This is a genomic window from Rhizobium mayense, from assembly GCF_030272705.1.
Taxonomy (GTDB): Bacteria; Pseudomonadota; Alphaproteobacteria; order Rhizobiales; family Rhizobiaceae; genus Rhizobium; species Rhizobium mayense.
Genome location: NZ_JARFYM010000002.1, coordinates 56,918 through 114,588 on the forward strand (window position 1 = coordinate 56,918; position 57,671 = coordinate 114,588).

The 57,671-nt window shown below is 60.1% G+C and carries 46 protein-coding genes and 2 pseudogenes (2 of these 48 running past the window's edge); 32 read left to right on the forward strand and 16 right to left on the reverse strand.

The annotated features are described in order from the left end of the window. The 7 genes from PY649_RS02920 to PY649_RS02950 all read left to right on the forward strand — a co-directional run. Window positions 1–268: the 3' portion of an ABC transporter substrate-binding protein gene (locus tag PY649_RS02920; protein ID WP_285866627.1), read on the forward strand. It extends 719 nt beyond the left edge of the window; the window shows 268 of its 987 coding nt (coding positions 720–987); its start codon lies beyond the left edge, outside the window; its stop codon occupies window positions 266–268. 88 nt (window positions 269–356) lie between these two features. Then, window positions 357–1,136, forward strand: coding sequence for an ABC transporter ATP-binding protein (locus PY649_RS02925; protein ID WP_285866628.1), 780 nt, complete (start codon window positions 357–359; stop codon window positions 1,134–1,136). A 4-nt stretch (window positions 1,137–1,140) separates the two neighbouring features. Further along, window positions 1,141–2,064: an ABC transporter permease gene (locus tag PY649_RS02930; RefSeq protein ID WP_285866629.1), complete on the forward strand. Its 924-nt coding sequence runs from the start codon at window positions 1,141–1,143 to the stop codon at window positions 2,062–2,064. A gap of 16 nt (window positions 2,065–2,080) precedes the next feature. Then, window positions 2,081–3,328 (forward strand): kynureninase, encoded by a 1,248-nt coding sequence (gene kynU / locus PY649_RS02935; RefSeq protein ID WP_285866630.1) that lies wholly within the window; start codon window positions 2,081–2,083, stop codon window positions 3,326–3,328. Window positions 3,329–3,365: 37 nt separating this feature from the next. Beyond that, window positions 3,366–4,196 carry an alpha/beta hydrolase gene (locus PY649_RS02940; RefSeq protein ID WP_285866631.1) on the forward strand — a complete coding sequence of 277 codons (831 nt, stop codon included), beginning with the start codon at window positions 3,366–3,368 and terminating at the stop codon, window positions 4,194–4,196. Between the two features lie 237 nt (window positions 4,197–4,433). Next, the gene (locus tag PY649_RS02945; protein ID WP_285866632.1) at window positions 4,434–5,774 is read left to right on the forward strand and encodes an amidase; all 1,341 of its coding nucleotides are present in this window, start codon (window positions 4,434–4,436) and stop codon (window positions 5,772–5,774) included. A gap of 253 nt (window positions 5,775–6,027) precedes the next feature. Next, complete coding sequence (locus PY649_RS02950) at window positions 6,028–7,560, forward strand: ABC transporter substrate-binding protein (RefSeq protein ID WP_349644405.1); 1,533 nt, start codon at window positions 6,028–6,030, stop codon at window positions 7,558–7,560. A gap of 75 nt (window positions 7,561–7,635) precedes the next feature. Here PY649_RS02950 and PY649_RS02955 read toward each other — a convergent pair whose 3' ends face one another. Both PY649_RS02955 and PY649_RS02960 read right to left on the reverse strand, forming a co-directional pair. Beyond that, window positions 7,636–8,064 carry a VOC family protein gene (locus PY649_RS02955; protein ID WP_285866633.1) on the reverse strand — a complete coding sequence of 143 codons (429 nt, stop codon included), beginning with the start codon at window positions 8,062–8,064 and terminating at the stop codon, window positions 7,636–7,638. A gap of 250 nt (window positions 8,065–8,314) precedes the next feature. Further along, the gene (locus tag PY649_RS02960) at window positions 8,315–9,259 is read right to left on the reverse strand and encodes a LysR family transcriptional regulator (RefSeq protein ID WP_285866634.1); all 945 of its coding nucleotides are present in this window, start codon (window positions 9,257–9,259) and stop codon (window positions 8,315–8,317) included. 97 nt (window positions 9,260–9,356) lie between these two features. On the opposite strand from PY649_RS02960, the gene PY649_RS02965 reads away from it, so the two are divergent. The 4 genes from PY649_RS02965 (at window position 9,357) to PY649_RS02980 (ending at window position 14,160) form a co-directional block, all read left to right on the forward strand. Continuing rightward, the gene (locus PY649_RS02965) at window positions 9,357–9,836 is read left to right on the forward strand and encodes a cupin domain-containing protein (RefSeq protein ID WP_285866635.1); all 480 of its coding nucleotides are present in this window, start codon (window positions 9,357–9,359) and stop codon (window positions 9,834–9,836) included. A gap of 128 nt (window positions 9,837–9,964) precedes the next feature. Then, on the forward strand, window positions 9,965–10,591 hold the full coding sequence (locus PY649_RS02970) for a cysteine hydrolase family protein (protein WP_285866636.1): 627 nt from the start codon (window positions 9,965–9,967) through the stop codon (window positions 10,589–10,591). Window positions 10,592–10,959: 368 nt separating this feature from the next. Next, window positions 10,960–11,928, forward strand: coding sequence for an aldo/keto reductase (locus PY649_RS02975; RefSeq protein WP_285866637.1), 969 nt, complete (start codon window positions 10,960–10,962; stop codon window positions 11,926–11,928). A 927-nt stretch (window positions 11,929–12,855) separates the two neighbouring features. Continuing rightward, window positions 12,856–14,160 (forward strand): mechanosensitive ion channel family protein, encoded by a 1,305-nt coding sequence (locus tag PY649_RS02980; protein WP_285866638.1) that lies wholly within the window; start codon window positions 12,856–12,858, stop codon window positions 14,158–14,160. A gap of 163 nt (window positions 14,161–14,323) precedes the next feature. Here the strand turns inward: PY649_RS02980 and uxuA are convergent, their stop codons facing one another. Then, entirely contained in the window at window positions 14,324–15,526 is a 1,203-nt protein-coding gene (gene uxuA / locus PY649_RS02985) for a mannonate dehydratase (RefSeq protein ID WP_285866639.1), read from the reverse strand. Window positions 15,527–15,651: 125 nt separating this feature from the next. On the opposite strand from uxuA, the gene PY649_RS02990 reads away from it, so the two are divergent. The 3 genes from PY649_RS02990 to PY649_RS03000 all read left to right on the forward strand — a co-directional run bounded on the left by PY649_RS02990 (window position 15,652) and on the right by PY649_RS03000 (window position 22,265). Further along, entirely contained in the window at window positions 15,652–16,365 is a 714-nt protein-coding gene (locus tag PY649_RS02990) for a FadR/GntR family transcriptional regulator (protein ID WP_285866641.1), read from the forward strand. A gap of 30 nt (window positions 16,366–16,395) precedes the next feature. Continuing rightward, window positions 16,396–18,906 carry a glycoside hydrolase family 2 protein gene (locus PY649_RS02995; RefSeq protein WP_285866643.1) on the forward strand — a complete coding sequence of 837 codons (2,511 nt, stop codon included), beginning with the start codon at window positions 16,396–16,398 and terminating at the stop codon, window positions 18,904–18,906. 98 nt (window positions 18,907–19,004) lie between these two features. Then, window positions 19,005–22,265 (forward strand): GH36-type glycosyl hydrolase domain-containing protein, encoded by a 3,261-nt coding sequence (locus tag PY649_RS03000; RefSeq protein ID WP_285866644.1) that lies wholly within the window; start codon window positions 19,005–19,007, stop codon window positions 22,263–22,265. A 109-nt stretch (window positions 22,266–22,374) separates the two neighbouring features. Here PY649_RS03000 and PY649_RS03005 read toward each other — a convergent pair whose 3' ends face one another. From PY649_RS03005 to PY649_RS03015, 3 genes are all read right to left on the reverse strand, one after another. Then, the gene (locus tag PY649_RS03005; protein ID WP_285866645.1) at window positions 22,375–22,779 is read right to left on the reverse strand and encodes a cupin domain-containing protein; all 405 of its coding nucleotides are present in this window, start codon (window positions 22,777–22,779) and stop codon (window positions 22,375–22,377) included. Between the two features lie 58 nt (window positions 22,780–22,837). Then, entirely contained in the window at window positions 22,838–23,554 is a 717-nt protein-coding gene (locus PY649_RS03010; RefSeq protein WP_285866647.1) for a nitroreductase, read from the reverse strand. 163 nt (window positions 23,555–23,717) lie between these two features. Next, the gene (locus PY649_RS03015) at window positions 23,718–24,917 is read right to left on the reverse strand and encodes an MFS transporter (protein ID WP_285866648.1); all 1,200 of its coding nucleotides are present in this window, start codon (window positions 24,915–24,917) and stop codon (window positions 23,718–23,720) included. A gap of 145 nt (window positions 24,918–25,062) precedes the next feature. Here PY649_RS03015 and PY649_RS03020 point away from each other — a divergent pair, with 145 nt between their 5' ends. The 4 genes from PY649_RS03020 (at window position 25,063) to PY649_RS03035 (ending at window position 30,873) form a co-directional block, all read left to right on the forward strand. After that, window positions 25,063–25,959 carry a LysR family transcriptional regulator gene (locus PY649_RS03020; protein WP_285866649.1) on the forward strand — a complete coding sequence of 299 codons (897 nt, stop codon included), beginning with the start codon at window positions 25,063–25,065 and terminating at the stop codon, window positions 25,957–25,959. A gap of 36 nt (window positions 25,960–25,995) precedes the next feature. Then, window positions 25,996–26,655, forward strand: a complete 660-nt coding sequence (locus PY649_RS03025) for a DUF2161 domain-containing phosphodiesterase (RefSeq protein ID WP_285866650.1) — start codon at window positions 25,996–25,998, stop codon at window positions 26,653–26,655. Between the two features lie 276 nt (window positions 26,656–26,931). Next, window positions 26,932–28,434: a DegQ family serine endoprotease gene (locus PY649_RS03030; RefSeq protein WP_285866651.1), complete on the forward strand. Its 1,503-nt coding sequence runs from the start codon at window positions 26,932–26,934 to the stop codon at window positions 28,432–28,434. A gap of 285 nt (window positions 28,435–28,719) precedes the next feature. Further along, a complete protein-coding gene (locus tag PY649_RS03035) occupies window positions 28,720–30,873 on the forward strand; it encodes a putative bifunctional diguanylate cyclase/phosphodiesterase (protein WP_285866652.1) in 2,154 nt (717 codons plus the stop codon). A 58-nt stretch (window positions 30,874–30,931) separates the two neighbouring features. Here the strand turns inward: PY649_RS03035 and PY649_RS03040 are convergent, their stop codons facing one another. Further along, window positions 30,932–31,201, reverse strand: a complete 270-nt coding sequence (locus PY649_RS03040) for a hypothetical protein (protein ID WP_285866653.1) — start codon at window positions 31,199–31,201, stop codon at window positions 30,932–30,934. Between the two features lie 22 nt (window positions 31,202–31,223). Beyond that, window positions 31,224–31,427 carry a hypothetical protein gene (locus PY649_RS03045; protein ID WP_285866654.1) on the reverse strand — a complete coding sequence of 68 codons (204 nt, stop codon included), beginning with the start codon at window positions 31,425–31,427 and terminating at the stop codon, window positions 31,224–31,226. A gap of 318 nt (window positions 31,428–31,745) precedes the next feature. Here PY649_RS03045 and PY649_RS03050 point away from each other — a divergent pair, with 318 nt between their 5' ends. Together PY649_RS03050 and PY649_RS03055 are read left to right on the forward strand one after the other, a co-directional pair. Beyond that, complete coding sequence (locus PY649_RS03050) at window positions 31,746–32,381, forward strand: J domain-containing protein (protein ID WP_285866655.1); 636 nt, start codon at window positions 31,746–31,748, stop codon at window positions 32,379–32,381. Window positions 32,382–32,515: 134 nt separating this feature from the next. Then, window positions 32,516–33,229, forward strand: coding sequence for a DUF899 family protein (locus PY649_RS03055; RefSeq protein WP_285866656.1), 714 nt, complete (start codon window positions 32,516–32,518; stop codon window positions 33,227–33,229). Window positions 33,230–33,244: 15 nt separating this feature from the next. Here PY649_RS03055 and PY649_RS03060 read toward each other — a convergent pair. From PY649_RS03060 to PY649_RS03070, 3 genes and pseudogenes are all read right to left on the reverse strand, one after another. Further along, a pseudogene (locus PY649_RS03060) lies at window positions 33,245–34,903 on the reverse strand (PAS domain-containing sensor histidine kinase); the annotation flags it as partial. 361 nt (window positions 34,904–35,264) lie between these two features. Beyond that, the gene (locus PY649_RS03065) at window positions 35,265–36,407 is read right to left on the reverse strand and encodes a M24 family metallopeptidase (RefSeq protein ID WP_285866657.1); all 1,143 of its coding nucleotides are present in this window, start codon (window positions 36,405–36,407) and stop codon (window positions 35,265–35,267) included. Between the two features lie 266 nt (window positions 36,408–36,673). Next, window positions 36,674–36,838 (reverse strand): hypothetical protein, encoded by a 165-nt coding sequence (locus PY649_RS03070; protein ID WP_285866658.1) that lies wholly within the window; start codon window positions 36,836–36,838, stop codon window positions 36,674–36,676. A 241-nt stretch (window positions 36,839–37,079) separates the two neighbouring features. Here PY649_RS03070 and PY649_RS03075 point away from each other — a divergent pair, with 241 nt between their 5' ends. Both PY649_RS03075 and PY649_RS03080 read left to right on the forward strand, forming a co-directional pair. Beyond that, window positions 37,080–38,600 carry a DUF1800 domain-containing protein gene (locus PY649_RS03075; protein ID WP_285866660.1) on the forward strand — a complete coding sequence of 507 codons (1,521 nt, stop codon included), beginning with the start codon at window positions 37,080–37,082 and terminating at the stop codon, window positions 38,598–38,600. Between the two features lie 16 nt (window positions 38,601–38,616). Next, complete coding sequence (locus PY649_RS03080) at window positions 38,617–39,801, forward strand: DUF1501 domain-containing protein (RefSeq protein ID WP_285866661.1); 1,185 nt, start codon at window positions 38,617–38,619, stop codon at window positions 39,799–39,801. 6 nt (window positions 39,802–39,807) lie between these two features. On the opposite strand, the gene PY649_RS03085 is transcribed toward PY649_RS03080, so the two are convergent. From PY649_RS03085 to PY649_RS03095, 3 genes and pseudogenes are all read right to left on the reverse strand, one after another. Continuing rightward, the gene (locus tag PY649_RS03085; protein WP_285866662.1) at window positions 39,808–40,683 is read right to left on the reverse strand and encodes an arginase family protein; all 876 of its coding nucleotides are present in this window, start codon (window positions 40,681–40,683) and stop codon (window positions 39,808–39,810) included. A gap of 69 nt (window positions 40,684–40,752) precedes the next feature. Continuing rightward, window positions 40,753–43,778 (reverse strand): annotated as a pseudogene (locus tag PY649_RS03090) (alpha-mannosidase). 351 nt (window positions 43,779–44,129) lie between these two features. Next, the gene (locus tag PY649_RS03095; protein WP_285866664.1) at window positions 44,130–45,326 is read right to left on the reverse strand and encodes an MFS transporter; all 1,197 of its coding nucleotides are present in this window, start codon (window positions 45,324–45,326) and stop codon (window positions 44,130–44,132) included. Window positions 45,327–45,447: 121 nt separating this feature from the next. Between PY649_RS03095 and PY649_RS03100 the strand changes: the two genes are divergently transcribed. From PY649_RS03100 to PY649_RS03145, 10 genes are all read left to right on the forward strand, one after another. Beyond that, window positions 45,448–46,278: an AraC family transcriptional regulator gene (locus tag PY649_RS03100; RefSeq protein WP_285866665.1), complete on the forward strand. Its 831-nt coding sequence runs from the start codon at window positions 45,448–45,450 to the stop codon at window positions 46,276–46,278. A gap of 126 nt (window positions 46,279–46,404) precedes the next feature. After that, the gene (locus PY649_RS03105) at window positions 46,405–47,442 is read left to right on the forward strand and encodes a LacI family DNA-binding transcriptional regulator (protein WP_285866666.1); all 1,038 of its coding nucleotides are present in this window, start codon (window positions 46,405–46,407) and stop codon (window positions 47,440–47,442) included. A gap of 44 nt (window positions 47,443–47,486) precedes the next feature. After that, on the forward strand, window positions 47,487–48,731 hold the full coding sequence (locus PY649_RS03110) for an ABC transporter substrate-binding protein (RefSeq protein ID WP_285866667.1): 1,245 nt from the start codon (window positions 47,487–47,489) through the stop codon (window positions 48,729–48,731). Between the two features lie 64 nt (window positions 48,732–48,795). Beyond that, a complete protein-coding gene (locus PY649_RS03115) occupies window positions 48,796–49,713 on the forward strand; it encodes a carbohydrate ABC transporter permease (RefSeq protein ID WP_285866668.1) in 918 nt (305 codons plus the stop codon). 26 nt (window positions 49,714–49,739) lie between these two features. Continuing rightward, a complete protein-coding gene (locus PY649_RS03120) occupies window positions 49,740–50,603 on the forward strand; it encodes a carbohydrate ABC transporter permease (protein WP_285867180.1) in 864 nt (287 codons plus the stop codon). A 25-nt stretch (window positions 50,604–50,628) separates the two neighbouring features. After that, window positions 50,629–52,560 (forward strand): glycoside hydrolase family 127 protein, encoded by a 1,932-nt coding sequence (locus PY649_RS03125; RefSeq protein WP_285866669.1) that lies wholly within the window; start codon window positions 50,629–50,631, stop codon window positions 52,558–52,560. Between the two features lies 1 nt (window position 52,561). Beyond that, window positions 52,562–53,635: an ABC transporter ATP-binding protein gene (locus PY649_RS03130; protein WP_285866670.1), complete on the forward strand. Its 1,074-nt coding sequence runs from the start codon at window positions 52,562–52,564 to the stop codon at window positions 53,633–53,635. A gap of 114 nt (window positions 53,636–53,749) precedes the next feature. Then, on the forward strand, window positions 53,750–54,682 hold the full coding sequence (locus PY649_RS03135; protein WP_285866671.1) for a dihydrodipicolinate synthase family protein: 933 nt from the start codon (window positions 53,750–53,752) through the stop codon (window positions 54,680–54,682). Beyond that, on the forward strand, window positions 54,679–55,464 hold the full coding sequence (locus PY649_RS03140; protein WP_285866672.1) for an SDR family oxidoreductase: 786 nt from the start codon (window positions 54,679–54,681) through the stop codon (window positions 55,462–55,464). Before PY649_RS03135 ends, PY649_RS03140 begins: the two co-directional genes overlap by 4 nt. A gap of 33 nt (window positions 55,465–55,497) precedes the next feature. Then, window positions 55,498–57,114: a GMC family oxidoreductase gene (locus PY649_RS03145; RefSeq protein WP_285866673.1), complete on the forward strand. Its 1,617-nt coding sequence runs from the start codon at window positions 55,498–55,500 to the stop codon at window positions 57,112–57,114. A 13-nt stretch (window positions 57,115–57,127) separates the two neighbouring features. Here the strand turns inward: PY649_RS03145 and PY649_RS03150 are convergent, their stop codons facing one another. Continuing rightward, on the reverse strand, window positions 57,128–57,541 hold the full coding sequence (locus PY649_RS03150) for a type II toxin-antitoxin system VapC family toxin (RefSeq protein ID WP_285866674.1): 414 nt from the start codon (window positions 57,539–57,541) through the stop codon (window positions 57,128–57,130). Further along, window positions 57,538–57,671, reverse strand: partial view of a type II toxin-antitoxin system VapB family antitoxin gene (locus PY649_RS03155; protein WP_285866675.1) — the 3' portion only. The gene runs 115 nt beyond the window's last position; only the last 134 of its 249 coding nucleotides appear in the window; its start codon lies off the right edge, out of view; its stop codon occupies window positions 57,538–57,540. The genes PY649_RS03150 and PY649_RS03155 overlap by 4 nt, the downstream gene beginning before the upstream one ends.

Consider the following 57,671-nt stretch of genomic DNA (forward strand, 5'->3'; position numbering starts at 1 on the left):
CCAGGCCCAGATCCCGATCGTCAATTCCGACGACGCCGCAGTTCGCAGCGGTGTGGTTCCGGCAAGCTTCGCCGTCAACTACGAGCAGGTCGGCGAAAATGCCGGGAGGATCGCCGCAAAGATCCTCAAGGGTGGCGATCCCAAGACGATCGCGCCATCGCGTCCTGCCTATGAGGACCATGCTCCGTTGATCAACAAGGCCGTTTTGAAGGCTTTCGGCGCCGACGTTCCGGCCTCGCTTGCCGATTGCAATTGCTTCACGAAGTGATCGGCGGCATCTTCGAGAGATCAATCTGATCCATGGCGGCGTTGAAAGCGCCGCCATTTGATAACCCTACACTGCAGGGGAGGCACGGATGCTGGACATCAAATCCGCGCGCAAGGTTTTCTACAGAGGCCAGCCCGACGAAAAGGTCGCGCTCGACGGCCTGACGCTCTCCCTCAAGACCGGCGAATTCGGTGTGGTCATTGGCTCAAACGGCGCTGGCAAGAGCAGCATGCTGAATGCGATTTCCGGTGCCCTCAGCCTCGATTCCGGCCAGATCCTCATCAATGGCAACGACGTCACGAACATACCGGTCCATAATCGCGCGGCGCGGCTCGCTCGCGTCTTCCAGGACCCGATGAAGGGCACCGCCGCCAGCATGACAGTCGCTGAAAATATGCTGCTCGCCGAGCTGCGCGGCAAGAGGCGGGGACTTCGGCCCGGCTTGAATGGCGCGCGTCTCGCTGCCTACAAGGAACGCCTCGCCGTTCTCGGGCTGGGTCTCGAGAACCGTCTGGACACCAAAGTGGAGCTCCTTTCGGGCGGCCAGCGGCAATCGCTATCCCTCATTATGGCAGTTGGCGGTTCGCCCGACGTATTGCTGCTCGACGAACACACCGCCGCCCTCGATCCGCGGACGGCCGATATCGTCATGCAGGCGACTGTGCGAACCGTAGAAACGCTAAAGCTTACGACCCTGATGGTGACGCATAACATGCAGCACGCCGTCGATTTCGGTGACAGTATCATCATGCTCGATGCCGGCCGCGTCCATCTCGAAATCACCGGCGAGGGAAAGCGAAAGGTTACCGTTCCTGAGCTGATCGGCCATTTCGCCGTCAAGACCGACCGCATGCTGCTGGTGAGCTGACATCATGGATTTCATTCAGGAAACCGTTTCCAGTTTCGTCTCGCTGATTCCGGTCACGCTGGCGCAGAGCTTCATCCTGAGCTTCGTCGTGCTGGGCATCATGATCCCCTTCCGCATGCTGAGCTTTCCGGATCTGACCAGCGAAGGCGCCTTTCCGCTCGGCGGCTGCGTCTGCGGCATCCTGCTCGCAGCGGGCGTGGCGCCGCCGCTCGCGATCATCGCCGCTTTCGTCGTCGGTCTCGCCGCCGGTTGCTGCACGGCGTTCATTCACTTGCGCTTCCGCATCCACACACTGCTCGCCGGCATCCTGATGTCGACCATGCTTTACAGCGTCAATCTGGGCATCATGGGCAAATCGAACCTCTCGGTCTTTGGCCAGCCAACCGTATTCGACTGGGTACCGCTGACCCAACCGGGCTTTCCGGCAAGCAAGATCGTCGTCGCCGGCTTGATCGCCCTGATCGTCCTCGTCGCGCTGAACCTCTATTTCAAGACGGAGAAGGGCACCGCCATGCGCGCGGTCGGCGCCAATCCGGAAATGGCCGAGGCGCAGGGCATCAATGTCTGGGCCGCGACGATCGGTGGCGTCGGCTTCGCCAGCGCCTTTTCCGCTTCCAGTGGCGCGCTGATGGTGCAATCGCAGGGCTTTGCCGACGTCAACATGGGCATCGGCATCCTGATCAACGGCTTGGCCGCACTGATGATCGGCGAGGCCTTCACAGGCAAGCAGACGGTGCTCAGGCAGTTACTGGCCCCTTTCGTCGGCTCGATCATCTATTACCAGCTCGTTTCGCTCTGCCTTGCCGCCGGTATGCCACCGCCAAACCTGAAGCTCGCTACCGGCCTCTTCGTCCTGCTGATGCTGGCCCTGCCAAGCATCAAGCGCAGCCGCGGCGGGGCGCCCGCCCGGGAAACCATTCGCGAATAAAGTGAGACCCGACACTATGACCAGCCTTCCCGATCTCGCCGCTGTCGAGGCTATGGATGCGGCCGATCCGCTGCGTTCTTTCCGTAGCCGCTTCGCCTTGCCCGAGGGCGTCATCTACCTTGATGGCAATTCGCTTGGCGCCGCATCGCATGATGTTTTTTCCGAATTGCAGCATGCCGCGACAGAAGAGTGGGGCAACGGCCTCATCCGTAGCTGGAACAGCGCCGGCTGGTTCCAGCTACCGCTCGAGCTCGGCGACCGCATCGGCCGGCTGACCGGCGCGGTACCGGGCCAGACCGTCGTCACCGACTCGACTTCGATCAACATCTACAAGGCCCTGCATGCCGCACTTGCCATGCGCCCGGGCCGCAGCGTTATCGTTGCGGAAGGCGACAGCTTTCCGACTGACCTCTACATGGCCGAAGGCGTTGCCTCGACGCGGCCGGGCGTTAGCCTTCGCCTCGAAGGCAGGGATGCGGACAATATCGAGGATTTGATCGACGACCAGGTGGCCGTCGTACTGGTCAACCACGTCAACTACAAAAGCGCCGAGTTGCGCGACATGGCGCGGCTGACTCGCAAAATCCATGACGCTGGCGCACTGGTGATCTGGGATCTCTGCCACAGCGCCGGCGCGTTGCCTGTCGATCTGGATGGATCCAATGCCGATTTCGCTGTCGGCTGCACCTACAAGTACCTGAACGGCGGCCCCGGCTCGCCGGCCTTCATCTACGCCGCGCACCGCCACCACGGCTCGATCACCCAACCGCTCAGCGGCTGGTGGGGTCATGCCCGTCCCTTCGCCTTCGAGCAGAATTTTGCCGGCGGAGATGGAATCAAGCGCTTCCTCTGCGGCACTCAACCGATCCTGTCGCTCAGAGCGCTGAAGGGCGTGCTAGGCGTCTGGGATGAGGTCGACATGAACGCGTTGCGCAGGAAGAGCGTTGCGCTGACAGATCTCTTCATCCAACTGGTCGAGGCGAAATGCGGCCAATATGGCGTCGTCTTGGAAACCACGCGCGACAGCGAAAGGCGCGGCAGCCAAGTCTCCTTCACCCATAGCAACAGCTATGAAGTGATGCAGGCCTTGATCGAACGCGGCGTCATCGGCGATTTCCGCGCACCCTCCACCCTGCGTTTCGGCTTCACGCCGCTTTATGTCGGCTACCGCGATGTCTGGCAGGCCGCGGAGGTGCTCGAGGATATTCTGCGCAGCGGATCGTGGAAGGAAGCACGCTTTGCCGTGCGGTCGACTGTGACCTGACTTCGAATGTCGGCGACCGGAACAATGGGAGTTTGAGATGAGCTATTTCAAGGTTACCGATTGGGAGAGCGCCTATACCAATGGCGCCTATATCGTCAACGGCGATCAATGGCCGGCAGCCTGGGTCGAGCCGGCAAGAACCTACCGCGACAACCTGGCTGCGGCGGGAAACGCAAGGTTCGATATTGCCTATGGTCCGGCGGAGCGCAATCGCTTCGATCTCTTCCTGCCCGAAGGCCAACCTCGGGGGCTGGTGGTTTTCGTCCACGGCGGTTACTGGTTGGAACTCGACAAGAGCTATTGGTCGCACCTTGCCGCCGGCTCGATTGCGGCTGGATATGCCGTTGCGATCCCCTCCTATACGCTCTGCCCGAACAATCGCATCAGCGGGATCGGCAGGGAAATCGCAGCGGCGATCACGACAGCCTCCGAAATGGTGGGCGGCCCCATCGTCCTGACAGGGCATTCGGCTGGCGGTCAGCTTGTCGCCCGTATGATGACGAAGACCTCACCGCTCGGCGATGCGGCTCTTAAACGCATCCAGCATGTGCTTGCCATTTCCGGCGTGCACGATCTGCGCCCGATCATGAGGAGGGCTATGAACGAGAACCTGCGCATTGATGCTGCGGAAGCCATGGCCGAAAGCCCGGCGCTACTGGAACCCGTTGAAAATATCCGCCTCACCTGCTGGGTCGGCGGTGCCGAGCGGGCGGAATTCATCCGCCAGAATGCCCTGCTCGCCAATATCTGGACCGGCCTTGGCGCGCCAACCGGCGCCGTCGTCGAACCGGACCAAAATCATTTCACAGTATTGGACGGTCTGACTGATGCCATGCACCCGCTGACGCGGACCCTGCTTTCCGAATAAACCGCCGCGATTTTCGATGCGCGACGCATGGCTGGCACTCCGCGTGCGGCAGCATAACAATAGGCTTGCCGAACGTCGTCGGTGAACGCATTCTCCTGGCCGGCCTTCCAGACAATGCCGCTGCTGCGCAAGCAGCACCGCTTTTCCTGCTTTATGCTGGCTTGCAGGCAGCAGTGAGACCGTTGGAATACAACAAAGGGGGGAATAGCCGTGAGTGCACCGCAGGATAGCGACGAAATGAAACACGACATCGGATTTCTGAGCGTGGGCGAGCTTGGCAGCCGTTTCCGCGACGGTTCGCTGTCACCCGTCGATGTCGTGACTGCAGCGTTGGAGCGCATCGAAAGGCTCGAACCAAGCTTGAACGCCATTGCGCATGTCATGCGCGATGCAGCTTTGAAGGAAGCAGCCCGCGCAGCGGCCGACCTCAGGTCCGGGCGCGATCTCGGGCCGCTGCACGGCATTCCAGTTGCCATCAAGGATTTGATCGAGGTCCGCGACGTAGCGACCGGTTTTGGCAGCCGCGTCCGCCCGCCCGCAATAGCGGCTGACGATGCGGAGCTTGTAAAGCGGCTGCGAGAGGCTGGCGCCATCATCCTCTGCAAGACCAATCTGCTCGAATATGCCTATGGCATCGCCCATCCGGATGTTGGCCAGACCAACAACCCGCACGATACACGCCGCACTTCGGGCGGCTCCAGCGGCGGTTCCGCAGCCGTGGTCGCGGCGGGCATCGTCCCCTTGGGCGTCGGCACGGATACCGGCGGATCGATCCGCATCCCCGCCTCCTATTGCGGGATCGTCGGATTGAAGCCGACCTTCGGGCTGGTACCGGTCGACGGTGTTTTCCCTCTGTCGCAAACGCTCGACCATGTCGGGCCGCTTGCCCGCAGCGTCACGGACGCCACGATCCTCTTGGAATATCTCTGCGGACAACCGTTCCGTCTGTCGCGGCCATCGCTGGAAGGCGTCACTATTGGCGTTCTTTCCTACCACGCCGACAGCCGAGAACTGACCCCAGCCGTGGCGGAAAACCTCAGGCAGGCGATCAAGACGCTGGAGGCACGCGGCGCCAGCGTCAAAACGATCGATATCCCGTTGTTGGCCTCCGCGAATTCGGAGCTGCGAAAGATCATCAAGCCGGAGGCATCCCTTATCCATAGAGAACTCTATGCTGAAAATCCTGCAGGCTATGCGCCGAGAACTCGATCGCAAATCGAGGCCGGCTTCGATGTCAGCGCGGTGAATTACCTGCAAGCTCAGGATTTTCGCCTGCGGCTTCGCAACGCGGTCGAGGCCCAATTCGCCGATGTCGATGTGCTGCTGAGTCCCAGCGTTCCCTTTCCCGCCCCTATCGAAGATCCGGAATTCACCGAGGAGGGCGAGGAAGGTGAAATGCTGTCGAGCGGCTTCGCCAACATGACCGGTCAACCGTCCATCAGCCTTCCCTGCGGCATGGACGGACATTTACCACTCGGTCTGCAACTCACCGGCTCATTCTGTAATGACGCCAAGCTGCTGCAAATCGCCCTTGGCGTCGAGGCGGCGCTCGCCGCCTACACGAGACCGGCCATCTGAACGCGCATCTGTTATAGATCTATATAACAGATGACATCTCGGCGTTACCGCGCATCGAACTTCGCGAGGAGTTATTCTCTCGCGGAGGCCATTTCGTAAAGAGAAATCTAATATTGCCAAAAGTGACTTCCGCCTAGATTTTAACCTCTGCACTATATTGTGCAGAGGCGTTATATTGTGCTAGCACAGTCCCATCCGAAAAACTGCCGAGGGCGCGCAGACAGCGCGTTCTCAGTCGAAAAGGATGCCGTCGATGACTTCACTGACGAGCTGGGCCAGCCTCTGTATGCGCTCGGCATTTCTGGTTGCGACACTGCTTTCCTCATCCGCCATGGCCGCCGATCTTCGCATCGGTTTGCGCGCCGATCCTGATGTCCTCGACCCAGCGCAGGGCACTTCGGTTGCGGGCCGCGTCGTTTTTGCAGCCCTCTGCGACAAGCTGATCGACATCACCGCCGACGGCAAATACCAGCCGCAACTTGCCGCCGCATGGTCTTGGTCACCGGACAATTTGACCCTGACGCTGAAGCTACGTGAGCATGTGTTGTTCCAGGACGGCCAGCCCTTCGATGCCGCCGCCGTCAAGGCCAATCTCGATCGCTATCGCACCGATCCGCTGTCCAAGCGCAAGACCGAGCTTAAGCCGGTCGCCAGCGTCGAGGTCGTCGACCCCTTGACCGTCAACATCAGGCTGAGCCATGCCTATGCGCCGCTCGTCAGCGTGTTGTCCGACCGCGCCGGCATGATGATGTCGCCGGCGGCGCTCACCAAGGAAGGCGCCAAGATCGGCGATCATCCCGTCTGTGCCGGGCCGTTCCAATTCGTCGAACGCGTTTCACAGGATCACATTCTGCTGAAGCGTTTCGATCAATATTGGAACAAGGATGCGATTCTGGTCGACTCGGTGAATTACCGGATGATCCCCGACGACAGCGTGAGGCTGCTTAGCCTGCGCTCCGGCGACCTCGATCTGATCGAGCGCCTGTCGCCAAGCGATATTTCGACCGTCAAGAGCGACACGAACCTGAAAGTGATCGGTGGCCCCTCCACCGCCTTCGACCTTATTTCCATCAACACCAATCATGGCGATGACGCCAACAATCCGCTCGGCAAAAGCGAGAAGGTCCGTCAGGCCTTCGAACTGTCGCTCGACCGCAATGCCATCAACCAGGTGGCCTATGACGGTCTCTTCGTTCCGGGCAACCAACCGGAGCCGGTCGGCACGCAGTTCTATGATCCAGCCCATCCGGTGCCCGAGCGCGACGTCGCCAAGGCAAAGGCGCTGCTGGGCGAGGCCGGCACACCTCATCCCTCCTTCACGCTTGCCGTCGCCAACAGCCCGATCTTGGCCCAGGTCTCGCAGATGATCCAGTCGATGGCCGCCGAGGCCGGATTCGACATCAAGATCCAGACACTGGAGTCCTCGACACTGGCGGCCAATTCCGATGCCGGCAAATATCAGGCCTCGATGGCGATCTGGAGCGGACGCCCCGATCCGGACGGCAATATCAGCCCGTGGATCGCCAGCGACGGTTTCCTGAACTGGGGCCACTACAGCAACAAGGATCTCGACAAGATCCTGACCGAGGCACGGCAGACGACGGACGATGCCAAGCGCAAGAAACTCTATGCCGACGCCATCGATCTCTATGTCGCCGACATGCCGTTGATCGTCCTCTATCACTACAAATCACTCTGGGCCGCCCGCAGCAATATCGATGGCTTCGTCCCCTACCCCGACGGGCTTATCCGGCTGCAAGGCGTGAAGAAGGGGGCGGCCGGTTAGCATTCCTCGCAATGACATTTCAGAGGATTGGCCCCAGATTCGAGGCGTGCGAATCCAGGGCCTTTCGTGCAGAGTTTATTTCTTGACGGGCGCGTTCATGGCCCAAGTGACGCCAAAGGGATCGCGGAGTTGGCCCCAGCGATCGCCCCAGAACATCACGTCGATCGGCACGACGACCTCGGCGCCGGCATCGACGGCCCGTTTCCACCAGGCATCAATGTCGTCGACAAGCAGTTGCAGGGCGTAAGCCTGTGGCTTTTCGAACGCGTGCCCGTATTCGGGATAGGCGTCGCCCAGCATCAGCGAGCTGCCGTTGATGTAGAGATGCAGATGCATCGTCCGGCCCTTCTCATCGAGCGGATACATGAAAGCCTGTTCGGCGCCGAAGGCGCGCTTATAGAATTCGGCTGCCTTTACGGCACCGTCCACCGTCAAATAAGGTACCAGGCCGCCAAGCACCGGCACGTTGGGCTGCTGTGATTGCGCTTGTTCTGCATCGGTCATGATTGTCTCCTAGGAACGGACTTTTGCGTTGCGCCCATAGAACGGGCTATCCCAAGGACGGTTGACGATGATCATTTCCGACAGGTGACGTCAGCTTTGATTGCCGATTTTCCCACATCAATCGACGCCGACGACAGTTGTATAATTTGTGACTGCCGCCTCGATCCACCGGACGGCGACCATGTTTGCCGGATGCGCCTCGCCAAAAATCAGCGAACCCTAGACGGATGACATAAACCGGCAGGTCCGCCTATTCGCGCTGCGCCGATCCCCAGCCAAGCTCCTCGACCGCCTCTATGACCTGCTCGCGCATCCACCGATGCGCGGCGTCCTGATCATGGCGGGCATGCCAGTAGAGGCGGACATCCGGCACCGGAATGTCGAGCGGCGGAGCAAAGACACGCAGCTTTAGGTCGTGGCGCACCGCAGCAGCGAACTGTGACGGCACTGCCGCAATATGCCGCCCCGAGGCGACGGCAAGCGCCACGGCCTGGAAGTGGGGCAGCGCAAGCGTGACCCGCCGCCTAAGGCCCGTTGCTGCGAGCGCGTCGTCGACCATGCCCGACATGCTCCCGTCGATTGATCTCAGCGCATGCGGCAATGCGCAGAAGATCTGCATCGGCATCGGCCCGTTCTCGGGAAGGGCGGCGACAGCCTGGTTGCCGCTGGAAGCGATCAGCACGAATGGAGATTTGAACAGCAGCCTGCTCGATATCCAGTCCGGCACTTCCAACGGCCGCTCGAGCGCCATGTCGATCCCGCCTTTCTGGAGGAGCCTCGCGACATCGCCAAGGGCGCTGTCGAGCAGCCGCAGGCGCACGTTCGGAGCATGCCGGGATACCTCGCGCGACAGGCGAGGCATAAGCAGCATCGAGAAGAAGTCGGCACCGAGCAACGTGAAGGTTCGATCCAGTTCAGCAAGTTCCAGCCCGCGGCGGGTTCGAACCATCTCTTCGATCTCGCCCAGCACCAGCCGCGCCCTTTCAGCGAGTTCGCCTGCCAACGGCGTCGGCAGCATCTCGTTTCCCTGCCTTACGAACAGCGGATCGTTGAAGACATGCCTCAGGCGATTGAGCGCCGAACTGACCGCGGGTTGGCTAAGCCCTATCCTGTCGCCGGCGCGGGTGACACTCCGCTCCCGCGCAAGCGCGTCGAAGACGCGGATCAGGTTCAAATCGAGCGCGTTGAAATTCATGCCGTCAATAGCCTCGATATCAACATGCGATTGGCGAAATGCGCCTGCTCTGCGGTAGATACTTCCAACACATTCGCAACGATGAAGGGAAAACGCAATGGCAACGGACATCGCTTCAGTGAAGCCCGATGCATGGCTACGCTGGTTCGGAAATACGCTCGTCAGCATAAAAGTTGGCTCAGGAGAAGGACAAGATCGAATATCGCTCGTCGAGCACTGGATGCCGTTCGGCGACTCGCCACCGATGCATGTCCGCCGAAACGAGGACGAAATCTTCCACGTGCTCGAAGGAAGGATGCGCTTCCGTGTCGACGGCAAGGACATCATCGCCGCGGCAGGCGACACGGTGCTGGCGCCTAAGGGCATTCCGCACAGCTACCGCGCAGAGGGCAAACAGGGAACTCGGTGTCTGACGATCACGCGCGGCAACGACTTCGAATCAATGCTTCTGGAGTGCAGCCGCCCAGCCGAGAGCCGCTCGCTTCCGCCGCGCTCCGAGCCGACGCCAGCCATGATCGACGAACTTGCCCGCTGCTGCGCGCGAAACGGGATCGACATTGTCGGGCCGCCGCTTTGACCCTGAACGGTGATGGTCCTGCCGAATGACCAGCAGGTCCATCACCGTTGAACAACCGTTCGATGCTATGCAAATGGACAACCATGTTTTAGAACGGGTCGTCGCTCATTGTCAGGGATGCTTCGCTTATGACCATGCCTGCAACCGTTGCCGATTGGCTTTCTCCTGATCGCGCCGCCCTGCTGGTTTACGACATGCAGATCGGCATAGCCCGACAAGTCAAAGGCGCGGATGAAACGATCCATCGGATCGCAAAAATTGTCGCCGTTGCCCGTAGTGCGGGCATGCGGATCGCTTTCTGTCGTCATCTTTCACTGCCGAAGCCGTGGATGGGCTTGTTTGCAACCCGGATGGCGATGGCATGGCAATGCACCGACGATCCTGAGAAGGTGAAACCCTGGTTCCTGCGAGACAGCGAAGCGGTTCAAATCGTTCCGGAGCTGCGACCCCAAGAGGGGGACTTCGTGTTTGACAAGCTGGGGATGTCTGCATTCGAAGGGACGCCCTTGCAGCTCGCCATGCGGGATGCCGGTCTTTCGGCGCTGGCGATCTGCGGCATTGCCATGGAGATCGGAATCGAGCCGACCTGCCGCCATGCGGCCGACCTAGGGATCGTTCCAATCTTGATCGAAGACGCATGCGGCCATGGAGATGTGGAGGCAGGAAGACGCTCCGTCGAATCCCTGCGCTTCATGGGCGATACGATAGTGACGAATTCGGGTGCGTTCTTGGCAGCCATGTCTCGTCCGGCATGAGTTCCTGTTAGGCCGCAGGCCATCATATCCGACCATCACCCTATTGAAGCACGGGATCATCTTCGTTCGTCGACGCCTTCTTAAGCCAAAGTTCTCCCTGTCGCCCCATCTCAATCAGTTCTGTCGGGAAACGGCAATTCTGAAAATACGATCGGATATCTTGACAAGAACCGTGGCTTGCCGTCAAAGCTGACGCTCCACTTCTTTCTGGCAATCATTATCGCGCCCTCTACATCCCCTCCCGTGCCGAGCGGAGGGAAACCCAGCGGTATGATGCTTCCACGCGTTCCGGAACGCCCTTCGGAACTGCCTCTCTGACAGCCGATCCCACCCACGATTGTTTCAAAGCGAAACTTGGAGGAAAGACCATGAAAATCGTAAGACTTGGCAAGACAGGACTTGAGGTCAGCCGCATTTGCTTCGGCTGCATGTCCTTCGGCAAGCAGACGGATGAGCGTCCTTGGGTGCTTGGTCTCGACGAAGCGCGGCCGCTATACAAGCGCGCCTGGGACGCAGGCATCAATTTCTTCGACACGGCGAACGTCTATGCGCAGGGCACGAGCGAGGAAATCACCGGCGTGTTGCTGAAAGAGCTGGCGCCACGTCAGGAAATCGTCCTTGCGACCAAGGTCTTCGGCCGCATGCGTCCCGGTCCGAATGGTCAGGGTCTATCGCGCGCCGCCATTCTCGGCGAAATCGACAACAGCCTGCGGCGCCTCGGTACCGACTATGTCGATCTCTACCAAATCCACCGCTTCGATCCCTTCACGCCTGTCGAGGAAACGATGGAGGCCCTAAACGACGTCGTTCGCGCCGGCAAGGCACGCTATATCGGCGCCTCCTCCATGTGGGCCTGGCAATTCGCCAAGCTGCAGCATGCCGCAGCGCAGAATGGTTGGAGCAAATTCGTCTCGATGCAGAACCAGGTCAGCCTTGTCTACCGCGAGGAGGAGCGCGAAATGCTGCCGCTCTGCAAGGACCAGGGTATCGCCACCCTGCCATGGAGCCCTCTCGGCGGCGGCAAGCTGACCCGCCCCTGGGGCACGGAAACCAAGCGCGCCACCACCGACCGCTACAATAAGACGATGTACGAGAAAACCGGCGACCGCGAAATAGTGGCGGCTGTCGAAGCCGTCGCCAAAGCCCGTGGCACGAGCATGGCGCAAATCGCCATGGCCTGGGTGCTGCAGAAGCCCGAGGTGAGTTCGCCGATCGTCGGCGTCAGCAAGATGAGCCATCTGGAGGACGCGATCGCCTCGGACGACCTTGTCCTCACCGCCCATGAGATCAAAGCGCTTGAGGCCCCTTACAAGCCACAGCATGTCGCCGGCTTTTGATTGAACTTGCGAAGAGAGTGCGAAAGGCGGGCGCATAATTTGACCGCCTTCGCCCGGAGGGTGATGGGCAATCACCGCTCGTCGGCTAAAAGGCAAGTGTTATTCCTTTGATGGCTGCCCCCCATCCCTCGCGCCTGATCGGCACATGCACACGTCGGTATCCGAGGATTGCAGACCAACAGTAGTCAGGCACGAACAGCCACTGATCACCAACTGAAAAGACGGCCGAAAGACCCATAGGAACCTGGTTGCGACCCGCTCGGAGCTAACTGGTTATCTCGTTGCACTCTCTCCGCCCATCGCCGACGGGCGGCCGCTTTGTCGTTGACGGAGGCTGCTGACTTGCTTGCGGTTACAGGAGCAGATCGGCCTCCAGCTCCGCCGGCTGTCGAACAAGAGGCCAAAAAAACAACCGAAAGAATAATCGGAATGCCAAGGGCAACTGCCCTCATGAGTCCGTATTGGATCGGCTGCAAAGACATTCTCACTGCCCTCTTTGACAATCTTTGATAAAGAGATGTTATTCGATTTCGCATCGAGCGGAAACTATAGTCTCGCGGTCTGGCGACGCGCCCTGCACAATAGCGTTTATTTTGCTTCTCCTCACAGGTATTCACGACAAGGCAATGCGCGTCTTGTTGTTGACCTATCAAGCTGAACGCCCCATGGGAGGAAGTTCAGCGTCTCGCTCGCCCGGCACCGAACGACGCTATCAAAGTCGTCTTGCATGAAGGGTATGGATCAACCACCCCACTCACCCCGCTTCGATAACACGAAGTTCGGCGGCGATTTCGATAACGCAAGTATACTACCTCTGCCTCACGCTAAAAACATGCAGCAATTCAAAGTGCTACAGCGCTGTGGCTGCGCAGGTGCTATGATTCACAGTGAACAATCACCGGTCGCCGATTATCGGGGGACAGTTCAGTGGGTTTCGAGGAAATCTTCAGAGAAACTGAGGCTTGGGTTCAGACTGTTTTTCTTAATGCGTGGACACTCTACCAGTGTGGATTGATCGCCCTCGGTTTCCTGCTTTCGTCATTTGCCGCAAAACGAGTAGAGCCATTCTTCGAAGCGCGCGCGCGTAAAATCAAAGGAAACCCGGACCTGCTGCGCGTTATTGTCGCCTTCCTGAGACGCCTGCGCTGGCTCTTCCTGATTGTGTGGTTGTGGCTGGTGGAAGGGGTTTTGTCGCGCTATGCGTGGCCCTCTCACCGGTGGCTTGTCGAAACCGCGCTGACACTCACGGCTGCATGGTTCGTCATAGCGGTGCTAACGAGGATCATCCGCAATCAGACCCTCGCACGCGTGGTCGCGGTAGCGAGCTGGTGCTACATTGCCCTTTACACTGTCGGGCTCGATAGCGCGGTCCTTGAGGGTCTCGACAGTGCTGCCGTCAGGATCGGCGCGGTAAAGCTTTCACTGCTCTTGATCATAAAAGCCATCGTTCTGGTGGTTGCGCTGGTCTGGCTCGCCGTACTGATTGGAAACGTTTCCTCTCACTGGGTTCATCGGTCCCCTGACCTTTCCCCCTCCTTCAAGGTACTCATCAGCAAACTTATCAAGATCGGCTTGATCGTGTTGGCGGGCGCGATCGCACTATCGGCTACGGGGATCGACCTTACGGCCCTCACCGTGTTTTCAGGCGCGGTGGGCGTCGGTATCGGTTTCGGCTTGCAGAAGGTCGTGTCGAATTTCATCTCCGGCGTGATCATCCTGCTCGACAAGTCCATCAAGCCAGGAGACACGATTTCGCTCGGGGACACTTTTGGTTCGATCAGAGATCTGCGCTCCCGTTTCGTCTCAGTGATCACCAGAGACGGCAAGGAGTATCTTATCCCCAACGAGGACTTCATCTCCCAGAAAGTGGTGAACTGGTCATTTTCCAGCGACTTCGTCCGTATCGAAGTCGACTTCGGAACTTCCTATGATAGCGACCCGCATGATGTTGTGCGCATCGCCATAGAAACGGCAAAGAGCATTCCTCGCATCGCAAATAGCTACTCTGCACCGGTGTGCTGGATGACGGCGTTCGGATCCTCTTCTCTCGATTTTAAGTTGAGATTCTGGATTTCCGATCCGAGCAATGGGCTGACCAACATTCGCGGCGAGGTACTGATGGCGCTATGGGACGCCTTCAAGCAAGCAGGTATTTCGATCCCCTTCCCGCATCGCGAGATCATCATGAAGACGCCTGTCGAAATTGCTGAACGTCACTCGGAATCGGGATAGAGCAACTGTTGCATCGTCTTAGCTGGCATCTCTGAGACTTTGACGCGAGCGGGACCATCGTGAGCGACCGCAATGTGAAAGGATCACGAAGTCCTCGCTATAAGCCGGCCGGCCGGCGTCCAGCCCCAGCTTCAGCCTGGCCGAAGCTGGGTCTCTTCAATCCCTAAAAGCTCTTCCAGTATCGCGAGTACTCGTCGGTTTTGCCGATCGCGTGGATGACGCCGTGCAGTTCGGCCAGGCCTTTCAACCGTCCGATCAGCGAATAGCCCGGGTTGGTCGGCTTATCCACATCATCGCCTATCAAATGCCCATGGTCGGGGCGCATCGGAATCAGATGATCCGGCCGGCCCTCGGTGCGGCGACGCGCCTCCTCCGCCAGAAGCGCGCGCAGGATCGCGTACATATCGCTACGGCCTTCCAGATGCGCGGCCTCGACAAAAGAGCCATCCGGCTCGATCGCCACATCGCGCAAATGGGCAAAATTGATGCGCGGCGCGAATTCGCGCGCGATGGAGAGCACGTCGTTGTCGGCACGTGACCCGAGGGATCCGACGCAAAGCGTCAGGCCATTGGCGGGATGATCGACACTGCTGATGATACGACGCAGGTCCCTTGCCGTCGAAACCACCCGCGGCAGGCCGAAGAGCGAAATCGGGGGATCGTCGGGATGAATGGCGAGCCGCGCTCCAACTTCGGCAGCGACCGGCACGACCTCACGCAGAAAATTGTCGAGGCTCGATCGCAAATCCTCCGTCGTCACTCCTTCGAAGGACTCGATGGCTGCGCGAATGGCCGCGCGGCCATAACTGTCCTCACCGCCCGGAAGACCTGCGATAATATTGCTCTCCAGCCGGCCGACCGCCTCCTCCGAGAGGCCCTTCAGCCGCTCCTCGGCACGCTGCAAAAGCTCCAGCGAATAGCTCGGCTCGGCACTTTTCCGGCGCAGAATGAAGGCGTCATAGGCGACGAATTCCACCATGTCGAAACGGAGGGCAAGCGCCGTCGTCGACATCTCGAAGCGCAAGTCCGTGCGCGTCCAGTCGACCACCGGCATGAAGTTGTAGCAGATCGTCTTGATGCCGAATCGGGCGAGATTGACCAGCGTGTCCTTCCAGATGCCTATCGCCTCTGCGGCACCGGCACCACCGAGCTTGATGGCGCTCGGGACCGGGATCGATTCGCAGACGCTCCAGCTCATGCCCGCAGCTTCCACCATGGCCTTGCGCGCCTCGATCTCTCCCGGCGTCCAGACACGGGAATAGGAGATTTCGTGCAGCGCCGTCACGATGCCCGTTGCCCCGCCCTGACGTGCGTGAATAAGTGGAACGAGATCCCTCGGCCCAAACCAGCGCCAGCAGCTTTCCATGCAATGCCTCCCATATTTGTTGGTCAACATATCGCCAAATCGATAATTGTCCATTCAATAGCTGCCTTGCATACGCTTGACATCCATTATTGACCAACAATATCCTCTTTTCAGCTGGAGGAGGCATGGCAATGGAAACCGCGGAGGTCGAGGACAAGGGATCGGCGGTAGACCACGTGGTCGATGCGATTCGCCAGATGATGCGTGAGCGCAATCTTGGGGTCGGCGACGCTCTTCCGTCGGAAATCGAGCTGGCGGCGATGTTCAGCAGCAGCCGCAATACCGTGCGCGAAGCGATCCGCATTCTGAAAGCCTACGGCATCGTCGAAAGCAAACAGAAGGTCGGCGCCGTCATCACCGATCGCCGCCAACAAGCGCTGATGGAGCTGTTCTCTTTCTCGATCGACATTTCCGCCGAGAGCTTCCTGGATATTCAAGGCTTTCGCCGGCTGATCGAGGTCAATCTATCCGATCTTCTGTTCGAAGATATCGACCAGGCCGGCATCGCGCGGCTGGAAGCGATCAATGACGCCATGAAGCGGGCACCGGAACTTTCCGACGCTGCCGAGTTCGATTTCAAGTTCCACGCCGAGCTTGTCAATTTTGCCGGTAACCGCACGCTATCGCAGGTCTACAGCATTCTGCGGCCGCTACTGCAGCGGCTGATGGAGGCCGGCAAACGTTCTCGCGTGGCTGTGGAAAGCTCCTATGACGAGCATTGCGACATCATCGCCGCATTGAAAAAGCGGGACCGCATCGCCTATGCCTATCACATGAACCGTCATCTTCACGCCGGGCTGCAATTCATAGAGCCTACCAAAGAGCCGCGGCAAATTTGACACGATCCATTTCATGACGGACCGACGACCATGAAGAAACTGGCACTCGATACCGGCTGGACCGTTTCCCGCCTTCAGGCACCTTCGACGGCCCCCTCGCTACCCGCGACGATCCCCGCCGCGGTGCCGGGAAATGTGCATCTAGATCTGCTGTCGGCCCGGCTCATCACCGACCCCTATCTCGATGTCAACGAGATCTCCCAGGACTGGATCGGCCGCTCAGCCTGGCGTTACCGGCTGGCTTTCGACTGGGACGACCACGAGGCGGATCGGATCGATCTCTCCTGCCTCGGGCTCGACACGGCGGCGCGTCTGGAACTGAATGGCGTGTTGCTCGGGGAAACGCGCAATATGCATCGCAGCTATCGTTTCGATATTCGCGAGCAGCTCAAGGAAGGCCGGAACGAGCTCATCGTCGACTTCGATTCAGCCTATGCTCATGGCGAGGCGGTTCGCAGCGAACTCGGTTCGGCCGCAGACATCCCGGCCAACTATCCGGGGCCAGGCAACCTCATCCGCAAGATGGCCTGCAATTTCGGCTGGGACTGGGGTCCGACCGTCGTCACTTCAGGCATATGGAAGCCGATTGCCATCGAAAGCTGGTCGAAGGCCCGTCTGAGCACCGTTCGCCCTGAAATCACCCTGCAGGGCGGCGACGGCGTCGCGCGGTTGCGGATCGAGATCGAATGGGCCGCCGAGGGGATCGATAGCGCAGCTCTGGTGATGTCGATCGGCGGCAAGCGTTCGGAAATGCGGATTGCTCAAGGCGAGACGCATGCCCTGGTGGAATGCCGGATCGACAATCCGCAAGTCTGGTGGCCTCACGGGTTTGGGGGCCAACCGCTCTACGATCTTGATCTTCACCTGCTAGGCTCCGATGGTGCAACCCTCGACCGCTGGCAACGCCGCGTCGGCTTTCGCTCCGTGCGCCTCGACACCGCGCCGGACGACACCGGCTCTGCCTTTAGCCTCGTCGTCAACGATGTGCCGGTCTTTGCTCGCGGCGCCAACTGGATACCGGAGGATTGCTTCCTTCCGCGCGTAACGCGGCAACGCTACCGCGAGCGGATCGCTCAGGCGCGGGATGCCAATATGAACATTCTCCGCGTCTGGGGCGGCGGTATTTACGAAACCGATGCCTTCTACGACGAATGCGACGCCGCCGGCATCATGGTTTGGCAGGATTTCCTGTTCGCCTGCGCCGCTTACCCAGAGGACGAGCCGGTCTATAGTGAGATCGAGGCGGAGGCGCGCGAGGCGATCAGCCGGCTGATGCCGCACCCCTCACTAGTGCTCTGGAACGGCAACAACGAAAATATTTGGGGCTATTTCGACTGGGGCTGGCAGGATGTGCTCGCCAATCGACCCTGGGGCGCGGGCTACTACCTCGACCTATTGCCCAAACTGGTCGCCGAGATCGATCCGACGCGGCCCTATTGGCCCGGAAGCCCCTATTCCGGCTCGATGGATATTGCGCCCAATGCCGACGAGCATGGCTGCAAACACATCTGGGACGTCTGGAACGAGGTCGGATACGAGACCTACCGCAACTATATTCCGCGTTTCTGCTCCGAATTCGGCTGGCAGGCACCGCCGACCTACGCCACGCTTGCCGCATCCGTGCGTGAAAAAGATCGAGCGCCCGCCTCCCCCGGCGTTCTGCATCATCAGAAGGCAACCAGCGGCAACGACAAGCTGCTTAAGGGATTGGAAGGCTGGTTTCCGACCCCGGAAAGCTTCGACGACTGGCTCTTCGTAACCCAACTTAATCAGGCCCGCGCCATCAGCGTCGGCGTCGATCATATGCGATCGCATCGCCCCACCTGCATGGGTACGATCGTCTGGCAACTCAACGACTGCTGGCCGGTGACCTCCTGGGCGGCGGTCGACGGTGCCGGACGAAAGAAGCCTCTTTGGTACGCGCTCCGCAACAGCTACGCCCCGCATCTCCTGACCATCCAGCCGCGTGGCAACAGTCTCTCCGCCGTCGCCGTCAACGATACGGCCCTGTTCTGGCGCGTCCCCTTCACCATCGAGCGCTTCGATTTCAGCGGCACTCTTCTCGCCCGCCATTCTGTTTGGCGCATCCTCTGCGACCGCTTCGAAAATGCCGAGATATCAATCCCCAAGGATGTGGCGACGCCGGGCGATCCTGAGCGCGAGTTCCTGCGAGCCCGCCTCGGCGATGCCGAAGCCTGGTGGTTCTTCGAGAAGGATATGAAGTTGCAATATCCGCAGCCTCGGTTCGAGCTTGAGGCCGAACAGATCGCCGACGAGGTAGCCGTGACGATCACGGCACAATCCTTCCTGCGCGATCTCTGCCTGTTTGCCGATCGCATCAGCCCGAATGCCGAGGTCGACGACATGCTAGTCAACCTGATGCCGGGCGAAAGCAAGACGTTCCACATAAGGGGCCCGTCGAAGGAGGCCTGGGACGATGCCGATCTTTTCTCCATTGTGCGCACAGCCAATCAGATCGCGCATATCCCGGGTTCGGTGGTGACGGAACTTGCCACTCACAGGCCGAAGCGGATCTCGTGAAGGATTGCAATCGGAAACGGCAAATTGCCTCCTATGATCGCGCGGCGGCTTGTGATCTAGTACAATCATCCGACCCATGAATCAGCGAGACACCGGCTATGTCCTCGGAACCCAATCGCAGCTTTCAGACGCCACGGCGCGAAGAACTCGATCTTTCCACACTTACAAGCGGCGCCGGCCTATCTGTATCGGCGCTACCGAACGGTACGCTGTTTGCCATAGACTTCGCCGACCAGCAGGGCGGCGTCATGATCAACCAGGTGCTGGGATCGCCCGTTTACGGCGGCATCGGGCGCCTCTATCTTCGCACCGGCGGGACGCAGCCTGCGGTCGCTGAAATTGTCGGCCCAAAGGCCGCGGTGCGTTTCGGCCATGACGAGACGGGCTTTTGTTGGGGCGGCGAGACCGGTGGCATCAGGCATAAAGTCCGGCTGCAGCTCGATCCCAAAACCACCGCGTGGTTCTGGCGGGTGTCGCTTGAAAATACGACTGGCGACGCACTCTCGGCCGATCTCGTGCTGATCCAGGATGTCGGCCTCGGCGATCGCGGCTTCCTGATGAATAGCGAAGCCTATGCTTCGCAGTATATCGACCATCATATTGCGGATCATTCTGCCTTTGGTCCCGTGGTGATGAACCGGCAGAACCTCAAGCAGGGCGGCGGGCGCAATCCCTGGCTCGCACAGGGCTGCCTTGATGGGGCAGCGGCCTATGCCACAGACGCGATCCAGTTGGTGGTGCCGGCCCGCGGCGGCGACGCACAAATGGTGCCGGGCTTTGGCGAAAGCCTGCCGGGCACGCGCCGGCAGCACGAAGTCGCCTGCCCGGCGATCCAGTCGAAGCCACTCGCGCTCGCGCCAGGGGCTGCCGTGACCACAACATTCTTTGGCCTGTTCGTTGCCGATCATCCCGCGGCCTCCAGCGATGCCGACCTTGCACTCCTTGACGCCCTGCCGCAGATGCTCAGCCAACTGGCGGCGACGGATATTGCTGACGACCTGCCGGTCCGCAGCCTGGTGCAGGACGCGCCCCTGTTCGTAACCGAGCCTTTGGACGAAGCCACGATCAATCGGCTATATTCGAAGCGGATGCTGGAAGAGCGTATCGATGGCCAGCTCTATTCCTTCTTCGTGCCCGACGGCTCGCTCAACCGCCATATCGTGCTGCGTGAGAAAGAACATGTCGTCGCCCGCCGTCACGGCGCCATTATCCGTAGTGGCCAAAACATGCTGCTGGACGACCAGACACTGGCCGCAACCTGCTGGATGCAGGGCATCTTCGCCGCCCAGTTGACGATCGGCAATACGTCTTTCCACAAGCTGTTCTCCGTTTCCCGCGACCCCTACAATCTGACACGGGCGAGCGGCCTGCGCATCCTCGTCGATCTTGGCGAAGGCTGGCGCCTGCTTGGCGTCCCCGCTGCCTTCGACATGGGGCTTAGCGACGTCCGTTGGACCTACAGGCTCGCCGGCCGCACCATCACTGTGTCGGCTATCGCCTCCGGTGACGATCCCTCCATGCAGTGGAACGTCACGGTCGAGGGCGCCGCCTGCCGTTTCCTGGTGTTCGGCCATATCGTGCTCGGCGAACGTGACTATGAAGCAGTCGCGAACATCGAGATCGACGCAGCGGCCAAGCAGATATCGTTCCGCCCTCAGCCGTCCTGGCTTTGGGATCGCTATCCACATGCCGCCTATCATCTCGTCACCTCGACGCCGGATGCCTTCGAGGTTATCGGCGGCGACGAACTTCTCTACAGCGACGGCGTATCTCGCAACGGCCCCTTCATCGCGCTCAAGTCGTATCAGACGCAAAGTTTCAGCTTTGCGGTCACCGGATCGATGACCGACGCAGCGGCAGGCGAAGGTCTTGCCGAACGCTACAAGGCCGGCGTCAGCAGCGAAGAGATGCTTACCCCTGCACATCGTTTCTGGAACCATGTGACGCGCAGCATACGCATCGAAGGCGACGGGCCCGATGTCACCGCACAGGCTGTGATGTTGCCCTGGATTGCACATGATGCGATCGTTCACTTGAGCGTGCCGCACGGCCTCGAGCAATATACGGGCGCTGCCTGGGGGACGCGCGACGTCTGCCAGGGACCGGTGGAATTCCTGCTCGCCTATGAACACGACGCCGAAGTAAAGCAGGTCCTGCGCACCGTCTTTTCTGAGCAATATCGGGACCGGGGCGACTGGCCGCAATGGTTCATGCTGGAGCCCTATGCCAATATCCGGGCTGGTGAGAGCCATGGCGATATTGTCGTTTGGCCGCTGAAGGCGCTGTGCGACTATTTCGAAGCCACCGGTGATCTTGCCTTCTTGGCCGAAACCGTTCCATGGCGTGCCGACGACACCATGCAGCGAACCGAGGAGACGGCCACGATCTCCGCACATGTCGACAAGCTGCTCGACACCGTGCGAAGCCGTTTCGTGCCCGGCACCAGCCTGATCCGTTATGGCGAAGGCGATTGGAACGACAGCCTGCAGCCCGCCGATCCGCATCTGCGAGATTGGATGGTCAGTAGCTGGACGGTCTCGCTGCTCTACGAGCAACTCGTGCGCTACGCCAAGATCCTGACGCTGGTCTGCCGAGCCGGGGAGGCGCAGACGCTCAAGGATACCGCCGCCGCCATGCGCGACGATTTCAACCGCCTCCTGATGCGCGACGGCGTCGTCGCCGGCTATGGCGTGTTCGATCCGAGCCATGACGGCGTCGAGCTGCTGCTGCATCCGCAAGACACCCGCACAGGCCTGCATTATTCGCTGATCGCGATGACGCAGCCGATGCTGGGTGGTCTCTTCACGCCGGAGCAGAGGCATGCGCACTTGAAGCTGATCAAGGACAACCTCCTGTTCCCGGATGGCGTGAGGCTGATGGAAAAGCCGGCGACCTATGCCGGCGGACCCGAGACCTTGTTCCGCCGCGCCGAATCCTCGTCCTTCTTCGGGCGCGAGATCGGGCTGATGTATGTGCACGCGCATCTGCGTTACTGCGAGGCGCTGGCGCTGGACAGCGATGCCGAAGGTGTCTGGAACGCTCTGGCGCTCGCCAATCCGATCGCGGTCACCGGTCGGCTCGAACAGGCATCGCTGCGACAGCGCAACACCTATTTCAGCAGCAGCGACGCGGCTTTCGCCGATCGTTATCACGCGTCTGATGATTGGGATCGCGTCAAGGCCGGCAATATTGCCGTTGATGGTGGCTGGCGCATCTATTCGAGCGGCCCCGGCCTCTATACGAGGAGCCTGATCAACAATGTCTTCGGCTTCAAACGGCACTTCGGCGAACGTATCCGTAAGCCGCTATTGCCGGCATCGATTGCCGTTTCTGAAGTTGAACTGAATTTCGAAGCCTAGACGCGAAGGGAGCCGCTTATTGCGGCTCCCTTCCAGTTTTGCGCAGTTGTGTGGCAACCGTCGCCAACGCCTTCTGACCGACTGAGCGGCCCACCGATCTCACCCGATGTCACTTCACGGGCATGACGACCGGGGCGCCCTTGTTCTTGAGCAGCACGACGATGAATTTCACCGGCTTAGTATCGCTTGCGTTGCGGCTGACCAGGTGGATGTCGGTGGGACTTTCGTAATAGGTCTCTCCGGCCGACACGGTGACCTCTTTTTGTCCCTTGACCTGCATTACGACCGCGCCCTCCAGAACATAGACGAATGCATTCGCCTCGTGCTTGTGAATGGGCGAAGAACCTCCCGGTCCATACTCGACTGATATCATCAGCCCCTCCTTGCCGGGATAATTTGGGAGGTCCTTTTGCATCAGCGGTGTGACATGTGCAGTGTCATCCGCCGCAACCGACAATGTGCCAAAGAGGCAAACTGTCGCCGACACCAATAGCCTGAGCAAATTTGAATTCATTGTCGTAGTCCTCCTGGTTGTTCAATCGTAGATGTGCGTTTGCAGTGGACGCATCGTTTCAGATATCCAGCAGCGAAGCGTCCTGCGCGGCTTGCGCCAATAGTTGCGAAGTCGAGCCGACGAACGTGACGGTCTCATTGAGCGGCGCCCGGCCGGTGCGGATGTAAGGCTCCGTGACGTCCTCGTAGCCGATCGACATGCCGCAGAACAGGACGAGCCCTTCCCGCGGCGACAGGATCTCGGCGACAGTCTTGCGATACACTGACCAAGCCATCTGGGTGCAACTGTGCAACCCCTCGCCGCGCAGCAGCAGCATGACAGTCTGAAGATACATGCCGACGTCGGCCCACTGAGGTAGACCCAGCTCGCGGTCAATGTAGCAGAACAGGGCGGCGGGCGCGCCGAAACAATCCCAATTCGCGGAAGCGGCTCTCTGACTTGCCTCCCAGTCGCCGTCCGCAATGCCGAGCGCGCTGTAGCGTTCATGGCCGAAGGCGGATCGGCGCTCGCGATACGGAGACTTCATTGCGGGCGGATACATTTCGTATTCCCGTTCGTCCCAGGGGCCGTGTGCAGCGACACGTTTTCCGGCCCGCTTCTTGAGTTCGGCAAGCGGCGCGCCGGTCACCACATAACTGTTCCATGGCTGGATGTTCGAACCGGACGGCGCCCAACTCGCGGCAAGCAGCACGCGCTCCAGCACCTCCTTCGGGACGTCCCGGTCGATAAACCTGCGCACCGCCCGTCGGCTTTTGACCGCCTCATACACGTCCATAATCGCTACCTTCCAGTTGCTAAGTCCCGAGCAACCAAGGGGTACCAATTTGAGATGAGCCAGCCAATTATGCGCAGTGTTTGTCCGCGCACTGCCATTGGTTAGACGAAGCCATACCAAGGGTTAGGTGAAACGTCGTACTGAGGCTGCAGCCACCTCCTGGCTAGGTTCGAGCACTTGCCGCGCCGGGCGCCACGATAAAGGCCGCGCGGCGATCGAGCGCGCCGCTCCAAAGAGTGAGGATAAGGGCGACCGCGACCAGGATGGCACCGACCCAAGGCGTGGCACCGAGGCCAAGCGAGGAATCCACCACCAGGCCGCCGATCCAGGCGCCCGCCGCAATGCCGAGGTTGAAGGCGGCGATGTTCAGCGCGGAGGCTACGTCGACAGCCGCCGGGCGCACCTGGCGGGCAAGCTGGACGACATAGAGCTGCAGTCCCGGCACATTGGCGAAAGAAAGGAAACCGAGGGCGGCCAAAGTCGGTATTGCCAGCCAGGGCGAAACGGCGGTGAAGCTGAAAAGCACGAGCACGACTGCCTGGGCGACGAAGAGTCCCGTCAGTGCCTTGACCGGATGGCCATTGGCAAGGCGGCCGCCGACGACATTGCCGACAGCGATGGCAACGCCATAGAGCACCAGGATCAGACTGACGGCGGAGGCCGCAAAACCGGTCACTTCCTGCAGGATCGAGGCCAGGAAGGTAAAGGTGACGAATGTGCCACCATAGCCCAGCGCCGTCATGGCGAAGACGATCAGCAGGCGACCGCTTGCAAGCACGCGGATCTGCTCGCCGATGCCCGCCGGCGGCGCCTTCTTCAGGTTTGACGGCAGCAGCAGCGCAATGCCGGCAAAAGCGATGACGCCGAGGACAGCGACGGCAGCGAAGGTGGCACGCCAGCCGAAGGTCTGGCCGATGAACGTGCCGAGCGGCACGCCGGTGACGATCGCGACTGTCAACCCCATGAACATCATGGCGATCGCCGAGGCCCGCCGATTTTCCGGCACCAGATCGGCAGCGATGGTCGATCCGACGGAGAAGAAGACGCCATGGGCGAAGGCCGAAAGCACCCGGGCGACAAGCAACAGCTCGTAACCGGAGCTTAGAGCCGCCATGCCGTTGCCGGCGACAAAGAGCGCCATCAGGCCGAGCAGCAGCGGCTTGCGCTCGATGCGGCCGGTGAGTGCCGTCAGGATCGGCGCTCCGAAGGTGACGCCGAGCGCATAGACGCTGACGATGAGGCCTGCGAGCGGGAGGGTGATATGAAGATCGGTGGCAACGGTTGGCAGCAGACCGACAATGACGAATTCGGTGGTGCCGATCGCATAGGCCGCGATCGTCAGGGCAAAAAGAGCTGATGGCATAAGATGACCCGATCGAAAAAGCATCCGGAAGCGCGTCCGGCTGCGCTGGTTCTTGTTCGGGCAGAATATGGCCTCAAGACATTCAATCGATAATCGGCTACATAAACTCAACACTTGTGAATTTGATTCAAAAGATGAGAACGTGGTGGATAATCGCGCCGGTGAAATGGACGTCTTCGTGCAGGTGGCTGAGCTTCACAGCTTCTCGGCGGCGGGGCGGAAATTGCGCTTGTCCCCCTCCGCCGTCAGCAAGCTCGTCACCCGGCTGGAGGACCGGCTCGGCGCGCGCCTTCTCGTGCGCACCACCCGCTCGCTGCAATTGACGCCGGAGGGAGAGGTCTATCTCGAACGCGCTCAACGTATCCTCGCCGAAATACAGGAGACGGAGCGTATCGTGGCAGCCGGTGGCGCTGCCGTCCCGCGCGGGCCTCTGCGCGTCAGCGCATCCGTCGCCGTTGGCGTGCGCTGCATCGTGCCACTTATTCCGGATTTCCTGGCACTCTACCCGGAAATCGAACTCGATATCTCGCTCAGCGACAGCATCATCGATATCGTCGGCGAACGCGCCGATGTCGCCATTCGCTCGGGACCGCTACGCGACAGTTCGCTGAAAGCCCGCAAGCTGCTCGAAAGGCGACGTGTCATCGTTGCTTCACCGGCCTACATCGCTAGACACGGGATGCCGGCAACCCCCGACGACCTCGACCGTCACAATTGCCTGACCTTCAACTTCCGCCCGACCGCCGAGGGGTGGCCCTTTCGCGATCCTGCAACGGGATCGGAGTTCGTGAAACCGGTCTATGGCAATCTCCAAGCCAATAATGGGCCGACGGTGCGCAGCCTCTGTCTCGCCGGGCTTGGTCTTGCCCGCGTCGGATATTTTCACGTGCAGCCGGATATCGAGGCCGGTGCGCTGGTGCCGGTGCTGGAGGATTTCAATGCGGGAGATATCGAGCTGATCCATGCCGTCTATGCCGGCCACGATCATCTTGCCGCCCGTATCCGCGCCTTTATCGACTTTCTGGCATCGCGAATCACGTAAAACAGCGATGACCATTCGATAAGCAGAGGGCAGGATTTGGAGACGGCACTTTATCTTCCGATCAAGAATTTCCTGGAAGCAGCCGGCTACACGGTAAAGGGCGAGATCGGCAATTGCGATCTTGTCGGCTTGAGCAGCAACGAACCGCCTGTCGTCGTCATCTGCGAATTGAAGCTGACCTTTAATCTGGAGCTTGTGCTGCAGGCGGTCGATCGGGCGGCGGCAAGCGATGAGGTCTGGATTGCCGCCCGCGTCTCGGCGAAGGGCAAGGGGCGAGAAGGCGACCGCCGGTTTCGCGACCTCTGCCGCCGCCTCGGCTTCGGCATGTTGGCCGTATCCGACAGCGGCACCGTCGACGTCATCGTCAGCCCCGTCGCGCCCATGCCCCGCAAGAACACGCGCCGACGATCACGCCTCGTCGAGGAACACAGGCGGCGAAAGGGCGATCCTGCGCGCGGCGGCAGCACGCGAGCGCCGATCATGACCGCCTATCGCCAACAGGCACTCGCCTGCGCAGTTGCGATCCAAAATGGCCAGCAGCGCCCCAGAGATATTCGCGCCAATGCCCCTGAGGCCGCCAAAATCCTGCAGCACAATGTATATGGCTGGTTCGAACGCGTCGACCGCGGCATTTACGCCCTGACCGAACTTGGTGCTGAGGCGCTGAAGCGCTGGCCACCAACGGATGGCGCCTAAGCAATAAATATGGAGAAATTCCGGCTGCCAAACATTAAATTCTAGTAATGTCTTGCAATATTGTAATATAAACATGATCAATATTTAATTTGTAAAAGTTACCAGGCGAGCCATATAAATCAACAGCGCCAATTCTTCTTTCCGCTGCAAATTCTGCAGTAACTTCGGGCAATCAAAGTTCTTGGGAAAGAATAGAAGTGGACTCCGTTTGACGCCTGGTCCTGGACATGGACCCAAGACGCCATATCGCCAACGTTCTCGTAAGGGACATTTGCCATGTCATCTCTACTTCGCAAGCATCGCACCGCAGCCATCGTGGGTGCGGCCATCATCGTCGGCGCGGGTGCCCTGCCCTTCGCCCTCACCAGCCCCGCTGCCATGGCCGCCAACGAACCCGGCGGCATCATTGCCCCCGGCGGCTCCTTTGCGCCGATCGTCGACGCCGACAAACCGGCCGTCGTCACCGTTACCACGACCATGAAGGCAGCCGACGCAGGCGCTGATGCCGGCGATTCTCCGATGGACGAGCAGTTCCGTCAGTTCTTCGAGAACCAGGGCATCCCCTTCCCGCAGCAGCAGGCGCCGCAGCGTAATCCGGCCCAGCGTGCCAAGGCGCTCGGCTCCGGCTTCGTTATCAGCGCAGATGGCGTCATCGTCACCAACAACCACGTCATCGAGAATGCCACCGACATCAAGGTGACGCTCGACGACGGTACCGAAGTGCCGGCCAAGCTTCTGGGCGCCGACGCTAAGTCCGACCTCGCCGTTCTGAAGATCCAGACGCCGAAGCCGCTTGCAACCGTCGCCTGGGGCGACTCCGACAAGCTGAAGCTCGGCGACCAGATCCTGGCGATCGGCAACCCCTTCGGCATCGGCACGACCGTCACCGCCGGCATCGTTTCGGCTCGCGGACGTGACCTCCACAGCGGCCCTTATGACGACTTCATTCAGATCGACGCCCCGATCAACCACGGCAACTCCGGCGGCCCGCTGGTCGATCGCGACGGCAATGTCGTCGGCATCAACACCGCCATCTATTCGCCGAATGGCGGCAGCGTCGGCGTCGGTTTCGCCATTCCTTCCAATGAAGCCAAGGCGATCGTTGCAAAGCTCGAAAAGAACGGTTCGATCGATCACGGCTATCTCGGCGTTGCCATTCAGCCGGTGACGAATGATGTAGCCGATGCCGTTGGCCTGTCGCAGCCGCAGGGCGCCCTGGTCGCCAACGTCACCGACGGAACGCCGGCTGCTGATGCTGGTATCAAGAGCGGCGACATTGTCACCGCCGTCGGTAACGAAACCGTCAAGACGCCCAAGGATCTGTCGCGCCTCGTTGCCGATCTTTCTCCGGGCGACAAGCGGTCGGTCACTGTGTGGCGCAATGGCAAGAGCGTCGACGTGAACGTCACCATCGGTGGCAACGACGACAGTAAGCAGGCGGCCAATGACAAGGGTGACGGCAAGGTTCAGCCGTCCAACCAGCCGAGCATCGGCGTCGGTCTCGCCAACCTGACCCCTGATCTCCGCCAGCAGATGAACCTGCCGCGCAATGTCGAGGGCGCCGTTGTCGCCAGCGTCAATCCCGACAAGCCGGCAGCCGCCGCCGGCGTCCAGACGGGCGATATCATCGTCTCGGTCAACGATAAGCCGGTGCACGATGCCCATGAAGTCCAGAGCGCGGTCGCAGAAGCCGGCAAGGCAGGCCGCAAATCGGTCCTGCTGCTGATCCAGCGCGACGGCAACAAGACCTTCGTGGCTGTGCCATTCGCAGCAGCATAAGCATCCGTTAAAGGACAACTGCTGTAGGACATCTGTGCCTCGTCTCTGTCACTGGAGGCGGGGCGCAGGTGTGTCTGGACGAGAGTGCGGCGATGACCGGGGATGATGTATGCGCCTGCGCGCACTTGTCGCGAGCAGGGCAATTTTTAACGAAAACGTCACTTGTCAACGACTGGTTTACGATGTCGTCAGAGAAGACCGACACGCAACACTCCCACAACAGGCCTTTCACTGATACATAACTGTTTGCTCAGACTGTATCGTAGCGTGGATTGCGAGGGGAACATGCGTAAGGCAGTGGGAGAACAGATTTTGGGGTCGGTACCTGTGGATGCCGACCAAATGATCGCGCGCCCGCGCTCGACGGAAGAGATCCCGCAGACCCGCGAACCCAGTCTCGCCGAGCGCTACGACTGGCTCGTGGCCATGATCAACCACGTGCCCGACTATATCTATGCAAAGGATCTGGAGGGGCGCTTCCTGTTCGCCAACAGGGCCATCGTCCTGAACAATGGGCTCGAGCGCGTGGAGGACATGGTTGGGCTGACGGATTACGACCTCCATCCATCGGCCGCGGCTGAGAGCATAGCCGCCGTCGAACGACACGTCATGGAGAGCGGCGAACCCGATCTCGGATTGGAAGAACGCCGTTTGAGAGGCAGCGGCTGGCTGATGATGTCGCGCGTGCCGCTCAGGGACAAAGCTGGGAAGGTGATCGGCGTCGTTGGGGCGTCGCGGGACATCTCTTCCCGCAAACGCAGCGAAAGCCTGATGAAGGCTCAGGCGCAACTTCTCAAGGCGGTGGCTAAGGGAGTGCGTCTTGACGCGTTGCTGCGGGACGTAGCCGATCTACTCGAAGAGGTCATCCCCGGTATCGCCGCCGCCGTGCTGCTGCACGACGAAGGCGCTGAGGAACTTCATGTCGCAGCGGCGTCCCAATCGGCAGCCGCCATTTCGATGTCGCCGGCAGGTATCTTCGACAACCCGGCATCCTGGCGCTGCCTCGCAATCTCGTCGGGTGATGGCGGGCAGCATGGCGTGCTGGCCGTGCAAGAATCTTCCAGCCATGAAGCCAGTATGTGGGAGTTCCTGACCGGCGTCGCTCAAACGATCGGCATCGCGATCGACCGTCACTATGACGCTGAGCGCATCACCTTCCTTGCTGAACACGACGCCCTGACCGGATTGCCAAACCGCGCGCTGCTCGACCGAAAGCTCGATGATATGCTGCGGCGTGCCGGCGAAACCTCCGGGAGAGTCGCGGTCGTCTTCCTAGACGTCGACAACTTCAAACTCGTGAACGACAGCCTCGGTCACGCGGCCGGCGACGAGCTGTTGAAGATCGTTGCGAACCGGATCACCGAGGAGATCGGACGAGACAATCTGGTATCGCGCATCGGCGGTGACGAGTTCATTCTGGCTCTCCAGCAGACCCAAGAAGACTTCGTCCCGCGGCTGGCGCGCATCCGTGAGGCCATCGCACGGCCGCTTACCTTGGCAGGAATGAACCTGCAGCTCACGTGCAGCATGGGAATGGCCTGCTTTGCCGCACACGGCAAAACGGCCACCGAACTGTTCGCCAACGCGGATATGGCGATGTATCGCGCCAAAGAGAACGGCCGGAACAGTATCCAGGTGTTCGACCCAGCTATGGCGGAGAACGCACGGCAAAAACTCGGACGTTCAGAGGAACTGAGGCGCGCCATCGAGCGGGACGAGTTCGTCTTGCACTTCCAGCCGCAGAAAGACATGACCACGGGCGAGATCATTGGCGTGGAGGCGCTCGTGCGCTGGAACCATCCGACCGACGGGCTCGTCTTTCCCGGAGAATTCATTCCGCTTGCCGAGGAGTCCGGCCTCATCGTTCCGATTGGCGAGGCTGTCCTGCGCAAGGCCTGCGGTCAGGCGAAAAAATGGCAGAAACTGGGGCTGCCGCCCGTGAAGATTGGCGTCAACATGTCGGCCCGGCAATTCCAGGAACCTGGCATGATCCGGCATGTGGCCACCGCCCTCGCAGAGAGTGGTCTTGAACCGCAGTGGCTCGAGATCGAGGTCACTGAGAGCCTTCTGATGCGCGACGTGCAGGGGGCGATCATGAAGATGCATGAACTGAACGCCTTGGGCGTCAGCCTCGCGATTGACGATTTCGGCACGGGCTATTCGAGCCTGAGCACGCTGAAACGCTTTCCCCTGTCGCGCCTCAAGATCGACCGATCTTTCATCGCCGATATTCCGGATGATGCCGACGATATGGCAATCACCTCCGCAATCGTCTCGCTTGCGCGGATACTGGCGTTGGACGTGATCGCGGAAGGCGTGGAGACGGAGGAGCAGGCCCGTTTCCTGTCGGAGGCCGGATGCCATGCCATCCAGGGCTACCTGTTCAGCAGGCCCATCCCGGCGGAGGAGATGACGCGCGTGATGCGGGAGCGGTGTTAAGGTCTAGATCTCACCTTCATCTGCCGTGTGAGACGGTTTTCCGCCGTCTTAACCTCGTTCAGGCAGTCGGGTGGGACAGCACCTGCAGGCCGGCGGATATAAAGGCCAGCCACAGAGCTTCGCTCCAGTGATTGAAGGAGTGAGCCGAATAGCGCTGTCGCGTCAAAGCCGCAATCAGCCCCATCAACAGCGCGTAGAGTTGGAAGCAGCGCGCTGCGGAGAGAAGATAGTTCGACCGGGCAAATAGCGATATCACGATCGCCACAACGCATTTAATCACGAACCGATTGACGGTATCGCGTGATGTCTGGTCCAGCTCGATGGCCATGGGCGGCAGCTTTTTTCTGAAATCAATGCATCAATTGCGTGACGCCGGCGGCGCCGACGGAGAAGACGGCGATGACGCAGGCGAGCCGCACGAAAATTCTGACATCATGGGAATGGGGCGCGGCCTGATCGATTTCCCCGGCGCCATCGTATCTCCTGGAGGCGCGAAGTTCCTGCTCCTGCTGCAAATGCTGAGCGAGATATTGAATGCCGTAACGAGCGTACATCGCTTTGATCCTTTTGCTGACAACGGATGTCGCGGGCGACAACCGTCGAGATCAGGCTAGAAGGACCGGCATAGTTTTTCGATTGTGGGAAACACGGCGTAAAATAAAAATCTGCTAAAGGATCGCGGCTTCCAACAGAAGGGGCGTTTCTGCGTTGAATCATGATAGTTTTTGTCCAAACTCTGCCGTGGTGATGATAGAGAAGAGCGTGGGGACGGATAGGAACCGCCCGTCGGCGGGCCTTGCGTTCTGCCGATACCATCGACGGCATAAAGGCTTCAGGACTTTGGACGGGGCTGAGCGACAGCAGGAGTTGGAGTGACCGATCCATACGAGATTCTCGGCATCGGACGCGATGCGAGCGAAGAACAGATCAAGACGGCCTACCGCAAGAGGGCGAAGACGGCGCATCCCGATTCCGGCGGCGACGTCGATACTTTCGGGCGGCTACAGAAGGCCTATGAGCTGCTTCTGGACCCCGTGCGCCGAAAGCTCTTCGACGATACCGGCTACGACGTCGAACTGACTGACGCTGTAGATTTACAGGCGCTGGTCGCCATCGAGAAGCTCATCACCGATATGGTTCTGGACGAGCGCGAACCCGGAACCTTCGATCCCGTCGCCCATATGCGCGCCAGTCTTATGGACGAAATCCGCAAGGCAAATTTCAGCAAAAGCGAACTGGAGCGTCATTCCGACCGTATCCGTCTTCATTTGGATCGCCTGGGAAAACGCCCCGGCAAGGATGTCGTAGGCCATATGCTGCGTGCCCGTATAAAGGCCATTGCGACGGCGATCAGCGAAACGGAAGCAAAGATCGACGCCACCGAGCGCGCCTGCGACATGCTCGAAGGCTATCTCTATGTCATGGACACACCGATGCTCGAGGAAGAAGAACCGACTTCTGATGTCGAATGGGACGACGCGCCCGAGGCCCGCTCTGCCGCCCAGTGATTCCCGCCGATCAAAAGCCTCCGTGAAACGCGGGAACTTTCGACCGGCAACCGGGTTTTTCCTCCGCGTTATTGTCGAAATCCGCCGGCGCCATACGACCAGTACTGGGCCGCGGATCGCACAGGGAGGACACCATGATCAACGAAGATGGATACATACCGGCTGCTGAACTGGCGCAAAGGAACGGCGCCAGGTTTCCGAATGAAAGCAATGAATACCGGCAGGCTCGAAACGACCTGCTGGCTGAGGAGATCGAGCTTCGGCGGCATATCGAGCGCGTCGCCGCGCAACGGCGTGCGCTGCCGCCGGGTGGCATGGTGAAAAAGCACTATCAGTTCATCACCCCGGACGGTCCGATCGATTTCGCCGATCTCTTCGACGACAAGGAAACCCTGCTGATCTACAGCTACATGTTCGGACCGGAGAGAGCGCGGCCATGCCCAATGTGCACATCGTTCCTTTCGGCGCTGGACGGTGAAGTGCTCGATATCGAACAGCGAATGGCCATCGCCGTCGTAGCTCGGTCGCCAATCGAAAGACTGCTCGATTTCCAGCGGGAACGCCGCTGGCAAAATCTGCCGCTCTATTCCGACCCGACCGGCGAATATAGCCGCGACTATCGTGCGCTCGGCACCAATGGCAGCGACGATGCGGCCATCAATGTCTTTACCCGCCGGGACGGAACGATCCGGCATTTCTGGAGCGAGGAAATGGGCCCGGTGACCGCCGACCCCGGCCAGGATCCACGCGGCGCTCCCGACCTTATGCCGCTATGGACGATTCTCGACATGACGCCCGAGGGACGGGCAAGGGATTGGTATCCGAAGCTCATCTATGGACATGCGTGACGGGAGAGACGTTGGCTATTTCCCGTCGGCAACCGTGATATTGGCGACGGGGCCAGCTCCCACGGCTTTGGCGATCACCGCGGCAAGCTGTTGCTGATTGAACGGCTTTGGGAGGCGGGGCAAATCGTTGTTGCTTCCGGCCGGCAGCTCGGCATAACCGCTCGCGAGGATGACCGGCAGGTCGGGCAGGCGCTCAGCGATCGCCGCGGCGAACTGAGAGCCTGTCATCCTTGGCATGGCATGATCGGTGATGACCAGATGGATGTTGTCGTGATCAGCCATCAGCTTCAGCGCCTCCTCCCCTGAATAGGCCTGCAGAACGGTATGGCCAAGATCCTCCAGCATCAACGCTGTATTCATCAGGACCAGCGCATCATCGTCCACAGCCAGAATATTGAAAGACCCGCCGCCTGCAGGTGCTGCTTCCGCGACCTGCTCATCCGCCCTCATGTCTGTCTCCGCCGCGACAGGAAGCCAAAGCTCGGCGGTGGTCCCCTCGCCCTTGCACGATTTCAGGACCAATTTGCCTCCTGACTGTGCCATCAACCCTTGAATCATGGGCAGTCCCAGGCCTGTTCCCTTGCCCACCCCCTTGGTCGTGAAGAATGGTGTCGTTGCATTGGCAAGGGTCTCTTCGTCCATCCCCTCTCCCTCATCCCTGACGGAGAGACAGATATAGGACCCTGCTTCCAGACCGCGCGCTTCACCCTTGGTAATCTCCTGGCACCTTGCGGCAATGACGAGGGAACCGCCCCTTGGCATGGAGTCGCGCGCGTTCACGGCCAGATTCAACAGAGCATTCTCAAGCTGGTTCGGATCGGATTTCACTCTCGGAAGGCCTAAGGGGAAATGTGTCTCGATCATCATCGATGGACCCATCGCGCCCTGCAGCAAGTCCGTCATATTGCGAACCAGCTCGATCACGTCGAACGCCTCGAGCTTGAGTTCCTGACGTCGAGAAAAAGCAAGCATCCGCTGCGTCAGCGCCGCGCCACGCTGCGCGCCTTGGATGGCGTTATCGATCAACGGCGTGATGTTGGGATTGTCGGCGATACGCTTGCGCATGATCTCCAGGCTGCCGAGAACGGCCATCAGCAGATTGTTGAAATCGTGCGCCATTCCACCGGTCAGTTGGCCGACGGCTTCCATCTTTTGCGCCTGGAACAATTCTTCCTGCGCCTGTTCCAGCTTGCGCTGGGCATCCCTTTTTTCAGTGATATCGCGAGTGACCTTTGCGAACCCCAGAAGGGATCCGTCATCTCCGCGAATGGCGTCTATGACGACGCTCGCCCAAAACCGGGACCCATCCTTGCGGACCCTCCAGCCTTCATTTTCGAATCGTCCATCTTTGGCGGCGATATCGAGCGCTCTCCAGGGAAGCCCGGCCGTGCGGTCCTCCTCTGTGTAGAAGCGGGAGAAATGCTGGCCGAGTATTTCTTGTTGTGTGTAGCCTTTGATACGCTGGGCTCCCGGATTCCAACTGGAGACATGCCCCTCGGGATCGAGCATGTAGATCGCGTAATCTGCAACCCCCTGAACGAGGATGCGGAACTGCTCCGCGCTCTGCCTGAGTTCAATTTCCGCCCTTCTTCGTTCGGAAAAATCGCGCGTAATCTTTGCAAATCCCAGCAAATCGCCCTCCGCATTTCTAATCGCATCGATAACCGCGTGCGCCTCACCTTGGCGGTGATACTGTCCTCTGACGTTTCTAAACGTCACTAAACTGTCGGAACCCGGTTTAGTTCCCTCAGAGACCCGGAACCCTGATCAAAAGCTGCCTACGGACGTTTGCGTTTCTATTCGCTCAAGCTCGAATACATCTCTCCGCGCCGAACTCGAAATCCGTTAACTCAATGTTTATTTTGATATAATGCAAATGCAGATTCATATGCGCTTTCTTCGGCAATGGATCGTTAACCATGACCGTACTCATCACCGCGACAACGAGGCTCGCGTGCGACCGAAAAGCCAAAGCCGGTCGTCACGACAATTCGGAATGTATGCTTGCTGTCACCCTGCTGATGCGGCCTGGCGATTACGAAAATGGCTCGCTTGGCCCTCGGGCGGGAGTGGTGAACCAATGCGGACCATCCGCTGCCATGTAGATATGGTCTTCCAGTCGAATCCCGAATTTGTCGGGAAAGACGATCATGGGCTCGTTGGAAAAACACATGCCGGCGGCGAGCGGCGTGGCATTGCCGCGGACGATATAGGGCTCTTCGTGTATCTGCAGACCGAGGCCGTGGCCAGCGCGGTGAGGCAGTCCGGGGAGGCGGTAGTCGGGACCGAGAGCATGTTTTGCAATCACCCTACGCGCTGCATCGTCAAGGCTCGAGCAGGGCGCGCCGAGCTTGGCAGCATCGAAGACCGCCTGCTGGGCCTCGCGTTCGATCGCCCAGGCCGCTTCGAATTCTTTGTTGCCGCCTTCAAATACATAGGTGCGGGTAAGATCGGAATGATAGCCGTCGATCTGGCAACCCGTGTCGACAAGCACGACGTCCCCTTTCGCAAGCGTCTGATCACCTTCGGCGCCATGCGGCAGCGAAGTCGCCGTTCCGAAGGAAACGATACAGAAGGTCGAGCCTCCATCGGCGCCGACCTGGCGATGCCGGCGGTCGATGAAGTCGACGACTTCAGAAGCTTTGATGCCTGGCTTCATCAGCGCATGCGCCTGCTTCTGGATGTCGAGCGTCAGGTTCATGGCGTATTGAATAAGAGCGATCTCGGCTGACGATTTGATGCGCCGCAGGCTCCGTATGATGACGCCGCCGTCCGTCAATCTTCCGGCGCCGAAAGCCGCCGCGAGCCTGTGGTAGAAGAAAAGCGGCAGCTCGTCGTCAAGTGCGAGCGAACCGGCTTGACCCAGCAGGCGTGAAACGAGCTCGGCGCTGTTCTCCTCTTCCTCCCACACCAAAATTTCGCCAGGTAGATGCGGCAGGGTTTCCACACGGCTGCGCTCGAAGCCCGGGACGATATAGTAAAGTGCCGTAGGCGTGACCAGGGCGCCGAGGAGCCGTTCGCTCGGATGCCAGACGAGACCGGTGAAATAGCGCAGGCTGTCCGTCGAACCCAGGAGTATTCCAGCGAGCTGCTCAGCCTCCAGCGCCTGTCTCAACCGCGCCAGCCGGAGTTGCCGTTCATCGTCAGTGATGAGGGCGACGGGGTGGGACCATGTCATCTTGCTTTCCAGTTCTCGTTGTCTGTAATTTTCCCGCGGCTCGCGCCGCGTCCTGGATCGACATTAATGCGACTGTAGGCAATATGTCGACAAGAAAACGAAAAGCAAAGAGGCGATGCTCCACGCGAGTAAACGATCCCCGGCGTGCCGGTCCGCCGCAGCCGGATTGAAGAGACGCATTTGGTTTTGTTGAACGGGAGCGTGCGCTCGCTGACGGCTATGGAGCTGGAAGAACTCGGATATGGGGCCGGAGCTTTTGAAGAATTCTAGTCGGCGTCGTCCGGTATTGCTTGAATATAACGCACGATGCCATAAAAAATGCCGAAGAGAACAACCACAAAGACGCCTTGACGGATGTCATGCAGCACTGTGTGGTGATGCCTCACCAAGAGCAAAAACAAGTTGTACATGACGATGGCGAGCGCGGTCATGGCCGTTGCCAGTAAAAACACGATGTTCCGATAAATAAATCTAACCATAGCCCACCTCATTTCCTTTGATCATATAGAAGAGAAATTAGGAACGAATTAGGGACGGATCGCCCCCCTGCGGAGAACCCTACCCCCTGTGGGGATTACAAATTGTCCATGTCGGGAAAAAGCCACAATTTCCGAACTTTCTTGTCACAATTGCCTGCAAGCGTGTCTGAAATCGGTGACGCGGTGACAAGCGATGAGCCTTTCATTTCAGACCCTGGCAGCGCTGCGGTTCGGCTACGGCTTCCGTCCCGGTGAAGCGCCGCCGGCCGACAAGGACGCCCTGCTCGACCCGATGCGGGTCAGGGACGGCAACTGCCTCTTTCCAGTCGGCGGCATCGAGGCACGCCGCCAGGCGATCGGCAGTGTGATAGACCGTCTTCGCGACATCCGCGCCAGCAATATTGATGACGCCGCCAAGCGCGATGAACAGAAAACTGTCTTCAAGGAGCTTCAGCGGAGCTACCAACGCGATGCGGATGCACGCATCGCCCAGGCGGTCTTCTCACCGAACGGCTTTCAAGAGCGGCTGGCTGCCTTCTGGACGAATCATTTCTCGGTGAGCGTCGACAAGACCCAGCCGATGAAACTCATCGTCCCTCTATTCGAGGCTGAGGCGATCCGGCCTCATATTGGCGGGACGTTTCCGGATCTGCTGCGCAGCGCCACCCAGCATCCGGCGATGCTGATTTATCTCGATCAGGCGCAGTCGCTCGGGCCGGATTCCCCCGCCGGCATCAGACGCAACAAAGGGCTCAACGAGAACCTCGCCCGCGAACTGCTGGAGTTGCATACGCTTGGCGCCGGAAGCGGCTATACGCAAGACGATGTGCGATCCGCCGCCATGGTACTGACGGGCATTACGGTCGATCGGCAGGCTGTAGAGGCCGATTTCCGCAAGGCCGCTGCAGAGCCTGGTAGCCACCAGGTGCTGGGCGTCAGCTATGGCCGAACACAACGGACCGAGCGGGATTACCTGCAGATGCTGGACGATCTGGCGCTAAACCCGAAAACCGCGGCACATATCAGCCGCAAGCTCGCTATCCACTTCATTTCCGATACGCCTCCACAAGCGATGATCGATGTCATGACCCAGGCGTGGCGAAAGACGAATGGCGACCTGATGGCCGTCTATGACGCGATGCTCGATCATCCGGCCGCCTGGACGAATGAGGGAACCAAGGCCCGGCAGCCTTTCGACTTCGTCGTGGCCGGCCTGCGCGCGCTCGATCTTCCCAAGAACGCCGCGGCAGGAGCAATTGTCGATCCGCTCGCCGATGATGAAGATGGGGTGCAGGCCATGGCCAGCAACAGTCCCCCAACGCCAGGCAATAGTTCCGCCACCCCCGACACTACGCTTGATCCTCAGGAAGCAAAACGCCGGCAGGCCGCGATCGACGCGACCTTCTACGTGCCACGCGGTCTCGGCATCTACGCGCTGCGGCGCATGGGGCAGCCGGTCTGGCGGCCGCCGAGCCCGGCTGGTTTTCCGGAGGGTTTCGATGCCTGGATCAATGCCGGCGAGCTTTCCGAGCGGATTTCGTGGGTGCGGCGTGCCATCGGTCGTTACGGCAAGCAGAAGGATCCGCGGCAGTTCCTCAAGGAGACGCTTGCGGACGCTGCCCGCGATGACACGATCCGGGTCGTATCGCAGGCGCCGAACAAGATGACGGGCCTGACGCTCGTGCTTGCTTCGCCCGAATTCAATCGTCGCTAGAGCGAGGAGCATCCCCATGGCAGACGACAAGGCTTTCTCGCTTTCCCGCCGCGGTTTCCTTGCTTCCGCCTGCTGTCTGGCGGCTGCGCCGATTTTTACGCCGGTGACCTTCGCGGCCATGCCCGGAGATAACCGATTCGTGACCATCGTGTTGCGCGGCGCCATGGATGGCCTCGATCTGGTGCAGCCATATGGCGAACCATCTTTCGTCAGCTTGCGTCCGGACATCGCACTTGCCCCTGACAAGGGGCTGGCAGATCTCGACGGCTTCTTCGGCCTGCATCCAGCGGCCGCGGACCTCCTTCCGCTCTGGAAGGCCAAGGAGCTCGCCTTCGTCCACGCCGTGTCGACGCCCTATCGCGACGCTCGCAGCCATTTCGACGGCCAGGACATGCTGGAATCGGGCGGCGATCACGTCGCTGAGGAAAAGACAGGCTGGCTCAACCGCGCACTCGCCACCATTCCGCGCTCGACGGCACGCAAAGCGATCGACATCAACACCTCGACCGAATTGATCCTGTCCGGACCTAATCTTGTCGATGTCTGGGCGTCGAATTCCAATTTCGGCATGGGGGCGGACGAGATGCAGTTCCTAACACGCCTTTATGCAAACGACCCCGCTTTCGCCAAGGCGATGGACGAGGCGACGCGCGCCGACCAATCGGCGAAGATGGGCGAGGAACCAGGCACCAAACGCGGCGAGCAGATAACCGATGTCGCGGCGCTTGCCGCCAAGATGCTATTGCGCGAATACCGCATCGCCAGTTTCTCCATCAACGGCTGGGACACCCATGTGCAGCAAGCGGCCCAATTCCGCAAAGCGGCCGGTGATCTCACACAGGCGGTGTTGACATTGAAAAATACGCTCGGCCCGGATATCTGGAGGACGACGGTGGTCCTGGCCATGACCGAATTCGGCCGCACCGTCCGCCAGAACGGTTCGGGCGGCACGGATCATGGCACCGGTGGCTGCTGCCTGCTGGCGGGCGGCGCCATCAATGGCGGCCGCGTGCTCGGCAGCTGGCCGGGGATCAAGGACGAGCAGCTCTTCGAGGACCGCGATCTGATGCCCACCGCGGACGTGCGTGAGATCGCAGCCGCCATGCTTTGCCGTCAGTTCGATGTCGGCGCCGGCGACCTGACCTCCAAGATCTTTCCTGGCCTGAGCTTCGATAAGTCCTCTCAGTTCCTGAAGGTGTAGTCGCTCTCAGGCGCGCCCTTCCCCGATCAGTGGAAGCCCTCGCAGCATATCTCGGATGGCGATGGCGTCCCATGGCAGATGTTCGGTTATTCCTAGCCCTACCACGTCAACCTGCTCGGCTACGTCATTCAAGAGGCGGACTACTTGGGCCATGGTCATTCTCCCTCGAGGAACTCCCGCGAACGCATCCGGAGGCGCATTCGGCATTGAGAAGTTGAGGGAACGGAACTGCACGGGATCGATGACATCAAGGTCAAAATGGATGGCAACATGCCGTGCGCCCGTCGAACGAAGCCAATCGATCACCGGTTGACTGGAATCGATCAATTGAGAGGGCGTCGCCATGCGGAGCCCAAGTCTTTCAACAATCTCCCATTCCGTAGGCGACATATCATAGAGACCTGCATACATCACCTTTTCAGGCTTGATCGGCCGGGCAACTCTCCGCGTGAAATCCGGATCGCCCTCTCCGATCAAATTGCCCAGAACCATCGCGTGCGCATGCACGAAGTGCTGTGGCGTCATCACATCGGGATGAGCATCAACCCAGAGCACAGCCAAATCACCCTCATACCGCTCGTTGAGGTATGCGAACGGGGCGAGATCAACGAGGCAGTCGCCGCCCAGGACAACAATCCTATCCGGCATTTCCTTCCTGAGGATCTCTTCCGTCGAATACAGTTGTCGCAGCAATGCGCTCCGCGCGACGATGCCGTCTTCGAGAGGGAGTTCGGAGCCATCGGGCTCGGGCACTTCGACCGTTGCGACCGGCCCCGCGGCAGCCGGGGCAAGCCAAGCCAGCAACTGCCCCCCGAAATGATAGGCCTCCAAATTTCCTCCCTGCCATTGGGGGATCTGCAAACGTAGCGTTTTCGTACTCATTTGCTGCTCCTATCTTTGTCCGTGGGGCGCCGACTGCTCCCTATTCGACCGTCGAGGTCAGCGGAAATCTCAGGTCCGCTTTATCTTCCAGCTCCTGACCTCGAAAGGCAGGATGTCCGGATCAGCATCGCGTTGGGCCGGTTCTTCCATGAGGTTGACGGCCTCGCTGATCGTCCAACCGCTTAAGGGCGCTATGCTCAGCTTGCCTCGACGGCCGGCTGGTTCATAGACGCGCAGCACGAGCCCGGCGCCTTCCTCCGCCGGCTTGATCGCCGACAGTGCCACCGGCGTGCCCGTGACCGCAATCGGCGCGAGCGTTGTTGCCGCGAGATTGGCGGCCGTCGCCACGACCAGCGGCTGGTTCAGGTCGTCAGCTTCTTCGCGCACCCGGCCCGAATGCCATTCGCCGGTATGCGGATAGAGTGCATAGGTGAAACGCTGCTCGCCCTCATCCGCCAGCGGATCGGGATAGATCGGCCCGCGCACCAGGCTGATGCCGAGCACGTTGCCGCGAGCGCTATGGCCGTATTTCGCGTCGTTGAGCAAAGCGACGCCGAAATCCGGCTCGCTGAGATCGATGAAGCGATGGGCGACCGCCTCGAACATGGCGGCATCCCAGCTTGTGTTGGTATGCGTCGGGCGGCTGACAACACCGTAAGCGCATTCAAACGTAGCCGTACGCGCTCGCGTCGCAACCGGGCTCAGCGAGCGCAGGAAGGTACGGCGATCATGCCAGTCGATTTCGGTCTCGATATCCAGCCGCTTGGCATTAGCCGTCAGCGCATAATGCTGCACGACGCTGGAGTCGCGATAGCGATAGACGACCTTGATCGCCGCCCGATGCGGACTGTTTTCGACAAGCTCGATGCTTTCCGGCTTGTCGAGACGGATACCCTTTTCCGGATAATCGGCGTCGATGTCCCAGGCGTCCCAATTGCGCGGCTTGTCGACGGGATAGACCCAAAGCTGATTGGCGGGTTCCGCCAGCGCTTCGCGGCCGGTCGCCTTGTGCACGAGGCTCTGCACGGCTCCATCCGCGCTGATGGTCACTGCGAAATGATCATTCTCCAGTCGGCTCGCGTCGGCGTGCAAGCCGCCGGCCGGTTTCAATGCGGCTCGGTCGAGTACATGAATGGAGAGCGGCGAGACGATATCGCCGGTGGAAAGGACCGTGCCGTCGGCAAGAACCGCGCGCAACGGCCGCGCATCCAGCGACGGATTGACGACGACCAGAGCGTCCGCAATCCCGCCCTTCGGTAGGGCCGAAACGATGGCGGCCACAGCGTCCCTGTGAACGACCTTGGCGTGATCGATGACACCGGAAAGCTCACGCCCGGCATCCTGATAGACCTCACGAATGCTCGATCCGGGCAGGATATCGTGGAATTCGTTTTTCAGTGTCACCCGCCAATCCGCCTCGAGGCTCCGCGGCGCAACGCCACCGATCATATGAGCGATCGAGGCAAGCGTTTCGGCGGTGATCAGCGCCCGCTCTGCCCTGCGGTGAAGCCGTTTGACGCCGCTCTGGCTGGTCAGCGTCGCCCGATGAAGTTCGAGATAGATTTCGCCGGACCAGGTCGGAAGACGCTTTTCCTTCGCCGTGCGATGGGCGCTCAAAAAGAAATCGGCGACCTTGCCCCAACGCGCCTTCGGAATAGCGGGGAAATCGCGCAGCTGCACTTCACGTTCGACCATTTCCGGCGTCACGCCGCCGCCGCCGTCACCATAGCCGACCGCTAGGAGCGAAGTATCGTGCACAGTTTTCGCCCGGAAGTTCTTCCAGGTCGGCATGAGGCAATCCGGCTGGACAAAGCCGTTATAGCCCTGCATCGGATTGTCGAAGGTGTGCGCCAGCACTCGGCTGCCATCCAGACCTTCCCACCAGAAGAGATCGTGGGGGAACCGGTTGGTCTCGCTCCAATTGACCTTGATGGTGAAGAAACTGTCGATGCCGCCCTGGCGCAACAGTTGCGGCAAGGCGCCGGAGAAGCCAAAACAATCTGGAAGCCAGCAGACAGTGTGACGGGCGCCGAAAGTCTTTTCGAAATAGCGCTGGCCGTAAAGGATCTGCCGCACCAGGCTTTCGCCAGTCGGCATGTTCGTGTCCGGCTCGACCCACATGCCGCCGATCACTTCCCAGGAGCCCTCCGCTACCTTCTCCTTGATGCGCGCAAACAGTTGCGGATCGTCGGCCTCTATCTGCGCATAATAATGCGCCGTCGACTGGTTGAAGCGGAAATCGGACGAGCGGTCCATCAGTGACAGCGCCGTGTGGAAAGTTCGGCGCATCTTGCGGCGTGTCTCGTCATAGGGCCACAGCCAGGCAAGATCGATATGAGCATGGCCGGTCAACAGTAATTCGCCGTTTTGCGGATAGCGTCCCTGCAGCGCCTTCAGGCGCGCAATCAGGCCGTCATAGGCTGCAACGACGGTTGCGCGCTCATCCTCCGAAAGGCCTGGCGGGCTTTGATCAGCTCGGGCAGTTCCCAGATCTTCTGTTGCCATTCGGCGTTCGCGGTGCGCGAAACATAGGAAGCCGTGGCGGAAGGCCAGTCCAGACTGCGCAGCGCCGTCTCAGCGGCGTCGAGCAGGTGCGGCACCACATCGTGACCGTCAAGCGCCTCGATCGCCTCCACTATCTGCCGCAACAAAAGGCTCAGTCGATGCACGGGAATGTCCTGCCAGGCGAGCCGCGCCCGATTTAACTTTGGCTGGCGGTTCGGTTCGCCGAACGGAAAGCGGGCAACGCTATCCGTCGTGATCGAGAGATTGTGGCCCTTCAGCGGGAATTCTTGGTGGTAGGGATCGAGGCCGAAGCTCTCGCTCCCGCCTCCCTCATAGGTGAGCGTGATCAGGCTTTCGCCGCCGAGATCGAGCTGCAGGCGAGTTTCTTCCAGTGGCCAGTCGGCGGGTACGTTCGCTTGCGAGGCAAAATGCACCACGCCCTTGCGATCCGGCCAAGCCTGGCCGATGGCGATATCCTCGCCTCCGAATGTCCAGTTGCGGAGCGGAAATATAGCGCGTTCGCGCCAATGGCTGAGCTCTGCGGTGCGTACCTTAAGACGGTCAAGGCGCTGGGCGATGGTGAGCTGCATGGCAGGTCCTACATGGTTGATGTCAGGCCACGACCGCACCGGCGGTCGTGGCGTCGAGAAACAGACATTGCAAAGCAAGTAGGATGATAACGGTCCGACGGGATCAGACGAGCGTGTTGGCATAAGCAGATGGGAAGTGCCGCCAGAGAAGCGTTCCTCTGCCGGGGCCTACGTGCCCTGCGCTCACTCGACGGGTTCCTCCTCCTGCGTGAAGCAGGCACAGACTACGGCGAAGAACAGGCCGATGACCAGTGTCAAAAATGGAAGCGATTATTTAGGGCTTGGCTCTCCATGCGAAGAGCCGCCACGGAATCGTGCTGGCGGGGCGGCAAACCACCCCGCCGCTATTTCTCAATGTCTCGGAATGCGGGGTAAGAAGATCGTAAATAGACCCAGCAGCGGCAGATACGAGCACACGGTGTAGACGAAGGAAATCCCGTGCGTATCGGCAAAATCGCCGAGGAACGCCGCCCCAAGTCCCCCCGCCCCAAAGGCGAAGCCGAAGAAGATGCCTCCGATCAGCCCAACCCGGCCGGGGATCAATTCCTGCGCGAAAACCACGATAGCCGGGAAGGCCGATGCAAACACCAGCCCGATCACCACCGTCAGCACGCAAGTCCAGAACAAGTCTGCGTAAGGCATCATCAGAGCGAAGGGTATGACGCCCAAAATCGAGAACCAGATCACAAAGCGGGCTCCGAGACGGTCTCCGACCGGGCCGCCCATGATCGTTCCGACCGCGACAGAACCGAGGAAAAGGAACAGCATCAATTGCGCATCGCGAACGTCGAGATGGAACTTGTCGATGACATAGAAGGTGAAATAGCTGGAAATGCTCGCCATATACACGTTCTTCGTTGCCGTCAGCAGGATCAGGATCGCAAGCGCCCACATGGCTTTGTTGCGTGCTATCGGCAAGGTGCGGCTGGGAGCCGGGCGCGCGGCATGCTGGCGGCGATGGCTGATGTACCAGGTGCCGACCCAACTCAGGACGATAAAGCCGATCACAGCCAGAACCGAAAGCCAGGCGACGCTCGATTGCCCGTGCTGAAGCACGAAAAAGGCGGCGATCAGCGGCCCGATGGCGGAGCCGGCATTGCCGCCGAGTTGGAAAAGCGACTGCGCCAGGCCATGGCGACCGCCAGAAGCCAGCCGCGCGACGCGCGAGGCTTCCGGATGGAACACCGCGGATCCAAAACCGATGAGGCTCGCTGCGACCAGCAGCATGGCGAAGCTGTCGGCATAACCGAGAAGCATCAGCCCTGAAAACGTGCTGACCATGCCGACCGGCAAGGAATAGGGCATTGGCCACTTATCTGTGACGATGCCGACGATCGGCTGCAGCAACGATGCCGTAATCTGAAACGTCATCGTCAGCAGGCCGATCTGAACGAAATCGAGCGCGTAGTTCTCCCGGAACATCGGGTAGAGCGACGTCAGCAGCGATTGCATGATGTCGTTCAGAAGATGGCAGACGCTGACCGCCACCACGATTGAAATTGTTGTCTTCTCAAATCGGGCCTGCGTACCCGAAAATGCCGCAACCATTGAGGATTCCTTCCTGCGCCGGCTGATTCCTTTCAACCGTGCTGTTTGATCTGCCTTTTACACGGCTTGCGGGTGACCTTCTTTCGTGTTTTGGTCCAGTTCTTTCGCGATCGGGCCAAAAATGGAAACGCTTTCTCCTCAGCTGCTGGCAACACTCGAAAAGGATCACGAGCAGAATATGCTCTGGATGGAGGAATCGAATGCCGGCGTGCTTGTCCATAGCTCGGAGCCGCCACAAGGCTACACTGTTCCCTGGCATCATCATCGCCGCACACAGTTGCTCTGCGTTTTTGCCGGCGTCGTCCTGATCCTGACGACCCGAGGCCGATGGATGGTGCCGCCCGGTCACGCACTGTTCATCCCTGCCGGCCTGGAACACTCCGTCGAGATGCTGAGCGATGTCAGCATGAAATCGGTCTATGTGACACCGCGCGATACAACGCTGTCGGACGAGGCGCCTCGCGTGGTCGAAGTGACGGATCTCGCACGCAGTCTGCTGCTTGAAGCCATCCGGTTGCGGGAAGCTCCTATTGGAAATCGCAAGGCCGAACTTGTCCTTTCCCTCCTCATCGAAGAGATTTCAACGCTGGAGGAACGTCCACTCGGTCTCCCCTTCCCGTCCGACCGGCGGCTGGTCGCGCTGTGCCGCGACTACCTTGCAAACCCGACGCCGAATGCCCGGCTGGACAATTGGGCCGAAAAGCTGGCAATGAGCCGGCGGACCTTCACCCGGCAATTTCGCAAGGAAACCGGCATCAGTTTCACCACCTGGCGCCAGCAGGCGAGCGTCTTCGCATGCCTGCCTCAACTTGCGGAGGGACAGCCGGTAACCAACGTCGCGCTTGAGGCCGGTTATGAAAGTGTCGCTGCCTTCACCACAATGTTCCGGCGCATGCTGGGGACCTCACCACGCACCTACATGGTGAACCGCTGGTCTTTCGACCGACAGTAAAAGTCGCGCGGATACTCGGCACGTTTACAGCCAAAGACATCGATAAGCGGGCATGATCAAAAAATTTTGAGAAAAGCTTTTCCCATCTTGACTCCCAGGATGAGAAAAGCTTTTCTCACGACAAATATGTTCGGGAGAGGACATCTGGAAAATCAGCGAGTTAGAAACGGTCGGGTAACGATTCACGATGTTGCCGCTGCCGCAGGTGTCAGCATTTCGACCGCATCGAAAGCGTTGAACAATACCGGGCGGATGGGCGACGACACCAGGGAGCGGGTCAAGCGGATCGCAACCGAGATCGGTTTCCGGCCGAATGCACTTGCCAAGGGTCTGCTCAGCAATCGGAGTTTCACCATCGGTCTTTTGACCAACGATACCTACGGCCGTTTCACCCTCCCTGTCATGGCCGGCATTACCGAAGCGCTCGTCGATCACGGGGTTTCGGTGTTTCTCTGCACGATCGAGGACGATCCTGCGCTCGGAAAGGTTCATGTGGACGCCATGCTGGACAAGAGTGTCGATGGCATCATCGCCTCGGGAAAGAGGATCGACCGCCGGCTGCCGGTGGATCTGTCCAACCTGCCCGTGCCGGTCGTCTACGCCTTCACTGAAGGGACGCCCGGCAGCGTCACCTTCTGCGCCGACGATTTTCAGGGTGCCACTCTGGCCGTCGAATGGCTGATGGGTCTCGGCCGCCGCCGGATCGCCCATGTCACCGGTCCGGAAAGCTTCGTTTCGGTGCGCGAGCGCGCCAAAGCCTATCTGAGCCTCGTCGGCGACGCGCTGCCGGTTCTGTATGGCACATGGTCGGAGGCCTGGGGACATGAGGCCGTTGCCAAAATATGGGATACGCGCGGACCGAAGCCGGATGCGATTTTCTGCGGCAATGACCAGATCGCCCGCGCCGTGGTCGATGCCCTGCGCGAGCGCGACGTACGCGTGCCGCAGGATGTCTCCGTGGTCGGCTTCGACAATTGGGAGATCGTCGCCGCCCAGACGCGGCCGCCGTTGACGACGGTCGATATGAATCTCAAGGCGCTCGGGCGGGAGGCCGGGCTAACGGTTCTGGCGCTGGCGGAAGGCCGCGCCGTCGAACCGGGGATCAGGACATTGCCGTGCGAATTGGTCGTGCGGCAGTCGTGTGGGGGAAACCCCGATCATTAGTTGAGGAAGCGGGGCGGAAGGAAATGCCCCATGGGAGGAGAAACATGATGAAGCGACTTCTGGCCGCGACCGGCCTCATATCCTTATGCCTGATGTCCAGCGCATCCGCCGCCGAAAATATTACGATGTGGGTGCGTAGCGGCATCGGCGATTCCTTCAAGAAGGTCGTCGAAGCCTATAATGGCAGCCACGACGACAAGGTCACCATCACGGAGGTGCCCTTCTCGGAACTCGTGCAGAAATATGCGACCGCGATTGCCGGCGGACAGGCACCCGACGCTCTGTCGATGGACCTGATCTACACGCCCGCCTTTGCCGCCGCCGGCCAGTTGGAAGACCTGACCGACTGGGCCAAGAGCCTGCCCTATTTCAACTCGCTCTCACCGTCGCATGTGAAGCTCGGAACCTATCAGGACCACATCTACGGGCTGCCGCTCTCGGTCGAGACCTCCGTCTTCGCCTGGAACAAGGACCTCTATAAGAAAGCCGGTCTCGATCCGGACAAAGCGCCGACGACCTGGGACGAAATCACGAGCAATGCCGAAAAAATCCGCGCGCTCGGCGGCGACACTTACGGCTTCTACTTCTCCGGCGGCGGCTGCGGCGGCTGCATGATCTTCACCTTCACGCCGCTCGTCTGGGGCGCAGGCGCCGACATTCTTTCGGCCGACGGCAAGAAGGCGACCCTCGATACGCCTGAGATGCGCAAGGCGGTCGACATCTACCGCAACATGGTCAAGAAGGATCTGGTACCGGCGGGCGCAGCCAGCGACACCGGCGCCAACTTCCTGAGCATCAGCAACGGCAAGATCGGCCAGCAGAGCATCGGTGCCTTCTCGATCGGCACGCTGATCACGCAATATTCCGATATTCATTTCGGTGTGACGCTGATCCCCAGTGTCGACGGCAATACGTCCTCCTTCGCCGGCGGCGATAACTTCGTCATCACCAAGGGCACGAAGAAGCTCGACGCGGTGAAGAAGTTCCTGGAATATACCTATTCACTGGATGGTCAAAAGATAATGGCGAAATACGGCAGTCTGCCGACGCGTGGCGATATCGCCGACCAAGTGCTTCAAGGCCTGGACCCGCGCATGCAGGTGGGCCTGAAAGCCATCTCCATCGCCAAGACGCCCTATACGCTGCAGTTCAACGACCTGATCAACAGCGCCAATGGCCCCTGGGCCGGCTTCACCAACGCAGCAATCTTTGGAGACAACGTCGATACGGCCTTCTCCAATGCTCAGTCGGAAATGCAGTCGATCATCGACAACGCGCAGCAGCAATAAACCACAGCAGACCGGGAGACCCAGGGTCTCCCGGTCCTCCCCATCAAAACATCAGGAGCATTCCATGGCTGGTCCCGGAGCTATTGGAGCACTGCGCCGCCGCAAGCGGCGGCGACGTGCCGGTTGGCACGGATTTCTCTATATCGCGCCCGCCATGGCGCTGGTTCTCGTCTTCTTCGTCCTGCCCGTCCTGTTTACCGGCTGGATGAGCCTGCACAATTGGCCGCTGCTTGGCAATCCGCGCTGGATCGGCTTCGGCAACTATACCAGGATGGTGTCGGACGTACGCTTCATGGCGGCCCTGCGCTTCACCGCCTACTATACCGTGATCGTCACCATCGCCATTTTCGCCATCGCCTTTCCCCTGGCGCTCTATGTCGAAAAGCAACGGCCTCTCGTCGGCTTTTACCGCACCATCATCTTCCTGCCTGTCGTAGTCGGGCTGGCGACTGCCTCGCTACTTTGGGTCTGGCTCGCCAATGTCGACAGCGGCTTTTTCGTGCCCGCGGCTCAGGCGCTCGGGCTGATCGACCGCAGGCCGAACCTGCTTGCCGACTTCGACACCGCCTTCGCGACCATTATCGTGATGGTAGTCTGGAAGATCGCCGGTTTCACCATGATCATCCTGCTTACCGGCTTGCAGGCGATCCCCTCCGAGCTGACAGAGGCCGCCCGTATCGACGGCGCCAGGCGCTGGCAACGCTTCCGTTTCCTGACTCTGCCGCTGATGCGCCGGACGATCGCGCTTGCCTTGATCATCTCGATCACCGGCTCGGTGCTTGCCTTCGACCAGTTCTACATCATGACCAGCGGCGGACCGCAAAACCAGATGATCTCAGTGGTCTATTATATCTTCAACCAGTCCTTCGTGTCCTTCAATCTCGGCTATGGCGCGGCACTGTCGATCGCCCTGCTCGTCATTCTCGTGTTGATCAGCATCGTCCAGCTCTGGCTGCTGCGCGTCGGGGAGGATCGTCCGTGAGCATCGCGAACATGAGCACCACAAAGGTGAGAACCGCTAGAGAACGCCGGGCCCGGCGGAAAATGTGGGGTGCCGTCAGTTATCACGGCGTCGGCGTCATCATCGTCATCTTTTTCTTCGCGCCCTTCGCGATCGCGCTGCTGTCATCGTTCCGGCACGGTACGGAGGCGAGCCTTCCACCCCTGCCGCCCTGGCCGACATCGGGCTTCAGCTTCGATGCCTACCGTGCGCTCGACGGCTTCGGCGCCGGCGTCGTACAGCATACGCTGAACTCGCTCTTCGTTTCGGTAACGACGGTCATTCTGACTGTCACGGTCAGCCTGCTCGCCGGTTATGGCTTCTCGCGCTATCAGTTTCCGTTCAAGGGTGCCTTCTTCATCCTGATCATCGCAACGCTGATGATCCCATTCCAGTCGATCCTGACGCCGCTCTTCATCATCCTCGCCAGGCTCGGCCTCAACAATTCGCTGCTCGGCCTGACGCTGGTCTATGTCACTCTTCAGCTACCTTTCTCGGTCTTCATGATGCGCAACGCCTTCGACGCCGTACCGAAGGAGATCGAGGAAGCAGCCCGCATCGACGGCGCGCGCGACCTGAAACTCCTCTTTCGCGTTCTATTCCCGCTGGTGCTGCCGGGTGTTGCGACCGTTGCGATCTTCGCCTTCCTCAATGCCTGGAACGAGTTCCTGGCAGCGCTGGTGCTGCTCTCCAGCAATGAGAAATTCACACTGCCGGTGCTGATGATTGCGGTCCGAACCGGACGGCTCGGCGCCGTCAACTGGGGTGCGGTCCAGGCCGGTATCGCCGTCATGACCATACCCTGCGTCATCGTCTTCCTGCTTCTGCAACGCTATTACATGCGCGGTCTGATGGCCGGCGCGGTGAAATGAACCTCAAACGAAACGGATGAAAGCCATGTCAGACAAGCAAAATCGCCAGTTCCGCCCCCTGCCCGTTCCAAATGTCGAACTTCACGGCCTTTTCGGTGCCCGGCAGGATGCGATCTGCAACTCGACGGCCGCCACCCTGCTCGACCGCTGCGTCGAGGCCGGCATGATCAAGGCAATCGACGTCGACCAGCCGAGCCCGGGCATCGTCATCCCGCTGCAGACTTGGTCGGGCTCGACGCAGATGTTCTGGGACAGCGATCTCGGCAAGTCAATCGAGACGATTGCTTATTCGCTCTATCGCCGCCCGAATCCGGAGCTTGAGGCCCGCGCCGACGCGATCATCGACATGTATGAAAAGCTGCAGCAGGAGGACGGCTATCTGAACGCCTGGTTCCAGCGCGTGCAGCCTGGCCGCCGCTGGACCAACCTGCGCGACCACCACGAACTCTATTGCGCCGGACATTTGATCGAAGCCGCCGTCGCCTATTACCAGGCCACAGGAAAGCGCAAGCTGCTCGACGTCATGAGCCGTTTTGCCGATTACATGACCACCGTTTTCGGCCATGGCGAGGGTCAGCTTCGCGGCTATTGCGGCCACGAGGAGGTCGAACTCGCACTGGTCAAGCTCGGTCGCGTCACTGGCGAGAAGAAATATCTCGATCTCGCCAAATATTTCGTCGACGAGCGCGGTCAGGAGCCGCATTTCTTCACTGAGGAGGCACTGCGTGACGGCCGCGATCCGGCAAAATTCGTGCAGAAGACCTATGAATACAATCAGGCCCATCAGCCGGTGCGGAAGCAGACAAAGGTCGTCGGCCATGCGGTGCGCGCCATGTATCTCTATTCCGGCATGGCCGATATCGCCACGGAATATAATGATGACAGCCTGACCTCGGCGTTGGAGACGCTGTGGGACGATCTGACCACCAAGCAGATGTATGTCACCGGCGGCATCGGGCCGGCCGCTTCCAACGAAGGCTTCACCGACTATTACGACCTGCCGAACGAAAGCGCCTATGCGGAAACCTGTGCCTCGGTCGGCCTGGTTTTCTGGGCGAACCGCATGCTGGGGCGCGGGCCAAATCGGCGTTATGCCGATATCATGGAGCAGGCCCTTTACAATGGCGCGATGGCCGGGCTTTCGCTCGACGGAAAAACCTTCTTCTACGAAAACCCGCTGGAAAGCGCCGGCAAGCATCACCGCTGGACCTGGCACAACTGCCCCTGCTGCCCGCCGAACATCGCCCGCCTGCTCGCCTCGGTCGGCTCCTACATGTACGCGGCTGCCGACAACGAAATCGCGGTGCATCTCTACGGCGAGAGCAAGGCCCGCGTTCCGCTCGCAAGCGGCGTCACGGTCGAATTGACGCAGAAGACGAATTATCCTTGGGACGGCGCCATCCGTTTCGAGGTCAATCCGGACCGCAGCGCCCGCTTCGCACTGTCGCTGCGCATCCCTGAATGGTCAAAGGGCGCAACGCTTGCCATCAACGGCGCTCCCGCCGATCTCTCGTCAGTCACCGTCGACGGCTATGCACGCATCGAGCGGGGGTGGCAGGCCGGCGATAAAGTCGACCTCAACATTCCGCTGATCCCACGCACCCTGTTCGCCAATCCAAGAGTGCGCCAGGATGCAGGACGCGCGGCACTGATGCGCGGGCCGCTGGTCTATTGCGTCGAAACCACCGACAATGGCCGCGATCTCAACAGTATCTCGCTCACCGCCGATCCGGCATCGGCGAAAACTGCAGAAATTGCGGCGCTAGAGGGTGCCGTCGCGCTCGACATTCCGGTGACCCGCGATGAGGCTGACTGGGGATCGGACCTCTATCGAACGGCGCCCCCGAAGAGCCGCTCTGCCACCGCCCGTTTCGTTCCGTATCATCTATGGGATAATCGTGAACCGGGAGAGATGCTGGTCTGGATCCGCGCCGACCAGATGCAACACGGAGCCTGATATGGCGAAGAACAGCATGAGACTGACCGGCGTCCGCAAGAGCTATGGCGGGCTGGAGGTCATTCACGGTATCGATCTCGATGTGCAGGAGGGTGCTTTCGTTGTTTTCGTCGGCCCCTCCGGCTGCGGCAAGTCTACCTTGCTCAGAATGATCGCCGGATTGGAGGAAGTGACTGATGGCGAGATCGCCATCAAGGGCCGGGATGTCACCGATCTCGACCCGTCCGAGCGCGGCATCGCCATGGTCTTCCAATCCTATGCGCTTTATCCGCATATGAGTGTGCGCGAAAATCTCGGTTTCGGGCTGAAAATGGCCCGAACCGATTCCACCGAGATCGAAGCGCGCGTCAAAGCCGCTTCGGCGATCCTCAAGATCGATCATTTGCTCGACCGTCGTCCCGGCCAGCTTTCCGGTGGCCAGCGGCAGCGTGTCGCCATAGGCCGGGCGATCGTGCGCAAGCCGGATGTCTTCCTGTTCGATGAGCCGCTGTCCAACCTCGACGCGGAATTGCGCGTCTCCATGCGCATCGAAATCGCCCGGCTGCATCGCGAGCTTGGCAACACGATGATCTATGTGACGCACGACCAGACCGAAGCGATGACGCTCGCCGACAAGATCGTCGTGCTCAAGGACGGAAACATCGAGCAAGTCGGCAGCCCACGCGAGGTCTATGAAGATCCGGCAAATATCTTCGTCGCCGGCTTCATCGGTTCGCCGCGTATGAACATGATCGAAGCCGAATGGGCCTCCGATGGTTCGGCCAAAGTCCCGGGCGGTTGCATCAAGACCGATATACGGCAGGCGAGCCTCGCGCTTGGCGACAAGCTGATGCTGGGCATGCGCCCGGAACATCTGGTCGTGGTGTCCGATGGCCATGATGCGATCCGCGTGACCGTGGATTTCGACGAATATCTCGGAGGCACGCGCTATCTCTATTGCCAGACGGAGGACGGCCAGAGCCTGATCGCCGAATATCGCGAGGGTCCGGATGTTCAGCGCGGCGATGCGCTCTATCTGCGCTGCGCGCCGGAAAGACGCCGCTATTTCGACGGACAGGGAAATCGCCTCCGTTGAAGCATCATTTCAAAGCGATGTTGCCTAATCATTTGACGAACAACAAAAATTATGACGATGTTTGCCGGTAGCGCCGGACCATCTGTTTCGACGAATGAATTTGGAGGCGGCTAAATGGCCAGACTGACGGAAGGCGCCAAAGGCGTCTATGTGATCGCCGTAACACCCTTCACCGATGACGGCGCGCTCGACTTTGCCAGCATCGACACCATGGTAGATTTCTACGAAAGCGTTGGGGTGACGGGACTGACGGTGCTCGGTCAGCTCGGCGAGGCGCCGAAGCTGACGGCGGATGAATCGCGCGCCGTCGTCGAGCGCGTACTCAAACGCCTCAATGGCCGCCTGCCGGTCGTCGTCGGCGTTTCTGCGCCGGGGCTTGCACCGATGCGGGAACTGGCCGAGGCCGTAATGGACCAGGGAGCGGCGGGCGTGATGGTCGCGCCGCCCTGGACGATCAAGACGGATGACCAGGCCTTTGCCTTCTATCAATCGGTTGGCGAAGTGCTGGGCGATACGCCGTTTGTGCTACAGGACTATCCGCTGACGACCAACGTCACCATCGCACCGAAGGTCATCGATCGGATCATCAAGGAAGTGCCGAATTGCGTCATGCTCAAGCATGAGGATTGGCCAGGCCTGTCGAAAATTACCGCGTTGCGCGCCTCCAGCGACAAGGGTGAGACACGGCGCATCTCCATCCTCTGCGGGAATGGCGGGCTTTTCCTGCCTGAGGAAATGGGCCGCGGCGCCGATGGCGCCATGACCGGCTTCTGCTATCCGGAAATGATGGTGGGTGTCGTACAGGCCTATACTGCGGGAAATGTCGACCGGGCGCACGAAATCTTCGACGCCTATCTGCCACTCGCACGTTACGAGCAGCAACAGGGCATAGGCCTCGCCGCCCGCAAATATGTTCTCGCCAAACGCGGCGTCATCAAATCCGCCGCGCTGCGCAAGCCCGGCGCCAAGCTTTCGCCGCTCGATGTAGAGGACGTCGAACGCCTGCTCGCGCGGCAGGCGCACCGTCTTCAGGAGATCGGCGCATGAAGCTCGGGCTGGAAGGCAAGAAGGCGCTTGTGCTCGGCGCTAGCAAGGGATTGGGTGCTGCGAGCGCTTTGGCACTGGCCAATGAAGGCGCTGATGTCATCGGCGCGGCGCGCAGCAATGACTTGATCGATGCACTCAACGGCAAGCTGGAGCCTGGCGCAATCGGCAAAATCCGCGCCATGCACGTCGATCTAAACGACCGGACCAGCGTTTCCGCTCTCGCGCAATCCATCCTGGCCGAGGGCGGCGTCGATATCCTGATCAACAATTCCGGCGGGCCCGCACCCGGTGAAGCGCAGACGGTCTCACCCGACATCTGGGTCTCCGCATTCGATGGCATGGTGACGAACCTGATCGGGCTTACGCAGCAGTTCCTGCCCAAGATGATCGAGCGCAAATGGGGACGCATCGTCACGCTCACCTCCTCCGGCGTCGAAGTGCCGATACCGCGACTGGCGATTTCCAATGGACTGCGGCAAGCCGTTCTCGGTTGGTCGAAGACACTCGCCGGTGAAGTCGCCTCCGCAGGCGTTACCGTGAACGTCATCGTCCAGGGTCGCATTCATACCGACCGCGTCGACCAGCTCGACCTGGCCGCAGCCCAGCGGCAGAACATGACGGTCGATCAGGTCCGCGCCGCTTCGATCGCCACCATACCGACAGGACGTTACGGACGGCCGGAGGAGCTTGCCGACGTCGTTGCCTTCCTCGCCAGCGAGCGGGCATCCTACATCACAGGGGCGCGGATCAGGGTCGATGGGGGCATGATCCGATCAATTTGAGACTGTGAATATCGGCCAAGTGGGGGAGCTTTGGTGGCGAAGACCTATGATTTCATCATTGCCGGCGGAGGCTCAGCAGCCTGCGTCGCTGCCATGCGCCTGGTGCGTGATTTCGGCTTTTCCGTCCTCCTCATCGAGCGTGGCCCGCGCAAGACAGCCAAGCTGATGTCCTTTCCCGCCGGCTACATGAAATATCTCGCCCGCGACGATTTCCTCGAAATGCATCATACGGTTCCGCAGCCGCAACTCGGTGGCCGCGGACCAATCGTTCCGGTCGCCAAGGCGCTCGGCGGCGGCAGCGCCGTCAATGCCATGGTCTACATGCGCGGTCAGAAAGAGGATTACGACGGCTGGGCCGCCCATCTTGGCCATGGGATAGAATGGTCCTATACGAACATGCTGCCCCACTTCAAAGGGATCGAAGCCAATACGCGCTTCAACAACAGATATCACGGCATATCCGGCAACCTGCGCATCTCCGAGCCGGGATACATCTCCGACACGACGGAGGATTTCCTGCTGGCTGCGCAGGGCCTCGGTCATCCCTACAATCCCGATTTCAACGGCGTCAGGCAAAACGGCGTCGGCATCATGCAGCACACCTACGGCCAGTGGAACGGCAAGATGGAGCGTTCCGACGCCAAGAAGGCATTCTTGGACCCGCTCGCCGGCGATAAAAGGCTTGAGATCATCACCAATGCCCGTGTCGACCGCATCGTCATCGAAAACGGCCGTGCGACCGGTGTGACCTATACCCGCAACGGAGAAAGCCACACCATCCACGCCGAGCGGGAAATCCTCGTCGCCGCCGGCACCTACAACAGCGCCAAACTGATGATGCTGTCCGGTATCGGCCCGGCCGATCATCTGCGTGAACACGATATTGCCGTCGCTCTCGATCTTCCTGGCGTCGGCGCGAATCTGCAGGATCATCACGAAGTCCCGGTCATCGCCACGACTAAAGCCAAATCCGGCTATTTCGGTGAGGACAAGGGTTGGCCCATGCTTCGCAATGGGCTGCAATATCTCCTCTTCAACTCCGGTCCCGTCACCACGACCGGCATCGAATCCTGCCTATTCTATGACCCGGACGGCAGCGAACGGCCGTCGATCCAGCTCTATTGCGCCCCGATCGTCTATCTCGATCGCGATGTTTCCTCCGCCAAGCCGACCTACGGCGTCACCTTCACCTCCTGCCTGCTGCGCCCGAAGGCACGCGGCAGTGTCAAACTGCGCTCGGGCAATCCTGCGGAACAGCCATTGGTCGATTGCAATTTCTTCGGCGATCCCGACGATCTGCGCCTGACGCTCGCCTCGCTGAAGGTCGCCCGGCAATTGCTGGAGACGGAACCGTTCAAATCGAAGATCGCCGACGAGATCCTACCCGGTCAGGCGCTGCAGGATGACGAGGCGCTCGCCAAATTCGCAGGTCAGACCGTCAAGACGAACTATCATCCTTCCGGCAGCCTGCGCATGGGACCGGACGACGATCCGATGTCGGTGGTCGACAGAAAGCTGCGCGTCTGCGGCATCGAAAACCTGCGAGTCATCGACTGCTCGATCATCCCGTTCATCCCCTCGGGAAATACCAATGCCCCGGCAATGGCGATCGGCTCCAAGGCGGCAGAAATGATCGGGAAGGCTCTTTGAAGCTGGCTCGCCACTAGAATTCCCAAGGAGACACGAGTTCGAGCTCCGTTGTCTGAAAGTCGGGCAAATTGCGGGTCGCAAGGCGGCCGCCATTGACACGGGTTATGGCGGCGATCATGCCGTCCGCTGTCGACATTGGCCGCCCTAGTCGCTTCGCAACCCCCATAATCTCGCCATAAGCCAATGCGGCCTCCTCGGTGAGGCCGAAAATCCGATTCGCAAACCGGTGGCGCCACTCGGACAATCGCTGCTCCAAGCGCACTGCACGTTGATCGGGCACGATCTTTTGAATACCGAAAGCAATTTCGGCAATAGCAACGGTGGGCAAGGCAATCTCAGCGTCGTGCCGCTCGAGCCAGGCTATAACGGCAGGATCGGGAATCTTTCGAAGCGTCTCCGATATGACATTAGTATCGAGAAAGATCACAGATCAATTCCGTGATTAACCTGCCGCCCCTCGCGAATAACAGCCTCCAAATCTATATCATCGTCGTCACCCATGGCCATCCGAGCGTAAAACGACGATGCAGGCTCACGACCAGCCTCTCGAATCTCGT

Coding starts and splice junctions, on each gene's coding strand:
- PY649_RS02925 (WP_285866628.1), top strand. CDS start 357: ATGCTGGACATCAAATCCGCGCGCAAGGTTTTCTACAGAGGCCAGCCC.
- PY649_RS02930 (WP_285866629.1), top strand. CDS start 1,141: ATGGATTTCATTCAGGAAACCGTTTCCAGTTTCGTCTCGCTGATTCCG.
- kynU (WP_285866630.1), top strand. CDS start 2,081: ATGACCAGCCTTCCCGATCTCGCCGCTGTCGAGGCTATGGATGCGGCC.
- PY649_RS02940 (WP_285866631.1), top strand. CDS start 3,366: ATGAGCTATTTCAAGGTTACCGATTGGGAGAGCGCCTATACCAATGGC.
- PY649_RS02945 (WP_285866632.1), top strand. CDS start 4,434: ATGAAACACGACATCGGATTTCTGAGCGTGGGCGAGCTTGGCAGCCGT.
- PY649_RS02950 (WP_349644405.1), top strand. CDS start 6,028: ATGACTTCACTGACGAGCTGGGCCAGCCTCTGTATGCGCTCGGCATTT.
- PY649_RS02955 (WP_285866633.1), bottom strand. CDS start 8,064: ATGACCGATGCAGAACAAGCGCAATCACAGCAGCCCAACGTGCCGGTG.
- PY649_RS02960 (WP_285866634.1), bottom strand. CDS start 9,259: ATGAATTTCAACGCGCTCGATTTGAACCTGATCCGCGTCTTCGACGCG.
- PY649_RS02965 (WP_285866635.1), top strand. CDS start 9,357: ATGGCAACGGACATCGCTTCAGTGAAGCCCGATGCATGGCTACGCTGG.
- PY649_RS02970 (WP_285866636.1), top strand. CDS start 9,965: ATGACCATGCCTGCAACCGTTGCCGATTGGCTTTCTCCTGATCGCGCC.
- PY649_RS02975 (WP_285866637.1), top strand. CDS start 10,960: ATGAAAATCGTAAGACTTGGCAAGACAGGACTTGAGGTCAGCCGCATT.
- uxuA (WP_285866639.1), bottom strand. CDS start 15,526: ATGGAAAGCTGCTGGCGCTGGTTTGGGCCGAGGGATCTCGTTCCACTT.
- PY649_RS02990 (WP_285866641.1), top strand. CDS start 15,652: ATGGCAATGGAAACCGCGGAGGTCGAGGACAAGGGATCGGCGGTAGAC.
- PY649_RS02995 (WP_285866643.1), top strand. CDS start 16,396: ATGAAGAAACTGGCACTCGATACCGGCTGGACCGTTTCCCGCCTTCAG.
- PY649_RS03000 (WP_285866644.1), top strand. CDS start 19,005: ATGTCCTCGGAACCCAATCGCAGCTTTCAGACGCCACGGCGCGAAGAA.
- PY649_RS03005 (WP_285866645.1), bottom strand. CDS start 22,779: ATGAATTCAAATTTGCTCAGGCTATTGGTGTCGGCGACAGTTTGCCTC.
- PY649_RS03010 (WP_285866647.1), bottom strand. CDS start 23,554: ATGGACGTGTATGAGGCGGTCAAAAGCCGACGGGCGGTGCGCAGGTTT.
- PY649_RS03015 (WP_285866648.1), bottom strand. CDS start 24,917: ATGCCATCAGCTCTTTTTGCCCTGACGATCGCGGCCTATGCGATCGGC.
- PY649_RS03030 (WP_285866651.1), top strand. CDS start 26,932: ATGTCATCTCTACTTCGCAAGCATCGCACCGCAGCCATCGTGGGTGCG.
- PY649_RS03035 (WP_285866652.1), top strand. CDS start 28,720: ATGCGTAAGGCAGTGGGAGAACAGATTTTGGGGTCGGTACCTGTGGAT.
- PY649_RS03040 (WP_285866653.1), bottom strand. CDS start 31,201: ATGGCCATCGAGCTGGACCAGACATCACGCGATACCGTCAATCGGTTC.
- PY649_RS03045 (WP_285866654.1), bottom strand. CDS start 31,427: ATGTACGCTCGTTACGGCATTCAATATCTCGCTCAGCATTTGCAGCAG.
- PY649_RS03055 (WP_285866656.1), top strand. CDS start 32,516: ATGATCAACGAAGATGGATACATACCGGCTGCTGAACTGGCGCAAAGG.
- PY649_RS03065 (WP_285866657.1), bottom strand. CDS start 36,407: ATGACATGGTCCCACCCCGTCGCCCTCATCACTGACGATGAACGGCAA.
- PY649_RS03070 (WP_285866658.1), bottom strand. CDS start 36,838: ATGACCGCGCTCGCCATCGTCATGTACAACTTGTTTTTGCTCTTGGTG.
- PY649_RS03075 (WP_285866660.1), top strand. CDS start 37,080: ATGAGCCTTTCATTTCAGACCCTGGCAGCGCTGCGGTTCGGCTACGGC.
- PY649_RS03080 (WP_285866661.1), top strand. CDS start 38,617: ATGGCAGACGACAAGGCTTTCTCGCTTTCCCGCCGCGGTTTCCTTGCT.
- PY649_RS03085 (WP_285866662.1), bottom strand. CDS start 40,683: ATGAGTACGAAAACGCTACGTTTGCAGATCCCCCAATGGCAGGGAGGA.
- PY649_RS03095 (WP_285866664.1), bottom strand. CDS start 45,326: ATGGTTGCGGCATTTTCGGGTACGCAGGCCCGATTTGAGAAGACAACA.
- PY649_RS03100 (WP_285866665.1), top strand. CDS start 45,448: ATGGAAACGCTTTCTCCTCAGCTGCTGGCAACACTCGAAAAGGATCAC.
- PY649_RS03105 (WP_285866666.1), top strand. CDS start 46,405: ATGTTCGGGAGAGGACATCTGGAAAATCAGCGAGTTAGAAACGGTCGG.
- PY649_RS03110 (WP_285866667.1), top strand. CDS start 47,487: ATGATGAAGCGACTTCTGGCCGCGACCGGCCTCATATCCTTATGCCTG.
- PY649_RS03115 (WP_285866668.1), top strand. CDS start 48,796: ATGGCTGGTCCCGGAGCTATTGGAGCACTGCGCCGCCGCAAGCGGCGG.
- PY649_RS03125 (WP_285866669.1), top strand. CDS start 50,629: ATGTCAGACAAGCAAAATCGCCAGTTCCGCCCCCTGCCCGTTCCAAAT.
- PY649_RS03130 (WP_285866670.1), top strand. CDS start 52,562: ATGGCGAAGAACAGCATGAGACTGACCGGCGTCCGCAAGAGCTATGGC.
- PY649_RS03135 (WP_285866671.1), top strand. CDS start 53,750: ATGGCCAGACTGACGGAAGGCGCCAAAGGCGTCTATGTGATCGCCGTA.
- PY649_RS03140 (WP_285866672.1), top strand. CDS start 54,679: ATGAAGCTCGGGCTGGAAGGCAAGAAGGCGCTTGTGCTCGGCGCTAGC.